Here is a 41,697-nt window from a genome sequence, read left to right on the forward strand (position 1 = left end):
CTACGACGCCCATGTCGGCGAGCGCGGCGTCAAGCTCTCGGGCGGCCAGCGCCAGCGCATCGCGATCGCCCGCGTGATGCTGAAGGATGCACCCATCCTGCTGCTCGACGAAGCCACCAGCGCGCTGGACTCCGAGGTCGAGGCCGCGATCCAGGCCAGCCTGTACCGGTTGATGGAGGGCAAGACCGTGGTCGCGATCGCGCACCGGCTCTCGACCATCGCCGCGATGGACCGCCTGATCGTGCTGGACAAGGGCCGTGTCGTGGAGGAGGGCGACCACCGCAGCCTGCTGGCCCGGGGGGGGCTCTATGCCCGGCTGTGGGCGCACCAGAGTGGGGGCTTTCTCGGCGAAGAGGCCGAAGACGACGACACCCCGGTGCTGGTCGTGTAAACCCGACCCCGGGCCTGGTGCAGATGGATACACAACCGGCCGCTGCCGTCCCCTGATTGCAGGGGCGGCCCAGGCTGCTCATCGTCATCGACTTGCCGCATGATCGGGCCGGGGCGGGGAGCCTTGTGATCTGGAGTCGATTTCATGCGCGACTTTGAGGACTCGACCTTGTGGCGCATCAGCGCCTTCGAGCGTATCCGTGCCGAAACCGGCGGCAGCGGCTTCATGCGGCTGGAAGGCCGGCCGACGCTGCTGCCGACGACCTTGCAGGCCGACCTCGAGCGACTCGAGGAGCAGGACGCCGGCGACGACGTGCTCGAGATCGTCGCGGCCTGCATCCGCCACCGCGAGCCGGCGCTGCTGTGCATGCAGCACGAGCAGCTGGTCTGGCCCGTCACCCTGTTTCCGGCCGAAGGCCTGTACCACTCGCCGCGCGACATGTCGCAAGCCTCGCGGGACGGCATGGCGGGGCTCAAGGTGATCACCACCGAGCCGCCCGGCGTGCGGCCTCCGGGCCACTGGATGTACGAGCGCATCGGCTCGGCCGACCAGTACCACCCGCTCGTGCCCTGGCTGTGGGCCGTGTCGCTGCACGGGCCGCGCAAGACGCTGCTCACGGAGATCGGCGGCACGGCCGCCTACCGTGCGCTGTCGCGCTCGACCGAAGGACGTCCGGTGATCACCGGCGTGCTGGGGTCGGCGCTCGAGCGCCTGCACCGCGAGTCGGTCTCCTACCGCGACATCGCCCGGTGGCCCGGCATGAACCCCGAGCGCGCGGCGCGCCTGCTGAACGCGCTCTATCTGTCGGCCGGGCTGATGGTCACGCGCGCCAACGCCGCGGCCAAGTCCGAACGCAGCCTGATGGGCGGCCTGTTCAATCTGGGCAAGCCCAAGCGCTGACCGCCCCGGCCCGCCGGCCTCCGCTGCTCGCTTTTCCTGCCCCTCGATCCGGGTGGTGGAGCCCGGTCCGGGATCGGTGCCCCGCTACAGTGCGCCCGACTCGATGACGATCGCCTGGGAGGGCAGGATGAAGCAGCGGCGCCAGCGTGCGTTCAGAGCGTGTGCGTGGGTCCTGGCCGCCCTGCTGGCGGCCTGCGGTGGGGGCGGAGGCGGCGGTGGCAGTGGGGGCAGCTCCGGCCCGGCGCCCTTGCTGCCGACGCTGTCGGAAGACGTGGCGCCCGCCGGCACGCGCATCGACGTGTCGGCCCGCAACCTGTTTCCGCTGGCGCTCGGCGACACCTGGACCTACGACCGCCGCTCGGGCAGCACCGGCGGCATCACCGGCACGGTGACGCGCTCGGTCGCGGCCGGCCCCGACGCCAATGGCTACCTGCGCCTGCGCGAAGTCGACGGCGCCGACACGATCGACACCCTGTACCGCCGCGTCGCCGCGGGGCTCGAGATGCGCGACCCGTTCGGAGCCGAGGGCTTCCTGCCCGGCGTCTACCAGGCCTTGCCGAGCTACATCGAGTACCCGACGCCCCTCTACCCGGTCGGCGGCCTGCGGCGCAGCCTGCGCCAGGGCAGCCTCGGCGTCGACATCGACGGCGACGGACAGGTCGACTACTACAGCGCCGAGCTGCGCCAGATCTTCCGCGGCTTCGAGGTGCTCACGGTGCTCGGCCAGCCCACCGAGGTGGCGCACTTCAGCATCACGCTGTCCTTCCTGGCCGTGGGCACGCGGACGCGCGTCAGCTACACCGTGACCGCCACCGAGGAGACCTACTTCGCGTCCGGGATCGGCCTGGTCCGCGCCGAGCGCGGGGCGATCGGATCGGACGGCGCGATCGTCACGCCGGCCTACTCCATCGAGCTGCGCTCGGCCACGGTCGGCGGGCAGGTCGTCAACGGCACCGACGGCAACTCGACGATCGTCACGATGACTCACGCCGGCCTCGTCTACGACCCGCTGCGGGCCGTGTACTACGCCAGCGTGCCGTCGTCGGTGATCGATGGCAACCGCATCGCGCGCATCGACGCGTCGAGCGGCGCGGTCAGCTACTCGGCGCCCGTCGGGTCCAACCCCGGCGCACTGGCGCTGTCGGCGGACGGCAGCCTGCTGTACGTCGGCCTCAGCGGGTCCGGCGAGGTCGTCAGCCTCGAGCTGCCCGGCCTGCAGGAACTCGCGCGCGTGCGCCTGCCGATGGATCCGTTCTTCGGCCAGCTGTTTGCCGAGGACCTCAGCGTCTCGCCGGCTTCGCGCGACGTCTTCGCGGTCTCGACGCGGCGCGCCGGCATCTCGCCGCGCCACGGGGGTGTCTTCCTGGTGCGCGACATGGTGGTCCAGCCGCGCCGCACGCAGGACCACACCGGCAGCAACCGCATCGGCTTCGATGCGACCGGAAGCCAGATCTACGGCTACAACAACGAGACCACCGAGTTCGGCCTGCGCCGCATCGAGGTGCTCGCCGACGGGCTGCGCGAAGCGGCGGTGGTGGCCACGAACGGCGGCTTCGGCACGATGCTGGACGTGCGCGACGGTCTCGCTCTGGTCGGACCGTCGGCGTTCACCGCCGACATCTCGCTGGCGCCGCTCGGCAGCGTCAGCGGCGCATGGGACTGCAGCAAGCTGCCCGGTCGGCCACGCGTCGCCTGCCTGTCGTCGACCGAAGCCAACCGGCTCGTCGTGGCCGACACAGTGAGCTTCGCGCTGGTCGGGACGCCGCGCTACGTGGACGGCGGCGGCAACCTGTTCGCCGCCCGGCGCGTGGTGCCGGGCGCGGCGCGCCGCGTGGCGATCAGTGAAGGCGATCGCATCGTGCTGTTCGAGAGCGACCTGCTGCAGTAGCCCCGGCCGGTCGGTCGGGAGCGCCGTCATGCCAACATCGCGGCGCGTCCGGGTCGTCCGGTCACGGGAGCGAAGCATGCGTCTTGCACTCTGCGCCGGGGTCGTGCTGGCGTTGGCGATGCGCGCGGTGTCGGCCGCGCCGCCGGCCGACGACGACGCCCGCCAGTACGTGGCATTCGTCGAGGACTTCGTCGGCACCTGCGTCTCGCGCAACGGCGTGCAGATCCAGGTGAAGAACACGCATCCGACGCGCAAGCTGCGCGTCTGGCTCGACCGCTACCACATGGGCAGCGGCACCGGCGACCGCTCGCGGTCCGTGCTGCTGCCGGGCGCCGAGCCGGAGCCGCTGGGATGTTCGCGCACCGGCCACGGCACGCAGGAGTGGCGCATCGTGCGCGCCGTCTTCATCGACTGAGCCCCGCCTCGCCGCGCGACGCGGCGGGGCCTTGTCCGACGCCGGGTGGGCGTCGGCCTACACGCAGCACCTGGATCGACCGACAGACCGCGGCCGGGCGCGACCTTACGGTGTCGTTGCTCGTTCGACGTGCTCGCCACGCGGCCCCAGGCCGGGCGAGCCGGCCTCAACTCCACGAAAGGTGCCGCGATGAACAACCGACGCAATTTCCTCTTCGCCGCTCTCGCGCCGATGGTCCTGCTGGCCGCCTGCGGCGGTGGTGACGACAGCCTCGACGACCGCCTGGACATCGCCGATCCCAAGGTGCGCTTCGTGCACGCGATCCCGCTGGGGCCGAACGTGTCGCTGGTGCGCAATGACGTCGCGCAATCGGATGCGACCAACGTGCCCTACCGTTTCGCGTCGCGCTACTTCGACGTCGAGACCGGCAACGCCACCTGGTCGGTGCGCACGGCGGTCGGCAACGTGAACCTCGGCAACGTGCCCTTCGACGCCAACCGCGGCAATCGTTACTCGATCATCGCCCTGCCGGGCTCCGCGGCGGCCGACACGCTGCTGATCGACGATCCGTACAACAAGGGCCTGACCGCCAACAACGCGCGCGTGCGCGTCGTCAACGCGTCCTTCAACGCGTCCAACGTCGACGTCTACGTCAACCCGACCGGCACCGACATCAACACCGTCTCGCCGAACTTCACGACGGTGGGCTACAAGAACGCGAGCCCGGCGTCGGGCAACGACTCGGTCGACGTCGCCCCGGCGACCTACCAGGTCCGCGTCACCCAGGCCGGCACGAAGAACGTCATCTTCAACGCACCGATGGTCATCGGGGTCAATGCCGACCTGCTGGTGATGACGCTGCCGGCCAGCGTCGCTGCCGACTCGATCAAGCTGCTGGTGGTGCAGTCCGACGACGACACCCGCACGGCGACCGAGATCGAGACGCAGTGACGGGCGCCTAGAAGCAGTCCGCGCCGGGCTTCTTCAGCCGGCAGCTCCAGCGAAAGCTGTCGACGCCCTGCTTGGCCGAACGCCGGAGCAGGGCCGTCGGCTCGTTGAAGATCGCGTCCGGCAGCGGCACCTGCACCGCGGCGCCGGTGGAGTTGGTGAAGAAATTGACGAAGCAGGTCTCCTGCCCGGCGCACAGCGACTCGATCTGCTTGTCGTAGGCGACACGATCGCCGGCCTGGGCCTGAGGCACGATCACCAGGCGGATGATCCCCTGGCGACCCGCCACGGCCCAGTCGGTGGGCCCTGCAGCGACGGGCGACAGCATGCCGCACGCGGCCGCCAGCAAGGCGAGGCAGCGAGCCACGGCGGGCAGAGAGTCAGGACGCTTCACGGGCGGTTCCTCGGGAGGGGAGCGGGATGACCGCATCCTACCCAAGCGACCGTGTCGGAATCGTCCGACAGCAAGTGCCGGCCTGCGCCGATGGTCGCGGCCGTGGTCGATTCCTAAGCTTCTCCTACCGAAGCCCGGTCCCTGTCGCCGCCTCCGCGTTGCTGCATACCGATCCGCGTTGCCCCGTGCGGCGCATTCACCAGGAGATGAAGATGAACCAACGAATGCTCGCGGTCCCTGCAGGCGCCGCACTGCTCGTGTCCCTGGCCCTGGTCGGTTGCAACCGGCCGGCCGACGAGGCGCAGCGCGCCGAGACCCAGCCCGCCGCTCCCACGTCGGTGGAGCAGAAGGTCGACCAGGCGCAGGCCAGCGCCCAGCAGCAGGTCGAGCGCGCCAAGGAGGCGGCCGCCGACATGGCGACCGACGCCAAGGTCGCCGGCAAGAACGCCGCCGACGAGGTCGGCAGCAAGGTCAGCGACGCCGTGATCACGACCTCGGTCAATGCCGAGCTCGCCAAGGACGCCAAGCTGAGCGCGCTGAAGATCAACGTCGACACCAGCAGCGGCCGCGTGGCGCTGCGTGGCACGGCGCCGGACGCGACGTCGCGCGAACGCGCGACCCAGCTCGCGATGGCCGTGAAGGGCGTCGTCAGCGTCGACAACCAGCTGACGATCGATCCGCCGAAGAGCTGATCGGCCGGTCGCGCAGGACGACGACGGGCACGTTCCTCGCGGGACGTGCCCGTCGTTCGTCGAGCGGGCCGCGTCGGTCCGTGACGCAGCGCACGCTGCGATGGGCCGGTCAACCCCGCGGAGCGGCAAGCCGTTGAACTGGCCAGGAAAGTGCTCGCGTCTCGATGCTTTGCCGGCGGGGTGCCGGCAGCACATTGAACCCAGGGACGTCGCACTTGCCACAGGAGATCGCCGCCATGGGCTCTGCCAGCCGCCAATCGGAAATGCACTACGAGATCCGGTTCCAGTCGCTCTTCAACGAGGGCCGGGCACTGAGCTTTCCGTGCGACGCCGAGGGCCACGTGCTGTTCGACGAACTGAGCGATCGCGCCCGCCACAACTACCTTTATGCGCGCGCCGTCGTCGGCCGCGAGTACGCCGCGCCCGCCATCCTGGCCTGCGACCTGCACTGAGCGCGCCGGCCGTCGGGCCGGCACCCCGTTGCGCTGCATCCGCGCGACATTGTTTGCGCGTACATTGCCCCTGCTCCATCCAACCAAGGAGGCAGGCATGGGCAGAAGAGCGAGTCGGGCCGCGGTGCTGGCGGCATGTGCGATCGGTGGCGTGACCGCCGTGGCGGTGGCTCAGCAGGTGCTGGTGACGCCGGGGCCGAACAAGCTGGCCTATCCGGCCGGCTACGACAAGGGCGTGCTGTACGCCACCCTGGACCGCTGGGACAACAAGCAGTACCGCGAGTTCTGGACCAGCGCCGACGTGGTCAAGGCCGCCAAGGAAGGTCGGCCGATCCCCGACGGGGCGGTCATCACGCTGGCGGCCTACGCCGCCAAGCTCGACGCCGACGGCAAGCCGCTGAAGGACGCCAACGGGCGCTTCATCAAGGACAAGCTGCTGGCCGTCAACCCGATGATGAAGAAGCAGGGCGCGGCCGACGACATCCCGGCCTCGATCCGCAACGGCGACTGGATCTACCAGTCCTTCACCCCCGACGGCCAGGTCAACGACAAGGCCAACCTCACGGCCTGCTACCAGTGCCATCTGCCGTTCGCGAAGGACGACTACCTGACCAACCTCGCCAAGCTGGCGGGCAAGTTCCCGAGCGACGCGAAGGTGGCCGCGGCCGGTCCGAACGACGTGAGCATCACCAACTGGGTGTTCGGCCCCGGCGCGGTGAAGATCACCGCCGGCCAGTCGGTGACCTGGATCAACGGGGACGACTCGCCCCACCAGATCACCGTCGTCGGCGCCGACGGCAAGCCGGGGCAGCGCAGCGAGCTGATGCTCAAGGGCCAGAGCGCCAGGCTGCAGTTCGACGCGGCCGGCAACATCGCCTACGTCTGCGGCCTGCACCCGTCGATGAAGGGCACGATCGAGGTCGCTGCGAAGTAGCCGCCGCGGCTCACAAGCTGCAACACACACGCCGGCGGCCTGGCGCCGGCCGCTGAACCTCGGCGGCCGGCGCCGGTCCATCATGCGGTCCTGACGATGGCAAGGAGCCACGCATGAGCCGCACGGCACTCTGGATCTCGGCGCTCGCGATGCTGCTCGGCCTGGGCGTGGGCGGCTGGTACGGCTACGAGCGCTACCTGAAACCGCGCCCGGCGGCGGTCGCGGCAGCGCCGGCCCCGGTCGCCGCGGTCGAGCCGGCGCCGGCGGCCGCCAGCGAACCGGCCATCCGCTATCCGGTCGAGCCGCCGGCCTCGGCCGGGGGCATCGCCAGCCTGGAAGAGGCCGCCGCCGCCCTGCTGGGCCGCGCCGACGCGCAGCGCTTCCTGCGGCTGGACGAGGCAGCGCGGCGCTTCGTCGCGACCGTCGACAACCTGGCGCGCGAGCAGGCGCCCGCACGGCTGTGGCCGGTGCAGCCGACGCCCGGACGCTTTGCGCCCGAAGCGCGCGGCGAGCGCAGCATCCTGTCGGCCGCCAACGCGCAGCGCTACGCGCCGTTCGTCGCGATGGTCTCCGCGCTCGACAGCGCGCGCGCCGTCGGCCTCTACCGCCAGTTCTATCCGCAGCTCCAGCAGGCCTACGAGGCCCAGGGCTACCCCGGGCGCTACTTCAACGACCGCGTCGTCGCCGTCATCGACCACCTGCTGCAGACGCCCGATCCGTCGGGCGAGGTCGCGCTGGTGCAGACCGACGTGAAGGGGCCGCTGCAGCCGCAGAGCCCGTGGCTGCGCTACGAGTTCGCCGATCGCTCGCTCGAGCAGCGCTCGGCCGGCCAGAAGATGCTGCTGCGCATGGGACCGGCGAACGCCCGGGTGCTGAAGGCCAAGCTGGGCGAACTGCGGGCCTTGCTGGTCGCGCCGGCCGCGGCGGCCTCGCGCTAGCGCGAGGCGCTGCCCTCGACCACCGGCTGCTCGATCACCAGGTCCGACGCCGCATGGGCGACGCAGGGCAGGATCCAGCCCTCGGCCTTCTCTTCGGCCAGCAGCCCCGGCCACTCGATGCGGTAGGCGATGCGCCCGCTGCGCAGCCGGCAGCGGCAGGCGCGGCAGCTGCCGTTGCGGCAGGAGCTCGGCAGCCCCAGTCCGGCACCGCGCGCCGCGACCAGCAGCGGCTCGTCGGGCGACGCCTCGAACTCCTGGCCGCCGGGCTCGACGCGGACGCGATGGCGGCCCGCGGCACGGCTCGTGCTCTGGGTGCCAGGGGGATCGGTGGGGTCGGGCATCGGCAGGTTCGGCGGGACCGGCGGCGGCGCCGTGCCGGATTGTCGGCCGCCCAGCGGCTAGCATGGCGCCCGCTCGTCTCCATCCCGCCTTCCGACCTGCCCACGAGGACCTCCATGGCCAGCAGCCTGCTTGCACTGCTCGACGACATCGCCACCGTGCTCGACGACGTGTCGGTGCTGACCAAGGTCGCCGCCAAGAAGACGGCGGGCGTCCTGGGTGACGACCTCGCGCTCAACGCGCAGCAGGTCTCGGGCGTCAAGGCCGACCGCGAGCTGCCGGTGGTCTGGGCGGTCGCCAAGGGCTCGGCGATCAACAAGCTGATCCTCGTGCCGGCGGCGCTGGCGATCAGCGCCTTCGCGCCGTGGCTGGTGACGCCGCTGCTGATGGTCGGCGGTGCCTTCCTGTGCTTCGAGGGCTTCGAGAAGCTCGCGCACAAGTTCCTGCACAGCCGCGCCGAGGACGAGGCCCACCATGCCGAGCTGACGCAGGCGCTGACCGACCCGAGCGTCGACCTGGTGGCCCTGGAGAAGGACAAGATCAAGGGCGCCGTCCGCACCGACTTCATCCTGTCGGCCGAGATCATCGCGATCACGCTGGGCACGGTGGCCAACTCGCCCTTCGGCACCCAGGTCGCGGTGCTGACCGGCATCGCGGTGATCATGACGATCGGCGTCTACGGCCTGGTCGCGGGCATCGTCAAGCTCGACGACGCCGGCCTCTACCTGAGCCGGCGGCCGGGCTCGGCGGCACTGCAGGCGCTGGGCCGCGGCATCCTGCGCGCGGCGCCCTGGCTGATGAAGGGCCTGTCGATCGCCGGCACGGCCGCGATGTTCCTGGTCGGTGGCGGCATCCTCACGCACGGCGTCCCGGCGCTGCACCACGCCATCGAGGGCCTGGCGCAGCAGCTGGCCACCTGGCCGGCCGTCGGCGGGGTGCTGGCCTGGATCGGCCCGGTGCTGCTGGACGGCATCGTCGGCATCGTCGCGGGTGCGCTGGTGCTCGCGGTCGTCACGCTGGCCCAGCGCGTCTTCAAGAAGGGCGCGGCCAGGCCGCAGGCGAGCTGAGGCTCAGGTCGGCGCCTGCTCCGCGTCGCGGCGGCACTGCGCCTGCAGCGCGGCCCAGCCGTCCGCGCCCAGGGCTTCGAGCGTGCGCAGGTTGGCGCGATAGATCTCCGCCGTGTCGGGAAACGCGGCGACCGCGCGCTCGATGCTGGACTCGCGCAGCAGCTGCAGCATCGGGTAGGGCGAGCGGTTGGTGGCGTTGGTGACGTCGTCGGGCCCGGTGCCGGCGAACTGGTACTGCGGGTGGAAGCTCGCCACCTGCAGCACCCCGGCATGGCCCAGGCGGTCGAGCGCCGCATCGACGACGTCGAGGAAGTCGTTGTAGTCGAGGAAGTCGCGCAGCAGCTGCGGGTGGACCAGCAGCGTCGTCTCGACCCGCACCGGGTCGACGGCCACCAGCGCCTCCATCTCGTCGACCAGCTCGGCCAGCAGCGCGTCCTCGTCGTCGGCCTCGCTCAGCACGTAGCGCACCTGCTGCTTCGCCTGCACGGCCCGCGCGAAGGGGCAGAGGTTCAGCCCGATCACGGCGCGCTCGACCCAGGCGCGGGTCTCGGCCAGGACGGGATCCCCGGAGTCGGCCAGGGCCACGGCGTCGGCGTCGATCAGCGGGCCGCGATGCCCAGCAGCTCGACCTCGAACTGCAGCGTCGCGTTCGGCGGGATCATGCCGCCGGCGCCGCGCGAGCCGTAGGCGATGTCGGGCGGGCAGGTCAGCTTCGCCTTGCCGCCCACCTTCATGCGCTGCACGCCCTCGGTCCAGCACGGGATGACGCGGCCGAGCGGAAAGCTCGCCGGCTGGCCGCGCTTGTAGGAGCTGTCGAACTCCTTGCCGTCGGCCAGCACGCCGCGGTAGTTGACGGTGACGACGTCGGCGGCGGTCGGGTTCGGTCCCTTGCCGTCCTTCAGCGACCGGTAGACCAGGCCGCTGGGGCTGACCACGGCCGCCTTCTCCTTGGCGGCGATCGCGGCCAGGTCGGGCGCCGCGGTCTGGGCGCGCGCGATCGTCAGGCCGCCGGCCAGGGGGAGGAGGGCGATGAAGGCGAGGATCTTGAGCACGGACGCTCCGGCAAGGTCTGGGGGGACGGATGATCGCCGGCCGCACGCCGTGGTGCAATGCGGGCCGTCCCGCCACGCCTGCCATCGATGACCCTGCTGCTCGCGCCCATGGAAGGGCTGCTCGACCACCTGCTGCGCGACGTGCTGACGCGTGCCGGCGGCATCGATCGCTGCGTGTCGGAGTTCATCCGCGTCACCGGCACGCTGCTGCCGGAGCGGGTCTTCCTGCGCATCGTGCCCGAGCTGCGCCAGGGCGGCCGCACGCGCGCCGGCGTGCCGGTGCGGCCGCAGCTGCTGGGGTCCGACCCGGTCTGTCTGGCCGAGAACGCGGCCCGGCTGGCCGGCCTGGGACCCGAGGGCATCGACCTCAACTTCGGCTGCCCGGCCAAGGTCGTCAACCGGCATGGCGGCGGCGCCGCGCTGCTGCAGGACCCGGAGCTGCTGACGCGCATCGTCGGCGCGGTGCGCCACGCGGTCCCGGCGACGCTGCCGGTCACCGCCAAGATGCGGCTCGGCTTCGACGATGCGACGCGCGCCGTCGAGTGCGCGCAGGCGCTGGTCGCCGGCGGCGCCAGCGAACTGGTGGTGCACGCCCGCACGCGCGCCGACGGCTACCGGCCGCCCGCCTACTGGGAGCGGATCGCCGAGATCCGCCAGGCCGTCGCCGTGCCGGTGGTCGCCAACGGCGAGATCTGGACCGCCGCCGACGCGGCGCGCTGCCGCGAGGTCTCGGGCTGCGAGGCGCTGATGCTGGGCCGCGGCATGGTCGCCGATCCGGGCCTGGCGCTGGCCATCGCGGCGCCGGGCCAGGCCCGCCTGGGCTGGGCCGGCGTGCAGCCGCTGCTGCGCGAGTTCTGGCTGGGCGTCGAGCAGCACATCGACGCGCGCCACCGCGCCGGCCGCATCAAGCAGTGGCTGCACTACCTGCGGCGCTGCCACCCCGAGGCCGAGGCCGCCCACGCCGAGGTGCGCACGATCAACGACCCGCGCGAACTCGCCGCACGGCTGTTCAGCGGGTTTCCACCGGCGGCGGCGTCCTGAGCCGCGACCAGTCGGCGGGCCCGTCGACGAAGCGCTTGTGCAGCTGGGTCAGCGACCAGCCGTTGCCCGCCTCGAACTGCCGATAGACGCTGTCCCAGGGCTCGCCCGCGGGGTAGGCCGGCTGGGCGATGGTGACGCGGGTGCGCCGCTCGCCCAGCGGCTCGAACAGCACCACCGTGTGCAGCTTCTGGAAGGCCGCGGCGTCGAAGGCCGTGTTCGGCGGCGCCTGGCGATTGCGCATCGCCAGCATGCGCTGCGGCACGAAGGCGACGATCTCGTTGCGGATGTTGCCGGGCGCGCCGATCTTCGCGTCGGGGTCGTAGCTCGCCTCGATGATGCCGCCGAGCCGCATCTCGACCTGCGCCACCGGCGCGGCCCAGGCGCGGAAGCCCTCGGTGGTGGTGAAGGCGGCCCAGGCCTCGGCCAGCGGCGCCGGCAGCTCGATCGACTGCTGCAGCACGCGGCTGCCGTCGGCGGCGCGGTAGGACTCGTTCTTCAGGGCGGGGCGCTCGGCCGGCGGGGCTGCCATGACGGCCGACGAGGCGCCCAGCAGGCCCAGGGCCAGGGCGCGGATCAGGTGTCGCTTCATCGGTGACTCCAGCTGGTCGGCACAGTGTGCAGCAGGGCGCTGCGGGCTGCGGCATAGTGCAGCTTTCCGCAGGGACAGGCAGGAGACAGCGATGCTGGGTGTGGCCGACTATGGAGCCTTCGTGGTGGCGGTGATCGTCTTCCTGGCGATCCCGGGGCCGGGCAACCTCGCGCTGATCACCTCGACCAGCAAGGGCGGCGTGCGCGGCGGCCTGGCGGCCACCTTCGGTGTCATCGCCGGCGACCAGGTGCTGATGTGGCTGGCGGTGGCCGGCGTGGCGGCGGTGCTGCAGGCCGCACCGGTGGTGTTCGGCGCGGTCCAGTGGCTGGGCGCCGCCTACCTCGCGTGGCTGGGCTTTCGCATGCTGGTCAGCAAGCCGGGCGACACGCCCATCCTGGAGATCCGGCCGCACCAGTACTTCCAGCAGGCCTGCGCGATCACGCTGCTCAACCCGAAGGCGATCGTGTTCTACATGGCCTTCTTCCCGCTCTTCGTCGACCCGGCCACGCACCAGGGCCTGGCGACCTTCGGCCTGATGGCCGCGACGATCGCGACGCTGACCTTCCTGTACGGCGCGATCGTCGTGCTGCTGACGCACCGGCTGGCCGATCGCCTGCGGGCCAGCCCGCGCGTCACCAAGGCGCTGGAGCGCGTCGCCGGCGTGCTGCTGATCGGCTTCGGCGTGAAGCTGGTGCTGAGCCGCTGACGCGCGAGCTCAGGGCGTTTCGACACTCATCGACTCGACCGCGAGACTCAGCGTCTCGATCAGCACGGCGCTGCAGTCCGCGTCCAGCGGCGACCACGCCAGCCGCGTCGGGAAGCAGCGGCGCAGCTGCCAGATCATCGTCGGCGAGTGGCTGGCGTCGAGCAGCCGCACCACCACGTCGCGGCGCTGCACGCTGCCGACCGCGATGGTGTTGAGCCACTGGAAGAACTCGTCGTCGGGCGGCACGACGCCGCGCTCCAGCACGCAGGGACCCAGGCGCAGCAGGCCGGGCAGCAGGCGCGCGGCTTCCTCGAGGTCGCTGCCGTCGCGGTAGCGGATCAGCTCGCGCTCCATGGTCGGCAGCAGCACGCGCGCGAAGCCGACGCGCGACAGCCCGGCCTCGACCGAGAAGTGGAAAGCCGGATGGGGGTTGGCGACTGCCATGGGGTTCTCCTCGTCGTCACAGGGCCTGGCGGAGCTGGGTCCAGGCGGCCAGGTCGTGGGTCAGGCGGCGCTTGTGCACGCGGCCGGCGTCGTCCTGCCAGGCCAGCCGGACCTCGAAGCGCAGCGGCTGGCGTCGCCGCAGGTAGCCGGCCAGGGTGTCGACCAGCAGCGGCACGCGGCGGCCCTGCGGCAGGAACTCCAGGCCGCCGAACAGCGGGTTGTCGTTGATGCGCTGGCCGGCCAGGTCGCGCAGGCTGCGGCTGAAGGCCACCCGCAGCGCGTGCGCCGGCGCGTCGCCCAGGTTGGCCAGCACGAAGTGCAGGGCGCCGTGGCCGTCGACCTCGACGTCCAGCACCACGTCGGGCCGCGCAGCGGCGCCGGCCGGCGGGCCGTCGGCCGGGGCAGGGCGGCTGCGGGTTGAAGTCACGCCGGCAGCGTAGGCCGCGCGATGCGGCCGTCGCCATCCCCAGAACTCCCGGGGTCGCTTGGGCTACGCTGCGGATATCGTGGCGACGGCGAGGACGGTCATGACAGGCAAGGGACTTTCGGCTTGGCGCGGGTTCGGAGCGGTCGCGGCGCTGGCGGCGGCCTTGCTCGCCGGCTGCGCGACCGTGGTCAACCCGGTCACCGGACGCGAAGAGCGCAGCGTGATGTCCGAGGAAGCCGAGATCGCCGAGGGCAAGAAGGCCCACGAGCAGGTGCTGGCCGAGTACGGCGTCTACGGCGACGCGAAGCTGCAGGCCTATGTCGACGACCTGGGCCAGCGTCTGGCGAAGCAGTCGCACCGCGCGCAGCTGCAGTGGACCTTCACCGTGCTCGACAGCCCCGAGATCAACGCCTTTGCGCTGCCCGGCGGCTATGTCTACGTGACGCGCGGGATCATGGCCTACATGGAGAGCGAGGCCGACCTCGCCGGCGTGATCGGCCACGAGATCGGTCACGTCACCGCGCGCCACGGCGCGCAGCGCGCGACGCGCCAGCAGACCGCCGGCATCGGCGTGCTGGCGGCCACCGTGCTGGGCGCGGTGCTGGGCGTCGGCGATGTCGCCAGCCAGCTGTCGCAGAGCGTGGCCGCGGGCTACGTCGCCTCGTACAGCCGCGACCAGGAACTGCAGGCCGACCGCCTGGGCGCCGAGTACCTGGTGCGCAACAGCTACGACCCGCAGAACATGGTCGACGTGATCCAGGTGCTCAAGCGCCAGGAGCAGTTCGCCGCCGACCAGGCGCGTGCCGAAGGCAAGACGCCGCGCCAGGGCGGCGACTGGCTGGCCTCGCATCCCAGCAACGAGCAGCGCCTGCACGACATCACCGAGATCGCCGCCAGCTACAAGGGCCGCGCGAGCGCTGCCTATGCCGACGACGGCCGGGCGCGCTACCTGAAGGCCGTCGACGGCCTGCCCTTCGGCGAGAGCCGCGAACAGGGCGTGACCCGCGGGCGCAACTTCTACCACGAGCCCCTCGGCCTGGCGCTGACCGCGCCGTCGGGCTGGCGCATCCAGAACGCGCAGGATGCGATCACGCTGATCAACGCCGCAGGCGACGCCGGCCTGGTGGTGCGGCCGGTGCCCGAGAAGGCCGGCAAGACCCACGACGAGATCATCCGCAGCGTGATCAAGCCCACCCAGGGCCGCACCGAGAAGCGCGACCTCAACGGTCTGGCGGCGACCTACTTCGCCGGCACGCGGCAGAACGCGCAGGGCCAGTCGCAGAACGTCCAGGCCACCGTCGTGACGGGACCGCAGAGCCGCCACTACCTCCTGCTGTACGCGGCCAAGGACTCGGCGGCCCTGCAGCGCGCCGGCACGCAGCTGCGCGAGGCCGAAGGCTCGTTCCGCGCCTTGAGCAGCGCCGACCGGTCGGCCGCGCGGCCGTGGACGCTGCGCACGACCGCCTTCCCGCGCGGCGGCTTCGCCGAGCTGGCGAAGCGCTCGCCGCTCACGGCCAACGCCGAGCAGCAGCTGCGGCTGGTCAACGGCGTCTACGGCAGCAATGCCGGCGAGCCCAAGGCCGGCCAGCCGGTCAAGGTCATCGAGTAGCCAGGGAGACGCCACCATGATCGAGCAAGTCCTGGCCGGCCTCGTGCTGGCGGTCTGCGTGATGCTGCTGCTGCGCCTGACGCTGAATGCGCCACGCCGCTACCGCATCGACTCGGCGCTGCGGCGTGGCTGGCAGTGGTGCGGCCGGCAGTTCAGGCGGCCCGGGCAGCACCGCGCGCGCAAGCGCGCCGCCGCAGCGCAGGCCGAGGAGCTGATCCGCCGCGTGCGCCGCGAGGTCGAGCGCGAAGGCAACGTGATCCGGCCGCGCCAGTTCCGCGGGAGCCGCGACCCCCGCGAACCCCGCAAGCCTCACTGAGCCGTCGCGCGCGCCTCCACGTCGCGCTGCAGGTCGGGCGGCAGGCGCCTGAGCATGAAGCGGATCGCGGTCGGGACCAGCACCAGGTCGTCGACCACGCCGATGAAGGGCAGCGCGTCGGGGATCAGGTCGATCGGCGACACCAGGTAGAGCAGCACCAGCGCCGTCCCCACCTTGAGCCAGCGCGGGGCCTGCGGGTGCCGCAGCGCGATCCACAGCCGGCGCGCGTCGCCGCGCACCAGCAGCCACAGCATCGACAGGCGCTTCCACATGGATGACCTCCGTTCGGCGTGTCACCGCAGGATCGCGGGCATCGTCGGAGATGCGGCCCGCCGGGCGCGATGCAAGGGGGGAGGCCGGCAGAATTGTTGTGGGTCGCAGCGGAACTGCCGCCTGGGCCCGATGTCAGAGGAGCATGGACATGACCGGACAGGATTTCTCGAACGGCGCTGCGATCGGCCGCGGCGTGCAGCGCATCGTCTCCTTCGTGCTGCGCGCGCTGATGGCGGCCGTGGGACTGGTCTTCATGCTGATGCTGATGGCCTTCGGCCTGGTCGTCGGCAGCCTTGTGGTGATGTGGGCGCTGCTGCGCGGGCGTCGGCCGGCGCCGGTGCGCTTCGGCATGCCGCGGGGCGCGGCCTGGCAGGACTTTCGTCGTGCCGCCTCCGGCACGCCGCGCGGCGAAGTGATCGACATCGAGGCCCGCGAAGTCTCGCCCGGCGGCGCCGACGCCCCCCGCGATCGGCCCTGATTCGGGTCGGCGGCCCGCGGGGCGTCGGTTATCTTGCGGTCCATGACCGCCCCCTTCAGCTTCTTCTGGCACGACTACGAGACCTTCGGTCGCGAGCCGCGCCGCGACCGCCCCTCGCAGTTCGCCGGCGTGCGCACCGATGCCGAGCTGAACGAGATCGACGCGCCGCAGATGCTGTACTGCCGGCCGGCGCCGGACTACCTGCCCGATCCCGAGTCCTGCCTGCTGACCGGCATCACGCCGCAGCGCTGCCTGGAGCGTGGCCTGCCCGAGCACGCCTTCGCCGACGCGATCGAGCAGCAGCTCGCGCGGCCGGGCACGGTGGGCGTGGGCTACAACTCGATCCGCTTCGACGACGAGGTGACGCGCTTCCTGTTCTGGCGCAGCCTGATCGATCCGTATGCGCGCGAGTGGCAGAACGAATGCGGGCGCTGGGACCTGCTCGACGTCGTGCGCGTCACGCACGCGCTGCGGCCCGAGGGCATCGCGTGGCCGAAGCACGACGACGGCCGGCCCTCGTTCAAGCTCGAGCACCTGAGCGCCGCCAACGGCCTGGCGCACGAGGCCGCGCACGACGCGCTGTCGGACGTGCGCGCGACCATCGCGCTGGCGCGCCTGATCCGCGAGCGCCAGCCGCGCCTGTGGGACTTCTGCCTGCGCTTGCGCAGCAAGCACGAGGTGGTGCGCGAGCTCGCCGCGGCCGAGAAGGCCGGCGGCCCCTTCCTGCACGTGTCGGGCATGTACGGCGCCGAGCGGGGCGGCATCGCCGTCGTGTGGCCGCTGGCGCCGCACCCGACCAACAAGAACGAGCTCATCGTCTGGGACCTGGCGCAGGACCCGGCCGAACTGCTGACGCTCGGCGTCGAGGCGATCCGCCAGCGCATGTTCACGCGGGCCGACGACCTGCCCGAAGGCGTCACGCGGCTGCCGATCAAGACCTTGCACATCAACAAGTCGCCGATCGTCATCGCCAACCTGCGCACGCTCAGCGCCGAGCGCGCGGCGCACTGGGGCATCGACATGGACCAGGCGCAACGCCACGCCGACGTGCTGCGCGACCAGGCCGCCGGCCTCGCCGGCCTGTGGCCCGAGGTGATGCAGCGACCGCCGCTCGAGCGCGATCCCGACGTCGACGAGGACCTCTACGGCGGCTTCGTCGGCAACGACGATCGCCGCAGCCTGCAACGCCTGCGCGTGCTGAGCCCCGAGGAGCTGGCCGCCCGGCGGCCGGCCTTTGCCGATCCGCGGCTCGAGGAACTGCTGTTCCGCTACCGCGCGCGCAACTTCCCCGCCACGCTGACCGACCCCGAGCAGCAGCGCTGGCTCGCGCACCGCGTCGCGCGGCTGCACGACGGCGAGGGCGGCAGTCGCACCGTCGACAGCCTGCTCGCGCAGATCGACGCCCTGGTCGAGGACGCCGACGAGCGCGGCCAGGCCATCCTCGAGGCGCTGGTCGACTACGCGACCGACATCGCGCCGGAGCGCTGACGCGCGTCGATCCGGCTCACCACCCGCAGCGGCAGTTGCTGGTGGTGGCGGAAGCCGAGCTGCTCGTAGAGACGCCGGGCGCCGGCATTGCTGTGGATCACCTGCAGGAAGGGCTGCTGCCCGCGTTGCAGCTGAAGGCGCACGACGTGGTGCACCAGTCGCGCCGCCAGCCCGCGACCGCGGAAGGCCGGGTCGGTGCAGACGGCGCTGACCTCGCGCAGCGCGCCGGCCTGCATGCGCTCGCCGGTCATCGCCATCAGCTGCGGGCCGTCGAAGACTCCGTAGTACTCGCCGAGCTCCGGCGTGCGCTCGCCGAAGGGGCCGGGGTGAGTGACCGCGACCAGGGCCAGCATCGCCGCAAGCTGCTGCGGGCCCAGCCGCACGACGTCGCCTCGGGAGTCGGCCGCAGGGACGGGAGCGTCCCACACCATCTGATCCATCGGTGCCTCGAAGTGCAGCTGCCAGCCCGGCGGCACCGGGCCGGACCAGCCGGCGCAGTAGACCTGCTCGCCGGGATCGCAATGCGGCGCCAGGGCGGCGAAGTCCGGCCGGGCCGCATCGGCGAAGGCGACGATGGGCGAGAAGCCGCGCGCATAGCGCCGTGCCGTCGCGGCGCCCATCGAGCATCCGGCCTGCGGACCGGTCAGGCTGTGCCAGACGACGTTGGTGAGAAGCTCGTAGCTCATGGGGTCCGCAACGGTAGCGCAGGCGACCGATCCATGTTTACCCTTGGTTGCGATCGGGGATGTCGAATGCGTGCGCGCTGCTTCGTCGTGCCGGTACAAACCCACTCCATCCAAAGGACACCGGCATGACCACCCCGACCCCTGCCTCCGACCGCGAACTGCTCCTCACCCGCCTGATCGACGTCCCGCGCGCGAAGGTCTTCGCCGCCTGGACGACGCCCGAACTGCTGGTGCAGTGGTTCGCGCCCCAGCCCTGGACCACGCCGCGCGCCGAGACCGACGTGCGGCCCGGCGGATCCAGCCTCATCGTGATGCGTGGCCCCGACGGCAGCGAGTTCCCGAACCGCGGTGTCTATCTCGAAGTCGTGCCCGACGAGCGCCTGGTCTTCACTGACGCCTACACCGAAGCCTGGCAGCCGTCGGAGAAGCCCTTCTTCACCGCCGTGCTGACCTTCGAGGACGAAGGCGGCAAGACGCGCTACACGGCACGCGCGCTGCACTGGACCGTGGCCGACTGCGAGGCCCACGCCAAGATGGGCTTCCACGAAGGTTGGGGCCAGTGCACCGACCAGCTGGCTGCGCTGCTCGGCGCGCCCAAGCCCACGGCCTGAGCCTGCGCCGCCCACGGAGATCTCGATGAAGCTCTACGCCCATCCCTTCTCGTCCTACTGCCAGAAGGCGCTGATCGCGCTCTACGAGAACGCCACGCCCTTCGAATGGGCGCTGCTGTCGCCGGAGAACGAACCCGCACTCGCCGCGCACGCCGCGCTGTGGCCGCTGCGGCGCATGCCGGTGCTGGTGGACGGCGCGCACACGGTGGTCGAGGCCAGCGTGATCGTCGAGCACCTGGACCTGCACCACCCCGGGCCGGTGCGGATGCTGCCGGCCGATGCGCGCGCCGCGCTCGAGGTCCGCGCGCTCGACCGCGTGTTCGACAACTACGTGATGACGCCGATGCAGAAGATCGTCTTCGACGTGATCTGCGCGCCCGAGCATCGCGATCCGCACGGTGTCACCCAGGCGCACCGCCTGCTCGATACGGCCTATGCCTGGCTCGACGGGCGGCTCGCCGGCCGGCGCTGGGCCGCGGGCGAGGCCTTCGGGCTGGCGGATTGCGCCGCGGCACCGGCGCTCTTCTACGCCGACTGGGTGCATCCGATCGGCGCGACGCATCGCGAACTCGGGGCCTACCGACAGCGGCTGCTGGCGCGCCCCTCGTTCGCACGCGCGGTCGACGAGGCGCGGCCCTATCGCAGCTTCTTTCCGCCGGGAGCACCCGACCGCGACTGAAGCCGCTGGTGCGCAAAGCAACCTTGCGCCGCAGCAGATCGTGCCTCCCGATTGACAGACGGCTGACGTGCCCTAGCCTGGGGCACAGCGGTCAGCAGTCCGCCTCAATCCCAACGACGGAGGACGACATGCAGGAAGCCTTGCCCCCTGGCACCAACGTGCTCGATGACCTGGTCGATGCGCGCATCGGTCGACGCGACTTTCTCGGCGGATCCCTCGGCGCGGCGGCGCTCGGCTTCCTGAACGGCTGCGGCGTGTCGCCCGGCCCGGCGCCGTCGGGACCGCTGATCGGCTTCGCGTCGATCCCCATCTCGCGGGCCGACACCGTCGTGGTGCCCGAGGGCTACACCTGGCAGGTCGTCAACGCCTGGGGCGACCCGATCATGGCCGGCGCGCCGGCCTTCAAGCCCGACGCCAGCCAGAGCGCCGCCGAGCAGGCGATGCAGTCGGGCATGTTCCACGACGGCATGCACTACTTCCCGCTGCCCAAGGGCTCGAACTCGTCGACGCATGCGCTGATCGGCATCAACTACGAGTACACCGACGACAACCTGCTCACCACCGACGGCATGGCCACCTGGACGGCCGAGAAGGTGCAGAAGTCGAAGAACGCGCACGGCCTGGGCGTCTACGAGGCGAAGTTCGAGGACGGTCGCTGGCGCACCGTCGCCGACTCGCGCTACGGCCGGCGCATCACCGCCGACACGCCGTTCCGCATCAAGGGGCCGGCCGCCGGCCACGCCCTGATGCGCACCGCCGAGGACCCGACCGGCACGCGCGTGCGCGGCACCTTCCAGAACTGCGCCAACGGCTACACGCCCTGGGGCACCTACCTGTCCTGCGAGGAGAACTTCACCGCCTACTTCGTCAACGATTCCGGCAGCATCCCGCGCCTGCAGGACCGCTACGGCATCCCGACCACCAAGGACAGCTGGGGCTTCCGCTGGCACGAGCACGACCCGCGCTTCGATGCCGTGAAGCACTCCAACGAGGCGAACCGCTTCGGCTGGGTGGTCGAGTTCGACCCCTACGACCCGGCCAGCGAGCCGGTCAAGCACACCGCGATGGGCCGCATGGCCCACGAGGGCGCGGCGCTGTCGATCGCCAACGACGGGCGCGTCGTCTACTACATGGGCGACGACGACTACCGCTCGAAGTTCGAGCACATCTACAAGTTCGTCAGCAAGCGGCCGTACGTCAAGGGCGGCAGCGCGGCCGACAACAAGGACATCCTCGACGAGGGCACGCTCTACGCCGGGCGCTTCAACGCCGACGGCAGCGGCGAGTGGATCGAGCTCACCCAGGGCAGGAACGGCCTCACTGCCGAGCGCGGCTTCGCCTCGCAGGCCGAGGTGGTGATCGACGCCCGCACCGCCGGCGACGTGGTCGGCGCGACCTACATGGATCGCCCCGAGTGGCTGACCGTGCACCCGCGCAGCAAGGAGGTCTACGTCACGCTGAGCAACAACACGGCGCGCGGCAAGGGCAAGCCGCTGCATCAGGCCGACGCGCTGGGCGCGGACGGTGCCAACCCCCGCGCGCCCAACCTGATGGGCCACATCGTGCGCTGGCGCGAGGCCGGCGGCGACGCGGCCTCGACCACGTTCCAGTGGGACGTCTTCCTTCAGGCCGGCGAACCGACGCATGCCGACGCGCTGAAGCGCGGCAACGTCAAGGGCGGCGTCGCCTTCGCCCAGCCCGACGGCTGCCACATCGACGCGCGCGGCGTGCTGTGGATCCAGACCGACTCGTCGGCCCAGAACATGGCGCATGCCGACTGGACGCTGATCGGCAACAACCAGATGGTGGCCGCCGACCCGTCGACCGGCGAGGTGCGGCGCTTCCTGACCGGCCCGGTGGGCTGCGAGGTCACGGCGGTGCAGCTGACGCCGGACCTGCGCACGATGTTCATCAACATCCAGCATCCCGGCGAGGCGCCGCTGCCCCACCCGGGCCGCAACGATCCGAGCAAGCCCAAGGCGATCAGCTCCTGGCCCGACGGTGCCGCGGGCGGCCGTCCACGCTCGTCCACGATCGCGATCCGCCGCAAGGACGGTGGCATCGTCGGGACGTGATCGCGACGCGCTGGCGCGGCGTCGTCAGGCGCGGGTCCAGCGCATGACCCAGTTCTCCTGCCACTGACGACCGCCGTCGCGCGACACGGCCTGGTACCAGCGGCAGGAGCCGGGCGTGATCTGGTCCCAGGCGCCGCGCACGACGATCGGCTGGCCGCCGTCTTCCTCGTCCGAGTCCCACAGGCCGACGCCATCGACGAAGCTGCCCCAGGACGGCGGGGGTGTCAGCACGCCGGCCTTGCCGTTGACCCAGTAGTCGGCCCAGAGCCCGCGCCCGGTGTCGAGCAGCCGCAGTCCCAGGCCGCTGAAGCCGCGCGCCGGGATGCGCAGTTCCTCGACGCTGGCGATGCCGCCCAGCAGCCCGTGCACGGTCGCCTCGCCGTCGAAGTTGTCCCAGACACCGTCCTTCAGCCGGCGGTGCGCGATCTTCCATTCGCCGCTGAGGAAATCGAAGTCGCCGGGCCGGCCGGTCGCCGGCGGTGGCTGGGTCGCGGCGCGGGCCGCCGGCAGCCCGGCCTGTGCCGCGGCCAGCAGGCCGGCCGAGACCTGCAGGACGGTGCGGCGCTGGATGTCGGCGGGTGCCTGGCGCATCGGGGTGCCTCCGTGGCTGTCGGGCCGAGGACATCCCGGCCGTCGCGCCGACTATCGACGTGCAAGCCTGCCAAACCGCGGCATGTATGCCGTGGCGGGAGCGCCTCACTTAAGGTTCAGGCGTGCATATTTAGATCCTAGGGTTAACCATAATCAGGGTTATCCCTTGATCCCTTTGATCTTCTTGCAACCCTGGAGTCCCGCCATGACGAACCGTCACTCTCTGCTCATCGCCTCGCTGCTGGCCCTGGCCGGTGTCGCACAGGCTCAGGATGTCGGCCAGCACCCGGCCGTCTTCTCGGCGCGCAAGCTGCCGGGCGTCGATCCGTCGACCTTCATCGTGCAGCACCCGGCCAGCCCGAGCTGGCGTGCCGGCCACGCGAATCACGAGCATCCGGCGGTCGCCCAGAAGGCCGAAAGCGCCCCGATTTCGGTCGATGCAAACACATTCATCGTGCAGCCGCCGGCGCACGTGGACTGGCTGGAAGCCCGCTCGACGCCGATTGCGGCCGTGCCGGGCGCGACGCTGCGCTGAGCGCAGCGATGACGGGCTCGAGCGGCCGGTGGCCGTCCGGGCCCGTCACTTGCCCCAGCTGTCCTTCAGGCCGGTGATCCGGTTGAAGACCGGGGCCGTCACGGCATGCGACGTCGCGTCGGCGACGAAGTAGCCGTGCCGCTCGAACTGGAACTTCGCATCCGCCACCGCCGTGCCCAGGCAAGGTTCCACGTAGCCCGTCACGACCTTCTTGCTGGCCGGGTTGAGGACCGACAGGAAGTCGCGGCCGCCCGCGTCCGGCTGGGCTTCGGTGAACAGCCGGTCGTAGAGCCGCACTTCGGCGGCCAGCGCCTCGTGTGCGCCGACCCAGGTGATCGTGCCCTTGACCTTGACGGCATCGGCGCCGGGCGTGCCGCTCTTGGTGTCGGGCACGACCGTGGCCCGCACCGCCGTGACGCGACCCTCGGCGTCCTTGTCGCAGCCGGTGCACTCGACCACCACGCCGTACTTCAGCCGCACCTTGTTGCCCGGGAACAGGCGGAAGAAGCCCTTGGGCGGCTGCTCGGCGAAGTCGTCGCGTTCGATCCAGACTTCCGGCCCCAGCGTGAAGCGGCGCGTGCCCAGCTCGGGCAGGTGCGGATGCGCGGGCGCCTGGCAGGGCTCCAGGTGGCCGGCCGCCCCGAAGACCTCGGACCAGTTCGTGAACTCGAGCTTCAGCGGGTCCAGCACCGCCATCGCGCGCGGCGCCTTGCCTTCCAGGTCGTCGCGCAGCGCGGCGTCGAGCGAGGCGTAGTCGATCCAGCTGTGGTCCTTGGTGACGCCGATGCGCTCGCAGAACAGCTGGATGCTCTGGGGCGTGTAGCCGCGCCGGCGCAGGCCGGCGAGGGTCGGCATGCGCGGGTCGTCCCAGCCGTCGACGTGGCCTTCGTCCACCAGCTGCCTCAACTTGCGCTTGCTGGTGATCACGTAGCTCAGGTTGAGCCGCGCGAACTCGTGCTGGTGCGGCCGCGGGCGGGCCAGCAGGCCCAGGTCGCACAGCTTGTCCAGCAGCCAGTCGTAGAAGGGCCGCTGGTCCTCGAACTCGAGCGTGCAGATGCTGTGCGTGATGCACTCCAGCGCATCCTCGATCGGATGCGCGTAGGTGTACATCGGGTAGATGCACCAGCGGTCTCCGGTGTTGTGGTGCGTGGCGCGCTTGATGCGGTACAGGGCCGGGTCGCGCAGGTTGATGTTGGGCGAGGCCATGTCGATCTTGGCGCGCAGCACGGCCGCGCCGTCGGCGAGCCGGCCGTCGCGCATCTCGCGAAAGCGCGCCAGGTTCTCGTCCGGCGTGCGGCTGCGGAACGGGCTGTCGGTGCCGGGCGTCGTGAAGTCGCCGCGGCTCGCGCGCATCTGCTCGGCCGTCTGCTCGTCGACGTAGGCCAGCCCGGCGCCGATCAGCGCCTCGGCGGCGCGGTACATGAAGTCGAAGTAGTCGCTGGCGAAGTAGAGGTTGGAGCGCGTCGCGCCCGGCTTCGCGGGATCGGGCTCGTCCCAGCCGAAGCCCAGCCAGTGGACCGCGTCGACGATGGCGTCGACGTACTCCTGCTCTTCCTTCTCGGGGTTGGTGTCGTCGAATCGCAGGTGGCAGACGCCGCCGTAGTCGCGCGCCAGGCCGAAGTTCAGGCAGATGCTCTTGGCATGGCCGACGTGCAGGTAGCCGTTGGGTTCGGGCGGGAAGCGGGTGCGGATCTTCGCCGCGTCGACCGGCGCGGCCGCGTGGTGGGATGCATCGCCTGGCGTCCCGGCGTAGCGACGGCCGGCATAGCGGCCGGCCTCGAGGTCGCGGTCGATGATGCCGCGCAGGAAGTTGCTGCTCGGCTTGCTGGTGGCGTCGGTCATGAGGGCGCTTCGGAGGACTCGACTCATTCTAAGGAGCGGCCCGCGCGCCCCCGGCCGGGCGCCGATTCACAAAACTTCACCCGCTCGTTCGCAGTTCGATACAGATTCCTGTGAACCTGTCGGGGCGCTGACCCGTTCAGAGCACACGGGGCAAGACATTCGACCTTGAACGCCCCGACACAGGAGTCCGACCATGAAGCAAGCGATCCGCAAGTTCCTGGCCCTCGCCGCCCTCGGCGCTGCCGGGCTGGCCGCCACCGGTGCGGCGCATGCAGGGGGCGTCAACTGGCACATCGGCATCAACCTGCCGGGCGTGTTCTACCCGGCGCCGCCGCCGGTGGTCTACGCACCGCCGCCGCCCGTGTACTACGAGCCGCCGCCGGTGGTGTATGCCCCGCCGCCGGTGGTCTACCGCCCGGCGCCCATCGGCTACTACCGTCCGGCGCCGGTCTACGTGCAGCCGGCCCCGCGCGGCTACTGGCGCGACGGCCACTGGCACGACCACCGCTACGACGGCCATCGCGGCCGGGGCCGCGGTGACGACGATCGCCGGGCCTACAAGCACGGCCGGGGTGGCGACGACCGCTACCGCTACTGATCCGCCGACCCGGATCCGCAGGCCCCGCCCGGCGCAAGCCGCGCGGGGCCTGCGGCCTTGCGGGGCTACATCGCCTTGAAGCGATGGGCGTAGAGCCGGCTGACCGCCAGCCGTTCGCTGCGCCCGCGCAGCAGCAGGTGCTGCTTGCCGGCCTCGTCGCGCGTGACGCTGACGATCGTGTCGGCACGCACGACGGTGCCGCGGTGGATCTGCCAGAACACGCCGGCATCGAGCTGCGGCAACAGGTCGCGCAGCGAGCTGCGGACCAGATGCTCGCGTTCCGCCGTGACGACCCGCACGTACTTGTCCGCCGCCTCGAAGTACAGCACCTCGCCGACCGGGACGAAGTGCAGCGTGCTGCCGACGCCGGCCTGGATCACGCGCAGCGGTGGCGCCGCCGGCGCGGCGGCGCGGTCGAGCAGGCCGCGCAGTTGTTCGATCGCGGCGTCCGGCAGCACGCCGCCTGCGCGCAGCTTGAGTGCGGCGCGCAGGCGATCGCAGGTCTGCGCCAGTCGCGCGGCCTGCACGGGCTTGAGCACGTAGTCGACGGCCGAGCGCTCGAAGGCCTCGAGCGCGTGCTGGTCGTAGGCGGTGACGAAGACGATCAGCGGCAGCGGCCGCTCGGGCGGCCAGTCCTCGACGATGGCCTGGGCCGCGTCCAGGCCGCTCAGGCCCGGCATGCGGATGTCGAGGAACAGCAGCTCGGGATGCTGCTGCAGCGCCGCGCTGACCGCCGTCTCGCCGTCGGGGGCCGTCGGCAGCAGCCTCAGGTCGGGCCACAGCGCCGTCAGCTCGACGCGCAGGGCCTGCGCGAGCAGCGGCTCGTCCTCGGCGATCAGCGCGCGGTACGGCATCGTTCAGGCTCCGAGGGGCAGGGTGATCGTGGCCAGGGTGCCACCGCCCGGCGCCGAAGCGAGCGTCAAGGAGGCGGCGTCGCCGTAGAGCGTGGCGAGCCGTTCGCGCACCTGGGTCGTGCCGAAGCCGGTGCCGGCCGACGCCCGTGCCGCCTCCAGGCCGATGCCGGTGTCGTGCACGCTCAGGTGCAGGCGGTCGCCGTCGCGCCAGGCCCGCAGCGCGATGCGGCCGCCGGGGCGGTGCGGCTCGATGCCATGCTGGATCGCGTTCTCGAGCAGCGGCTGCAGCAGCAGCGGCGGCACCGGCTGCGCGGCCAGCTCCGGCGGCAGGTCCAGCGTGCTGGCCAGCCTGTCGCCCAGGCGCACCTGCATCAGCGCCAGGTAGTCGGCACTGCGCTCGAACTCGGCCGCCAGCGGGTGCAGCGAGGCGCGGCTCGCCGCCAGCGTGCTGCGCAGGAAGGCGATCAGGTGGTCCAGCATCGCCTGCGCCCGCGGCGGGTCGAGCGCGATCAGCGCACGCAGGTTGGCCAGGGTGTTGAACAGCATGTGCGGCTCGAGCTGCGATTCCAGCAGCTTGAGCTGGGTGTCGGCCGCGAGGCGCTGCGCCGCCTCGGCCCGGGCCTGGGCCGAAGCCAGGCGTCCGCGCATCCAGAAGAAGGCCGTCGCGATGCAGGCGACCGTCAGGCTGATCGTCAACGAGGCCACCGCGGAGGCGGCGCTGCCGAACTTCCAGGGCATCGGCAGGCCCTTGCCGCTGAGCGCGTTGCCGATGCTCGCGCCCAGCGTGTAGCCGGCCGTCGTGCCGAACACGATCACGACGCTCATCCACGGCCAGCCGGGCCAGCGGCCCGCGGCATGCCCGTGTCGGGCCTGCCACCGCCATGCCCAGTCCGGGGCGATGCGCCGGCCGCCCTCGATCAGGCCCAGGCAGCTCATGCCGATGGCGAACGAGTACACCAGATTGGCCGCCAGGTCGCGCCCGCCGCGCAGCCCGGTGAGGACGAGCGCGACGCCCAGGCACATCAGCACCCCGAGGATCAGGGTGCGCTTCAGGTCGTCGACGGCGGGGGCGGTGGGAGCCATGGGCGTGAAGGTCGTGGTGCTCGGGGGGACTCGGGGTTGGGGCCGGCTCACATCCACCCCAGCCAATCGTGCCAGACCAGCATGCCGAGCCGGCGCGTCGGCAGCAGCGAGAACAGCGCGGCGATCACGACGCCGTTGTACGCGAACAGGATGGCCCGGCGGTGCGCCCTGATGTTGCGGCGCGAGATGTGCCACATCGCCATCGCGATGCCGCCGACGGTCAGCACCACCAGCAAGTGCACGGGCGTGTAGCCGGCGATGTTGGGCAGGCGGTAGTCGCGGATCGCCATGGCAGACAACGCCGCGCCCAGCATCAGCGTCACCCAGGCATAGCCGGTGGCACGGTGCCAGCGGCTGCCCTTGCGGATCAGCATCGCGACCGGCCCCAGGACCAGGGCGGCCAGCGCCAGCACCAGGTGGACGGCGATCAGCGGCGGCATGTGGGTGAGGGTGCTGGGCATGTCGGGCTCCTGGAAGGCGGGATCGCTCCCGATGGCCGGCATCGTCGGGCGCCGGCCCGGGCCGGCCCAGCGGCATGCGACGGCCGGCATCCCGGCGTCGCCGGATGCGCCGGACGCGGCGCGAGATGCGGCCCGGGGAGGGGCCGCTGTGAGGGGCCGCTGTGAGGGGCTTCACGCGACCCGTGGGCCCGTCGGCCGGGGGGCGTGGCGCGGCCGGTCGGATGGCAGTGCCCTCGTACAATCGCCCGGCTGTTTCCAGACCATCAAGAACAGGGATCCCTCCGTGAATTCGCCCGCTCAAGCCCTGCGGCCCGATGCCGGCGCCCCGGCCGGGCAGTCCGCGCCCGAGCGCGAGCTCGCCGAACTGCTGGTCCAGGCGCTGAACCTCGAGGTCGCCCCGGCCGAGATCGACCCCACCGCGCCGCTGTACGGCGACGGCCTGGGCCTGGACTCGATCGACATCCTCGAGGTCGCGCTCGAGGTCTCGCGGCGCTACGGCTTCCAGCTGCGTTCGGACGACGAGAACAACGTCGTCATCTTCCAGTCGCTGCGCAGCCTGGCGGCCCACGTGGCCCAGCACCGCACGCTGTAATGCCCGACTGGCGTCTGGTCCTCGGGCTGCTGGCGGCAGCGGCCTACGCCTTGCTCTCGCACGGGCTGATGCTCCATGCGGCGGACCGCCCCTGGGCCGTGGCCGCGTTGCTGGGTCCGCTGCTGCTGGCCGGCCTGGGCTTCGCGCTGAAGCGCCGCAACCTGCCGGCCGTGGCGCTGATGCTGCTGGCCGGCGCCGGCCTGCTGGTGGCGGTGGCGCGCGGCGGCATCGGCCCGGTCAACCGGCTCTACGTCGCCCAGCACGTGGGCATCCATCTGGCGCTGTGCGCGAGCTTCGGCCTGACCCTGTGGCGCAGCCCGCTGTCGCTGATCGGGCAGATCGCACAGCGCGTGCACGGCAGCATCACGCCGGCCATGGTGGCCTACACGCGCCGCGTGACCGCCGTCTGGACCGGTTACTTTGTCGGCATGGCGCTGCTGTCCCTGTGGGTCTACGCGAACCACTCGTGGGACAGCTGGTCGCTGCTGGCCAACCTGATCACGCCGCTGGCGATCGGCGGCCTGTTCGTCGGCGAATACCTGCTGCGCTACCGCCTGCATCCGGAGTTCGAGCGCAGCACGCTGATGAGTGCGGTGCGCGCCTACAGCCGGCCGCGGACCATCCCCTGATGGACACCACGCTGCCGCTGCTGGCCGCGGTCGATCTCGACGCCCCGGTCGCGTGGCGGCAGGGCGAGGCGATCAGCGCACGGCGCTTCCTGGCCGATGCGCGCGCCGAGTCCGCCCGCCTGCCCGGTGCCGGCCCGATGGTCAACCTGTGCGGCGACCGCTACCGCTTCGCCGTCGGCCTGGGCGCGGCGCTGATGCGCGGCCACACCAGCCTGCTGCCGCCGAACGCGCTGCCCGACACGCTGGCGCGGCTGCGCGGCGCGCACGCCGGCCTGTACGGCTACACCGACGACGCGGCACTGGCCGTGACCGGCCTGCCGATGCTGCAGGCGGCCCCCATGACGCCGGACGCAGCGACGGACGCAGCGACGGACGCGACGATCCCCCGCCTGGCCGCCGACCTGCAGGCCGCCTGCCTGCTGACGTCCGGCTCGACCGGCCAGCCCCAGCCGCATGCCAAGACCTGGGGCCAGATCGTCGTCAACATCCGCGCCGAGGCCGAGCGCCTGGCCGACTTCCTGGAGCGGCCGACGCTCGCCGGCGTGAACCTCGTCGCCACCGTGCCGGCCCAGCACAGCTACGGCTTCGAGTCCAGCGTGCTGCTGGCCCTGCTGGGCGGCGCGGCCTTCGACAGCGGCCGGCCCTTCTACCCCGCTGACGTGGCCGCGGCCCTGGCCCGCCTGCCGCGCCCGCGCATGCTGGTGACGACGCCCTTCCACCTGAAGACGCTGCTGCTGTCCGAGGTGGCGTTGCCGCCCACCGACCTGGTGCTGTGCGCGACGGCGCCGCTGTCGCCGCAGCTGGCGCTGCAGGCCGAGCGTGTGTTCGGCGGCCCGCTGGTCGAGATCTACGGCTGCACCGAGGCCGGCCAGGTCGCGACCCGCCGCACCGTGCACGGCGAGACCTGGCGCACCTTCGGCGCGCTGCGCCTGAAGCGCGAGACCGACGGCGCGCAGGAGCGCTTCATCGTCGAGGGCGGCCACGTGGCGGAGCCGACGCCGCTGTCCGACGTGCTGCAGCTCGAGAGCGCCCAGCGCTTCCGGCTGCTGGGCCGTGCCAACGACCTGATCCACGTGGCCGGCAAGCGCAGCTCGCTGGCTCACCTGAACCACCATCTCAACAGCATCGACGGCGTGGTCGACGGCGCCTTCTGGATGCCCGACGAGGTGGCCGACGGCATCGTGCGGCCGATCGCCTTCGTCGTGGCGCCGGGCCTGGGCGCGGCGCAGCTCGTCGCGGCGCTGCGCGAACGCCTCGAGCCGCAGTTCGTGCCGCGGCGCATCGTGCACGTCGACGCGCTGCCGCGCGAGGCGACCGGCAAGCTCACGGCCGAGTCGCTGCGCCGCTTCGCGCTCGAGAAGCTGGGAGCGGTCTCGTGAGCGTGCCCGTGCTGCGCGTCGACCGCGAGATCGCGGCCGACCATCCGGCCTTCGCCGGGCACTTTCCGGGGCGGCCGCTGCTGCCCGGCGTGCTGCTGCTGGCCGAGGTGATGGAGGTGCTGGCCGCACACCCCGCGCTGGCGGCCCGCGTCGGACCGCGGCCGACGCTGAACGCCGCCAAGTTCTTCGCGCCGGTCGGCCCCGGCAGCCGGATCAGCGTCGAGCTGCACGACGAGCCGCGCGGCCTGCGCTTCGAGATCCTGCGCGGCGAGGTGCTGGCGGCGACCGGCCAGTTCGCGCCGGTCGCGCCCGCATGAAGCCCGCCGCCGCACCGCCGCCCGCGGCCGCCGCCGCGGGGGCCGCGGACTGGTCGCAGGCGCCCGAGCGCAGCAACGCCTTCGCGCTGCGCGTGATGAGCTGGATCGCGCTGCGTTGCGGGCGTCGCGTCGCGCGCTGGGTGCTGCATCCGATCACGCTGTACTTCGTGCTGTTCGCGCCCGGTCCGCGCCGCCAGTCGCGGCGCTACCTCGGCCGCGCGCTCGGCCGCGAGGCCGGCTGGATCGACGGCTACCGCCAGGTCTTCGCCTTCGCGTCGACCATCCTCGACCGCGTCTACTTCCTCGGCGACCGCATGGACCTGTTCGACGTGCGCGTGGTCGGTGCCGAACAGGTCGACGTGGCGCTCGAAGCCGGCCGCGGCGCCTTCCTCGTCGGGGCGCATGCCGGCAGCTTCGAGGCGCTGCACGTGGTCGGCCGTCACCACGCCGGCCTGCGCATCGCGATGGTCATGTACCCCGACAACGCGCGCCTGATCAACGCCGCGCTGGCGGCGGTCGCGCCGCACTACCGGCCCGCGATCATCCCGCTGGGCCGCATGGACTCGATGCTCGCGATCCGCGACTGGCTCGACGCCGGCGGACTGGCCGGCATGCTGGCCGACCGCTCCCTGCCCGAGGCCGATGCGGCGCGCAGCGGCCAGCACACGCTGCCCTTCCTGGGCCGGGACGCGGTCTTCGCCGATGGCCCGTTCCGCCTGGCCCTGCTGCTGAAGCGGCGCGTCTTCTTCATGGCCGGCCTCTACCTCGGCGGCAGGCGCTACGAGGTGCGCATCGAGCCGCTGGCCGACTTCAGCACGCCGACCGGTGGCGCGGCCGAGCGCGAACGACTCATCGCCGACGCGCTGGGGGCCTACGTGCAACGACTCGAGGCGCTGTGCCGCGAGCATCCGTACAACTGGTTCAATTTCCATGACTTCTGGCGCGAAGATGGGGCCTGAGATCGCGCGGCGCGAGCTCGCGCGCGGCCTGGCGGCCTGCCTGCTGCTGCCGCTGACCGGCGGCGCGCAAGCCTTCGACCTGCCCGAGCTGATGAGCCTGCTGGCGCGGCGCAAGAGCGGCGAGGCGCGCTTCACCGAGCAGCGTTTCGTGCAGGGCTTCGACGCGCCGCTGGAGTCGAGCGGCACGCTGGCCTTCACCGCGCCCGACCGCTTCGAGCGCCGAACGCTGCAGCCGCGCGCCGAGGCGATGGTGGTCGACGGCAACACGCTCACGCTGACGCGCAGCGGCCGCAGCCGCCAGCTGGTGCTCGACGCGACGCCCGAACTGCAGCCGCTGGTCGAGGCGCTGCGCGGCACGCTCAGCGGCAACGGCGCGGTGCTGTCGCGCTACTTCCGCAGCGCGCTTTCGGGCAGCGCGGAGCAGTGGACGCTGGAGCTGCGCCCGTTGCAGACGCGCATCGGCGAGTCGCTGCGCAGCCTGCGCCTGGCCGGGCGGCGCGACGAGCTCGTGCGCGTGGAGATGGACTTCGCCGGCGGCGACCGGTCGGTGATGACCATCGTGCCGCGGGCCGCGCCCGGCCCGGCCTCGTCGCCGTGACGCCGGCCTCGTCACCGCGCGCGCGCGGCGCGGCGGCGCTGCTGCTGTGGCTCGCCGTCATGGGCATCGCCGTGCTGGTGATCGCCCGCGGCCGCTTCGACACCGACCTCTCGGCCTTCCTGCCGGCGCGGCCCGACGCGCAGCAGCGCCTGCTGATCGAGCAGCTGCAGGACGGCGTCGCCGCGCGCACGCTGCTGGTCGGCATCGAGGGCGGCGATGCGGCGCAGCGCGCCGCCGCCTCGCGCCAGCTGGCCGCGGCGATGCGTGCGAGCGGGCGCTTCGAGCAGGTGCAGAACGGAGACCGAGGCGGCGAACGCGACGCCGCCGGCGACGAGCTCGCGGCCAGCGCCGACTGGGTCGTCGCGCACCGCTACCAGCTCAGCCCCGCGGTCAATGCCGAGCGCTACAGCGTCGCCGGCCTGCGCGACGCGATCGACGAGACGCTGTCGCTGCTGGGCACACCGGCCGGGCAGGCGGTGAAGCCGCTGCTCGAACGCGACCCGACCGGCGAGACGCAGCGCATCGTCGAGGGCCTGATCCCGTCGAGCGCGCCGCGCAGCGAAGAGGGCGTCTGGGTCGGCCGCGGCACGCCGCGCGCGCTGCTGCTGGCGATGACCCGCGCGCCCGGCGCCGACCTCGACGCGATGCAGGCCAGCATCGCGGTCATCCGCGGCGCCTTCGAGGCGCAGACGACAGCGGACGCGCCGGCCTTGACGCTGCAGCTCAGCGGGCCGGGCGTGTTCTCGGTGCTGAGCCGCGAGCGCATCGAGCGCGAGGTCAAGCAGCTCGCCGCTGTCGGCGTGCTGGTGATGGGCGGCCTGCTGCTGCTGGCCTTTGCGTCGCTGCGTGCGCTGGGCGTCGCGATGCTGCCGGTGCTGACCGGCATCGCCTTCGGCGTGGCCGCGGTGATGCTGGCCTTCGGCAGCGTCCACGGCATCACGCTGGCCTTCGGCAGCACGCTGATCGGCGAGGCCGTCGACTACGCGATCTACTACCTGATCCAGGCCCGGCCGCGGTCGGCCGCCGACCCTGCCGGGAGCGGCTGGCGCCACTGGCGCGACGACAACTGGCCCACCGTGCGGCTGGGCCTGCTGACCTCGGTGTGCGGCTTCGCGGCGCTGCTGTTCTCGGGTTTCCCGGGTCTGGCGCAGCTGGGCGCGTTCTCGGTGGCCGGGCTGTGCGGCGCAGCGCTGGCGACGCGCTGGCTGCTGCCGCAGCTGCTGCCCGACGGCGCCGGTGCGTCCGGCCTGCGCGCATCGCTGGGCCGCATCGCCGGCCGGCCGCTGCGCGCGCTGCCGCGCTGGCGGCCGCTGTTCCTGCTGCTCGGCGTGGTCGCGGCGCTGCTGCTGGTGCTGCGCGAGGCGCCGCTGTGGCGCGGCGACCTCGGCTCGCTCAGCCCGGTGCCGCGGTCGCAGATCGAGCTCGACGAATCGCTGCGCGCCGACCTCGGCGCCGGCGACGCGCGCACGCTGGTGGTGGCCACCGCGCCGGACCCGCAGGCCGCGCTGCGTGCCGCCGAAGCGGCGTCTGCGCGGCTCGACGCGCTGGTGGCGCAAGGCCTGCTGGCCGGCTACGAGACGCCGACGCGCATCCTGCCCAGCATTGTGACCCAGCAGGCGCGCCTGGCCAGCCTGCCCGACGCCGACCTGCTGCGCGCCCGGCTGGCCGAGGCGACCGCCGGCGGGCCGCTGAAGGCCGAGCGGCTGCAGCCCTTCATCGCCGAGGCGCAGGCGGCGCGCGGCGCCCCGCCGGTCGCGCGTGCCGACCTGCCGCCCGGTCCGCTGGCGACCGCGGTCGACGCCCAGCTGGTGCCGCGCACCGGCGGCGGCTGGTCGGTGCTCATGCCCCTGACGGCGCCGCCCGGGGCGGTGGACGGCGTCGACACGCCGCGCGTGCGCGAGGCACTGCGCGGTCTGGACGGGGTCGACGCGATCGACATCGGCGGTGCGCTGCGCGGGCTCTATGCGAACTACCTGCACGAAGCCTTCGTGCAGGCCGCGCTCGGCGCGCTGGCCGTCGTGGCGCTGCTGGCGGCCTGGCTGCGGTCGGGCCGCCGCCTGCTGGCCGTGTGCCAGCCGCTGGCGCTGGCGCTGCTGCTCACGCTCGGCGGCCTGGCGTTGTTCGACGTGGCGCTCGGCATCCTGCACCTGGTCGGGCTGCTGCTGGTCGTTGCGGTCGGCTCCAACTACGCGCTGTTCTTCGACCAGCTTGGCGGCGCCGCGTCGGCCGACGACGACACGCTGGCCTCGCTGCTGCTGGCCAACCTCACGACGGTGGCGTCGTTCGGGCTGATCGCGCTGTCGGAGATCCCGGCGCTGTCGGCCATCGGCCGGGTGGTCGCGCCGGGCGCGCTGCTGGCGCTGCTGCTGTCGGCGGCGTTCGCCTCGACCCCTCGCCCGGGTATGCGCTGAACGCTGCCCTTTGGGGCATGTGGGAAAATTCTGCCTGCAGTCCCCATCCCCGCGGCCCGCTGGCCGGTCCGCATCCCCCGAATGTCCGTCGCCACCTCTTCCGGCAGCCCGTGGACCATGCCGCCGCTGCTGCGTGCCAGCTTCGGCCTGCACGCGCTGGCCGCCGGCGCCGCAGTGGCCGTGCCCGACGCGGCGCCCTGGGCCCTGGGCAGCGTCGTCGCCAACCACGCGGCGCTCACCGCCGCCGGCCTGTGGCCGCGCAGCCGCTGGCTCGGCCCCAACGTCACGCAGCTGCCGGCCGGCCGTGCCGCGCGCGGCGAGATCGCGCTGACCATCGACGACGGTCCCGACCCCGAGGTCACGCCGCGCGTGCTGGACCTGCTGGACGCACAGGACGTGCGAGCCACCTTCTTCTGCATCGCCGAACGTGCCCGCGAGCACGCGGCGCTGACGCGCGAGATCGTCGCGCGCGGCCACAGCGTGCAGAACCACAGCCTGGCGCATCGCCACAACTTCTCGCTGCTGGGGCCGCGCGGCTACGAGGCCGAGCTGTCGCGCGCCCAGCAGCTGCTGGCCGACCTGACCGGGCAGCGGCCGACCTGCTTCCGCGCGCCGGCCGGCCTGCGCAATCCCTTCCTCGACCCGGTGCTGCATCGCCTCGGCCTGCACCTGGTCAGCTGGACGCGGCGCGGCTTCGACACGCGCGAGCGCAGCGCCGACCGCGTCCTCGCGCGCCTCACACAGCGGCTCGCGGGCGGCGACATCCTGCTGCTGCACGACGGCCACGCCGCACGCGCGGCCAGCGGCCGCCCGGTGCTGCTGGACGTGCTGCCGCTCCTGCTGGCGCAGGCCCGCGCCGCCGGGCTGCACTGGGTGACGCTGGCCGAGGCCTTGCCGCCGCGCGGCACCGCATCCGCATGAACGGACCCGACTTCACCCGGCTCGCGCCGGCCGCTGCCACCGCCACCGCCGCGGTCGACGAGGACAGCGCCTGGCACCACCTGCGCGACGCCGCGGCCGAGCCCTACCGCAGCGCCGGTCGCTTTGCCTGGCACTTCGCGCGCGGCAAGCTGGGCCGCGACCCGGTGTTCCGTGCGCTGGTCGAGCGCGGCGACCTGTCGCAGCAGGCCCGCGTGCTGGACATCGGCTGCGGACAGGGGCTGCTGGCCAGCCTGCTGGCGGCCGCCAGTGCGCAGCAGGCCGGCGGGCGCTGGCCGATGTCCTGGCCGATGGCACCGGGTGCGGTGCACTACACCGGCATCGAGCTGATGCCGCGCGACATCGCCCGCGCGCAGTCGTCGCTGCGGGGGCTGCAGCCGCTGCCGCAGTTCGCCTGCGCCGACATGCGCGAGGCCGCGCTGCCGCCGTGCGACGCGGTCGTGATCCTGGACGTGCTGCACTACGTCGACCACGCCAGCCAGGAGAACGTGCTCGGCCGCGTCCGCGAGGCCCTGCGCGCCGGCGGGTCGGCGCGCGCGCGCCTGCTGCTGCGCGTCGGCGACGCCGCCGATCGCCGCGGCTACGCCGTCAGCCAGTGGGTCGATCGCTGGGTCACGCGCGTGCGCGGCCATGGCGTCGCGCCGACCTGGGGCCGGCGGCTCGACGACTGGATCGCCCTGCTGGTGCGCCTGGGCTTCGCGGTCCAGACGCTGCCGATGAGCCGCGGCACGCCGTTCGCGAACGTGCTGCTGGTGGCGGAGTTGCGGGACGGGGTGGCGTCGTGAAGCCGCTCGCTGTCAGTGACTACACCGTGGTCTCGGCGCTCGGGGCGGGGCGCGATGCGACCGTCAGTGCGCTGCGCGAGGGCCGCAGCGGCCTCGCGCGCAAGCCCTTCGAGACCGTCGCGCTCGACACCTGGATCGGCGAGGTCGACGGCGTCGACGGGCAGCGGCTGCCGCCGGCACTGGCCGAGTTCGACTGCCGCAACAACCGGCTCGCGCTGCTGGGCCTGCAGGCCGACGGCTTCGCGGCCAGCGTGGCGGTCGCGCGTGAGCGCCTGGGCCCGCAGCGCATCGGCGTCTTCGTCGGCACCAGCACCTCGGGCATCCTGCAGACCGAGCTGGCCTACCGCCGCCGCGACCCGGCGACCGGCGCGCTGCCGGCCGACTTCCGCTACGCGCAGACCCACAACACCGGGTCGGTCGCGGCCTTCGTGCGCCAGGCGCTCGACTTGCGCGGCCCGGCCGTCGTCGTGTCGACCGCCTGCTCGTCCAGCGCCAAGGTCTTCGGCAATGCGGCGCGGATGATCGCGCTGGGCCTGATCGACGCGGCCGTGGTCGGCGGCGTCGACAGCCTGTGCCTCACCACGCTCTACGGCTTCAACTCGCTCGAGCTGCTGTCGCCCGACATCTGCCGGCCCTGGGATGCCGCACGGCGCGGCCTCTCGCTGGGCGAGGCCGCGGCCTTCGCGCTGCTGGAGCGCGACGCGACGCGGCCGCGCGCCTGGCTGCGCGGCGTCGGCGAAAGCAGCGACGGCCACCACATGAGCAGCCCGCACCCCGAAGGCGCCGGCGCCGCCGAGGCGATGCGCGGCGCGCTGGCCGATGCGGGCGTCGGCCCCGAGGCCATCGACTACCTCAACCTGCACGGCACCGCCACGCCGAACAACGACGCCGCGGAAGACCTGGCGGTGCAGGCCGTGTTCGGCGAACGCCTGCCCTGCAGCTCGACCAAGGGCGCGACCGGCCACACGCTGGGCGCGGCCGGCGGCGTCGAGGCGGCGATCGCGATGCTGGCGCTGGAACACGGCTTCATGCCCGGCGGCCTGAACCGCCAGCAGCCCGACGACGCATTGCGCAGCCGCTATCTCGACGCAGGCCGCGAGGCGCCGCTGGCGATGGTGGCCAGCAACTCCTTCGGCTTCGGCGGTTCCAACGCCTGCCTCGTGTTCGGGGTGGCGCCGTGATCGCGGTCAGCGTCGCGGGCATCGGGCTGCTGGGGCCTGGCCTGCCCGACTGGGCGTCGGGCCGGGCCTTGCTGAGCGAACCGGCGGACTGGCGCTTCACGCCGACCGCGCTGCCGTCGCCGATGCGGCTGCCGCCGGCCGAGCGCCGCCGCGCCGGCGCGATCGTGAAGGTGTCGCTCGCGGTGGCCGACCAGGCCTGCGCCCAGGCCGGCGTCGATCCGGCCCGGCTGGCGACGGTGTTCACCGCGTCCAGCGGCGACGCCGGCAACTGCCACGCGCTGTGCGAGTCGCTGGCGACGCCGGAGCGCGCCGTGTCGCCGACGCGCTTCACCAACTCGGTCCACAACGCCGCGGCCGGCTACTGGCACATCGCGACCGTGAGTCGCGCCCCGTCGACCAGCCTGTGCGCGCACGACGCCAGCTTTGGGGCCGGCCTGCTGGAAGCCGCCGCGCAATGCGTCGCGCAGGCGCGCCCGGTGCTGCTGGTGGCGGCCGACGTGCCCTATCCCGAGCCGCTGCACAGCGCGCGGCCGCTGCCCGATGTCTTCGGCGTGGCCTTGCTGCTGACGCCGGCTTCGGACGCGGCGCCTCGACTGCGCATCAGCCTGGCCGAGGCCGCGCCCGGCACCTGCGGCCACGACGGGCTGGATGCGCTGATGCGCCAGGTGCCTGCCGCGCGCAGCCTGCCGCTGCTGCAGGCGCTGGCGCGTGGGGCGTCGACCCGGCGGGTGATCGACTACCTCGATCCGCTGGGGCTGGCGGTGGAGCTGCAAGCGTGAGCAGTCCGGCCGTTCTTGATCGTGCCGGCATCGCTGCACGCATCCCGCATCACGGCCGCATGTGCCTGCTCGACCGCCTGGTCGGCTGGACGCCCGAGCGCATCGAGTGCCGCGCCCGCAACCACCGCGACGCCGATCACCCGCTGCGCAGCGCCTCCGGGCTGCTGGCGCCCTGCGCGATCGAGTACGCGGCGCAGGCGATGGCGCTGCACGGTGGCCTGCTGGCGCCGCCGGCCGCGGGTGCGCGGCCCGGCTATCTGGCCAGCGTGCGCGGCGTGCGCCTCGCGGTCGCGCGGCTCGACGACATCGACGGCGAGCTGCAGGTCCGCGCCGAGCGTCTGGCCGGCGATGCGAACCAGGTGCTGTACGGCTTTGTCGTTGCGGACGAAGGCGGCCGCACGCTGGTCGAGGGGCGCGCCACGGTCGTGCTGAACACGCCGCTGCCGCTGGAGGTGGCCACTCCATGAGCAAGCCGCCGCGCCGGGCCCTCGTCACCGGCGCCAGCGGTGCGCTCGGCAGCGCGATCGCGCGGCGCCTGGCGGCCGACGGCTTCGCGCTCGTCCTGCATGCCAGCTCGCGGCCCGAGGCCGTGCAGGCGCTGGCGGCGGAGATCGCCGCGGCCGGCGGCCGCGCCGAGACCTGCGTCTTCGACGTCGCCGACGCGGACGCCGCCCGCGCGGCCTGCGAAGCGCTGCTGCTCGCAGGCCCGGTGCAGGTCATCGTCAACAACGCCGGCGTGCACGACGACGCCGTCTTCCCCGGCATGCGTGCGGCGCAGTGGCACCGCGTGATCGACGTGTCGCTGCACGGCTTCTTCCACGTGACCCAGCCGCTGCTGCTGCCGATGCTGCGCACGCGCTGGGGCCGCATCGTCAACGTCTCGTCGGTCGCGGCGCGCACCGGCAACCGCGGGCAGACCAACTACGGCGCTGCCAAGGGCGCGCTGGAGGCCGCGACGCGCTCGCTGGCGCTGGAAGTGGCGAGCCGCGGCGTCACCGTCAACGCGGTGGCGCCGGGCATCATCGCCTCGCCGATGGCCGACGCGGTGTTCGACGCGCAGACCATCGCCCGGCTGGTGCCGCTGGGCCGTGCGGGCCGGGCGGAAGAAGTGGCCGACCTCGTCGGCTTCCTGGCTGGCGATGCCGCGGCCTACATCACCGGCCAGGTGCTGCCGATCAACGGCGGCATGACGCCATGAGCGGCGCACCCCCGTCGTCGCTGCACGCCACCGAGCAACTGCTGTTCGCGATCCTGCTGCAGCTGGCCGTCATCGTGCTGGCCGCACGCGCCGGCGGTGCGCTGGCGCGGCGCTGCGGCCAGGCGGTGGTGGTCGGCGAGATCGTGGTCGGCATCCTGCTGGGGCCGTCGCTCTTCGGCGCGCTGGCGCCGGGGCTCTTCGAGCGCGTCGTCCTGTCGGCGCCGGCCCAGCCCATGGCCATCCTGTCGCAGATCGGCCTGCTGTTCCTGATGTTCCAGATCGGCATGGAGTTCGACTTCGGGCACCTGCGCGAGCGCACGCACCGGCGCGTGGTCGCCGCCGTCGCGACGGCCGGCGTCGTCGCGCCCTTCGTGCTGGGCATTGCGCTGGCGCTGGCCTGGCCGGAGAACCTGCGCACCGCCGCCGACCGCACGGCCTTCGCGCTCTTCATGGCGACCGCGTTCTCGATCACCGCGATGCCGGTGCTGGGCCGCATCCTGATGGAGTGCGACCTGACGAAGCGGCCGCTCGGCGTCATCGCCATCAGCAGCGCCGCGGTCAGCGACGTGGTCGGCTGGCTGCTGCTGGCGCTGGTCACCAGCCTCGCCGTCGCCGGTGCGCTGAGCTGGGCGGTGGCCTGGCGCTTCCTCGGCGTGCTGGCCTTCGCGGCGCTGGCCTGGTGGGTCGCGCGGCCGCTCCTTCTGAAGCTGCTGCGCAGCACCGCCGGCCCGGAGGCGGGGCAGGGCGACCCGCTGCCGCCGACGCTGATGGGCGCGGTCATCGCGCTGGTCTGCCTGGCCGGCATGGCGACCTATCAGCTCGGCGTGTTCGCCATCTTCGGCGGCTTCGTGATGGGCGTGCTGCTGCATCGCGAGCGCGCCTTCGCCACGGCCTGGGACGAGCGCGTGGGCCGCTTCGTCAACTTCTTCTTCCTGCCGATCTACTTCACCTACACCGGGCTGCGCACCGACATCGGCGGGCTGTCCGGCGCCTCGGCCTGGGGCTGGTGCGCGCTGCTGATCGCGCTGGCGACGCTGGGCAAGTTCGGCGGCTGCTGGGCCGCGGCGCGCTGGGCCGGCCTGGACGGCACGCGCGCGCGCATCGTCGGCATCCTGATGAACACGCGCGGCCTGATGGAGCTGATCGTCGTCAACGTCGGCTACGACCTCGGCGTGATCGGCCGCGAGACCTTCACGATGCTGGTGCTGATGGCGATCGTCAGCACGGTGGTGACGACGCCGCTGCTGCGGCGGTGGTTGGCGAGGCTGGAGGAGCGGGCGGTGCCGGGGGTAGTGGTGGCGCGCTAGCTGGAGCGGTGTTGGCGCGTCGAGCTGGACTCGAGCCTTCCGGCGTGAGGTGGATGTGTCAACGAGACCGGTACAAGCTCCGGGTCCGCTTGAAGGAAGGGTCAGGCACGGGTGATCTCCTTGATTACGATTGATGCCTTGCCTTGAATGTTGGATATCGCCCCGAGAACCGCGGCGTAGAGTGGCTTCCATTCCGGGAGATGCTTTGCGTGGAGGTTCTCCACTGCCTTGAGATCGTTCCCTACAGCTTGGGCCTTCTGAGCCATTCCAATAACCCAGGAGAAGGCCTCGCGTTGAGCGGCTACCAGAGCCAACGTTTCCTTCTCCAGCTCTGGAAAGTACAGCGCTGTGAGCTGGCTCACACGATCTGCCGGTGAAGGGAGATTCTTGTCCTCCTTCTTGAACATCCAGATTCCTCGCTGCTGATCCAACCAATGGTCTGTTGCGTGTGCCTGCTCCAGAAGCTCTTCCAGCTTTGTACGCCGAAGAGTTTTCCACTCTCTTGTTGCCCAGTCAGTGTGCGAAATTGCTGTCCGAACTTCTTCGGTTGCCTCGGTCGTCTTGCGAAGTTGTCGAAGAATCTCTTCAAGGTCAGCCTTGGTTGCGTAGGTCTCAGCTCGGCGACGAGCATAGTTGGCAACGTACGCTCCGAAGACAGAGCTAAGAAAAGTCAATGCGCCAAGGAGTGCATAAAGCGTCCAGTTCTCCAGGATTTGCTCTCTGAAGACCTGTATTGCAATCTCGCGGACTAGTTGATCTTGCATTGAGTGCCTAAGGAACGTCTGCACAACGCGCCGCGCGGTGCAGTTTGGAGCGACGTGATGGCG

Annotated in this window: 50 protein-coding genes; 35 read left to right on the forward strand and 15 right to left on the reverse strand. The window is 72.2% G+C overall.

All coding sequences use genetic code 11. The annotated features are described in order from the left end of the window. From QZV97_RS12850 to QZV97_RS12870, 5 genes are all read left to right on the forward strand, one after another. Positions 1-391: ATP-binding cassette domain-containing protein (locus tag QZV97_RS12850; RefSeq protein WP_295642554.1), on the forward strand; the 391-nt coding region annotated here is incomplete at its 5' end. 144 nt (positions 392-535) lie between these two features. Then, positions 536-1,291 (forward strand): hypothetical protein, encoded by a 756-nt coding sequence (locus QZV97_RS12855; RefSeq protein WP_295642556.1) that lies wholly within the window; start codon positions 536-538, stop codon positions 1,289-1,291. A 103-nt stretch (positions 1,292-1,394) separates the two neighbouring features. Further along, complete coding sequence (locus QZV97_RS12860; RefSeq protein WP_295642559.1) at positions 1,395-3,179, forward strand: hypothetical protein; 1,785 nt, start codon at positions 1,395-1,397, stop codon at positions 3,177-3,179. A gap of 76 nt (positions 3,180-3,255) precedes the next feature. Next, on the forward strand, positions 3,256-3,594 hold the full coding sequence (locus QZV97_RS12865; protein WP_295642562.1) for a hypothetical protein: 339 nt from the start codon (positions 3,256-3,258) through the stop codon (positions 3,592-3,594). Positions 3,595-3,783: 189 nt separating this feature from the next. Continuing rightward, a complete protein-coding gene (locus QZV97_RS12870; protein ID WP_295642565.1) occupies positions 3,784-4,545 on the forward strand; it encodes a DUF4397 domain-containing protein in 762 nt (253 codons plus the stop codon). Between the two features lie 7 nt (positions 4,546-4,552). Here QZV97_RS12870 and QZV97_RS12875 read toward each other — a convergent pair whose 3' ends face one another. Further along, positions 4,553-4,936 (reverse strand): hypothetical protein, encoded by a 384-nt coding sequence (locus QZV97_RS12875; protein WP_295642568.1) that lies wholly within the window; start codon positions 4,934-4,936, stop codon positions 4,553-4,555. Positions 4,937-5,148: 212 nt separating this feature from the next. Between QZV97_RS12875 and QZV97_RS12880 the strand changes: the two genes are divergently transcribed. The 4 genes from QZV97_RS12880 (at position 5,149) to QZV97_RS12895 (ending at position 7,952) form a co-directional block, all read left to right on the forward strand. Next, positions 5,149-5,628: a BON domain-containing protein gene (locus tag QZV97_RS12880; protein ID WP_295642571.1), complete on the forward strand. Its 480-nt coding sequence runs from the start codon at positions 5,149-5,151 to the stop codon at positions 5,626-5,628. 236 nt (positions 5,629-5,864) lie between these two features. Then, on the forward strand, positions 5,865-6,080 hold the full coding sequence (locus QZV97_RS12885) for a hypothetical protein (RefSeq protein ID WP_295642575.1): 216 nt from the start codon (positions 5,865-5,867) through the stop codon (positions 6,078-6,080). A 97-nt stretch (positions 6,081-6,177) separates the two neighbouring features. Further along, positions 6,178-7,014, forward strand: coding sequence for a cytochrome P460 family protein (locus QZV97_RS12890; RefSeq protein ID WP_295642579.1), 837 nt, complete (start codon positions 6,178-6,180; stop codon positions 7,012-7,014). A gap of 113 nt (positions 7,015-7,127) precedes the next feature. After that, positions 7,128-7,952, forward strand: coding sequence for a DUF3014 domain-containing protein (locus QZV97_RS12895; protein ID WP_295642581.1), 825 nt, complete (start codon positions 7,128-7,130; stop codon positions 7,950-7,952). Here QZV97_RS12895 and QZV97_RS12900 read toward each other — a convergent pair. After that, a complete protein-coding gene (locus QZV97_RS12900; protein WP_295642583.1) occupies positions 7,949-8,293 on the reverse strand; it encodes a 2Fe-2S iron-sulfur cluster-binding protein in 345 nt (114 codons plus the stop codon). The two genes, QZV97_RS12895 and QZV97_RS12900, sit on opposite strands and share 4 nt — an antisense overlap. 114 nt (positions 8,294-8,407) lie before the next feature. Here QZV97_RS12900 and QZV97_RS12905 point away from each other — a divergent pair, with 114 nt between their 5' ends. After that, positions 8,408-9,358: a DUF808 domain-containing protein gene (locus QZV97_RS12905; RefSeq protein WP_295642584.1), complete on the forward strand. Its 951-nt coding sequence runs from the start codon at positions 8,408-8,410 to the stop codon at positions 9,356-9,358. A 3-nt stretch (positions 9,359-9,361) separates the two neighbouring features. Here the strand turns inward: QZV97_RS12905 and QZV97_RS12910 are convergent, their stop codons facing one another. Both QZV97_RS12910 and QZV97_RS12915 read right to left on the reverse strand, forming a co-directional pair. After that, positions 9,362-9,943, reverse strand: coding sequence for a DUF1415 domain-containing protein (locus QZV97_RS12910; protein ID WP_295642587.1), 582 nt, complete (start codon positions 9,941-9,943; stop codon positions 9,362-9,364). 14 nt (positions 9,944-9,957) lie between these two features. After that, positions 9,958-10,326 carry an FKBP-type peptidyl-prolyl cis-trans isomerase gene (locus QZV97_RS12915; RefSeq protein WP_295642690.1) on the reverse strand — a complete coding sequence of 123 codons (369 nt, stop codon included), beginning with the start codon at positions 10,324-10,326 and terminating at the stop codon, positions 9,958-9,960. Between the two features lie 171 nt (positions 10,327-10,497). Between QZV97_RS12915 and QZV97_RS12920 the strand changes: the two genes are divergently transcribed. Beyond that, entirely contained in the window at positions 10,498-11,451 is a 954-nt protein-coding gene (locus QZV97_RS12920; protein ID WP_295642590.1) for a tRNA-dihydrouridine synthase, read from the forward strand. Here QZV97_RS12920 and QZV97_RS12925 read toward each other — a convergent pair. Next, positions 11,420-12,040, reverse strand: a complete 621-nt coding sequence (locus tag QZV97_RS12925; protein ID WP_295642593.1) for an SRPBCC domain-containing protein — start codon at positions 12,038-12,040, stop codon at positions 11,420-11,422. The two genes, QZV97_RS12920 and QZV97_RS12925, sit on opposite strands and share 32 nt — an antisense overlap. Before the next feature lie 91 nt (positions 12,041-12,131). Here QZV97_RS12925 and QZV97_RS12930 point away from each other — a divergent pair, with 91 nt between their 5' ends. Further along, positions 12,132-12,746: a LysE family transporter gene (locus QZV97_RS12930; protein WP_295642596.1), complete on the forward strand. Its 615-nt coding sequence runs from the start codon at positions 12,132-12,134 to the stop codon at positions 12,744-12,746. 9 nt (positions 12,747-12,755) lie between these two features. Here the strand turns inward: QZV97_RS12930 and QZV97_RS12935 are convergent, their stop codons facing one another. Both QZV97_RS12935 and QZV97_RS12940 read right to left on the reverse strand, forming a co-directional pair. Further along, on the reverse strand, positions 12,756-13,190 hold the full coding sequence (locus tag QZV97_RS12935) for a phage tail protein (RefSeq protein WP_295642599.1): 435 nt from the start codon (positions 13,188-13,190) through the stop codon (positions 12,756-12,758). A gap of 16 nt (positions 13,191-13,206) precedes the next feature. Next, the gene (locus tag QZV97_RS12940; protein WP_295642602.1) at positions 13,207-13,617 is read right to left on the reverse strand and encodes a hypothetical protein; all 411 of its coding nucleotides are present in this window, start codon (positions 13,615-13,617) and stop codon (positions 13,207-13,209) included. 100 nt (positions 13,618-13,717) lie between these two features. Between QZV97_RS12940 and QZV97_RS12945 the strand changes: the two genes are divergently transcribed. Further along, positions 13,718-15,226, forward strand: a complete 1,509-nt coding sequence (locus QZV97_RS12945) for a M48 family metalloprotease (RefSeq protein WP_295642605.1) — start codon at positions 13,718-13,720, stop codon at positions 15,224-15,226. 16 nt (positions 15,227-15,242) lie between these two features. Beyond that, positions 15,243-15,542 (forward strand): hypothetical protein, encoded by a 300-nt coding sequence (locus tag QZV97_RS12950; RefSeq protein ID WP_295642609.1) that lies wholly within the window; start codon positions 15,243-15,245, stop codon positions 15,540-15,542. Here QZV97_RS12950 and QZV97_RS12955 read toward each other — a convergent pair. After that, a complete protein-coding gene (locus tag QZV97_RS12955; protein ID WP_295642612.1) occupies positions 15,536-15,814 on the reverse strand; it encodes a DUF1232 domain-containing protein in 279 nt (92 codons plus the stop codon). The genes QZV97_RS12950 and QZV97_RS12955 overlap by 7 nt on opposite strands. Before the next feature lie 149 nt (positions 15,815-15,963). Between QZV97_RS12955 and QZV97_RS12960 the strand changes: the two genes are divergently transcribed. Together QZV97_RS12960 and sbcB are read left to right on the forward strand one after the other, a co-directional pair. Beyond that, on the forward strand, positions 15,964-16,293 hold the full coding sequence (locus QZV97_RS12960) for a hypothetical protein (protein ID WP_295642615.1): 330 nt from the start codon (positions 15,964-15,966) through the stop codon (positions 16,291-16,293). Between the two features lie 42 nt (positions 16,294-16,335). After that, positions 16,336-17,781 carry an exodeoxyribonuclease I gene (gene sbcB, locus QZV97_RS12965; protein ID WP_295642618.1) on the forward strand — a complete coding sequence of 482 codons (1,446 nt, stop codon included), beginning with the start codon at positions 16,336-16,338 and terminating at the stop codon, positions 17,779-17,781. On the opposite strand, the gene QZV97_RS12970 is transcribed toward sbcB, so the two are convergent. Then, positions 17,751-18,467, reverse strand: a complete 717-nt coding sequence (locus tag QZV97_RS12970) for a GNAT family N-acetyltransferase (protein WP_295642621.1) — start codon at positions 18,465-18,467, stop codon at positions 17,751-17,753. The two genes, sbcB and QZV97_RS12970, sit on opposite strands and share 31 nt — an antisense overlap. A gap of 125 nt (positions 18,468-18,592) precedes the next feature. Between QZV97_RS12970 and QZV97_RS12975 the strand changes: the two genes are divergently transcribed. The 3 genes from QZV97_RS12975 (at position 18,593) to QZV97_RS12985 (ending at position 21,832) form a co-directional block, all read left to right on the forward strand. Beyond that, positions 18,593-19,078: an SRPBCC family protein gene (locus QZV97_RS12975; RefSeq protein ID WP_295642624.1), complete on the forward strand. Its 486-nt coding sequence runs from the start codon at positions 18,593-18,595 to the stop codon at positions 19,076-19,078. A gap of 25 nt (positions 19,079-19,103) precedes the next feature. Next, complete coding sequence (locus QZV97_RS12980) at positions 19,104-19,757, forward strand: glutathione S-transferase family protein (RefSeq protein ID WP_295642626.1); 654 nt, start codon at positions 19,104-19,106, stop codon at positions 19,755-19,757. A 128-nt stretch (positions 19,758-19,885) separates the two neighbouring features. Beyond that, positions 19,886-21,832, forward strand: coding sequence for a PhoX family phosphatase (locus QZV97_RS12985; RefSeq protein ID WP_295642628.1), 1,947 nt, complete (start codon positions 19,886-19,888; stop codon positions 21,830-21,832). 24 nt (positions 21,833-21,856) lie between these two features. Here QZV97_RS12985 and QZV97_RS12990 read toward each other — a convergent pair whose 3' ends face one another. Next, positions 21,857-22,423 (reverse strand): hypothetical protein, encoded by a 567-nt coding sequence (locus QZV97_RS12990; protein ID WP_295642630.1) that lies wholly within the window; start codon positions 22,421-22,423, stop codon positions 21,857-21,859. A gap of 166 nt (positions 22,424-22,589) precedes the next feature. Between QZV97_RS12990 and QZV97_RS12995 the strand changes: the two genes are divergently transcribed. Further along, a complete protein-coding gene (locus QZV97_RS12995) occupies positions 22,590-22,958 on the forward strand; it encodes a hypothetical protein (RefSeq protein WP_295642634.1) in 369 nt (122 codons plus the stop codon). A gap of 45 nt (positions 22,959-23,003) precedes the next feature. Here QZV97_RS12995 and QZV97_RS13000 read toward each other — a convergent pair whose 3' ends face one another. Continuing rightward, positions 23,004-24,800, reverse strand: coding sequence for a glutamine--tRNA ligase/YqeY domain fusion protein (locus QZV97_RS13000; RefSeq protein WP_295642637.1), 1,797 nt, complete (start codon positions 24,798-24,800; stop codon positions 23,004-23,006). 193 nt (positions 24,801-24,993) lie between these two features. On the opposite strand from QZV97_RS13000, the gene QZV97_RS13005 reads away from it, so the two are divergent. Beyond that, positions 24,994-25,398 carry a hypothetical protein gene (locus tag QZV97_RS13005; RefSeq protein WP_295642640.1) on the forward strand — a complete coding sequence of 135 codons (405 nt, stop codon included), beginning with the start codon at positions 24,994-24,996 and terminating at the stop codon, positions 25,396-25,398. A 65-nt stretch (positions 25,399-25,463) separates the two neighbouring features. Here QZV97_RS13005 and QZV97_RS13010 read toward each other — a convergent pair whose 3' ends face one another. Genes QZV97_RS13010 through QZV97_RS13020 form a run of 3 tightly spaced genes read right to left on the reverse strand, consistent with a single transcriptional unit; the run spans position 25,464 to position 27,796 of the window. Beyond that, positions 25,464-26,252 (reverse strand): LytTR family DNA-binding domain-containing protein, encoded by a 789-nt coding sequence (locus tag QZV97_RS13010; protein ID WP_295642643.1) that lies wholly within the window; start codon positions 26,250-26,252, stop codon positions 25,464-25,466. Between the two features lie 3 nt (positions 26,253-26,255). Next, positions 26,256-27,335 carry a histidine kinase gene (locus tag QZV97_RS13015; protein WP_295642646.1) on the reverse strand — a complete coding sequence of 360 codons (1,080 nt, stop codon included), beginning with the start codon at positions 27,333-27,335 and terminating at the stop codon, positions 26,256-26,258. A gap of 47 nt (positions 27,336-27,382) precedes the next feature. Next, entirely contained in the window at positions 27,383-27,796 is a 414-nt protein-coding gene (locus tag QZV97_RS13020; RefSeq protein WP_295642650.1) for a DUF2306 domain-containing protein, read from the reverse strand. Positions 27,797-28,100: 304 nt separating this feature from the next. On the opposite strand from QZV97_RS13020, the gene QZV97_RS13025 reads away from it, so the two are divergent. The 14 genes from QZV97_RS13025 to QZV97_RS13090 all read left to right on the forward strand — a co-directional run bounded on the left by QZV97_RS13025 (position 28,101) and on the right by QZV97_RS13090 (position 40,870). Beyond that, positions 28,101-28,388 carry a phosphopantetheine-binding protein gene (locus QZV97_RS13025; RefSeq protein ID WP_295642693.1) on the forward strand — a complete coding sequence of 96 codons (288 nt, stop codon included), beginning with the start codon at positions 28,101-28,103 and terminating at the stop codon, positions 28,386-28,388. Beyond that, positions 28,388-29,017, forward strand: coding sequence for a hypothetical protein (locus QZV97_RS13030; RefSeq protein WP_295642652.1), 630 nt, complete (start codon positions 28,388-28,390; stop codon positions 29,015-29,017). Before QZV97_RS13025 ends, QZV97_RS13030 begins: the two co-directional genes overlap by 1 nt. Then, entirely contained in the window at positions 29,017-30,396 is a 1,380-nt protein-coding gene (locus QZV97_RS13035) for an AMP-binding protein (RefSeq protein WP_295642654.1), read from the forward strand. The genes QZV97_RS13030 and QZV97_RS13035 overlap by 1 nt, the downstream gene beginning before the upstream one ends. After that, positions 30,393-30,713: a 3-hydroxyacyl-ACP dehydratase gene (locus QZV97_RS13040; protein WP_295642657.1), complete on the forward strand. Its 321-nt coding sequence runs from the start codon at positions 30,393-30,395 to the stop codon at positions 30,711-30,713. Before QZV97_RS13035 ends, QZV97_RS13040 begins: the two co-directional genes overlap by 4 nt. Beyond that, positions 30,710-31,672, forward strand: coding sequence for an acyl-CoA synthetase (locus QZV97_RS13045; protein ID WP_295642660.1), 963 nt, complete (start codon positions 30,710-30,712; stop codon positions 31,670-31,672). The genes QZV97_RS13040 and QZV97_RS13045 overlap by 4 nt, the downstream gene beginning before the upstream one ends. Next, positions 31,662-32,270 carry an outer membrane lipoprotein carrier protein LolA gene (locus tag QZV97_RS13050; RefSeq protein WP_295642662.1) on the forward strand — a complete coding sequence of 203 codons (609 nt, stop codon included), beginning with the start codon at positions 31,662-31,664 and terminating at the stop codon, positions 32,268-32,270. The genes QZV97_RS13045 and QZV97_RS13050 overlap by 11 nt, the downstream gene beginning before the upstream one ends. Then, positions 32,267-34,681 carry an MMPL family transporter gene (locus QZV97_RS13055; RefSeq protein ID WP_366558906.1) on the forward strand — a complete coding sequence of 805 codons (2,415 nt, stop codon included), beginning with the start codon at positions 32,267-32,269 and terminating at the stop codon, positions 34,679-34,681. The genes QZV97_RS13050 and QZV97_RS13055 overlap by 4 nt, the downstream gene beginning before the upstream one ends. An 81-nt stretch (positions 34,682-34,762) precedes the next feature. Further along, positions 34,763-35,602 carry a polysaccharide deacetylase family protein gene (locus tag QZV97_RS13060; protein ID WP_295642665.1) on the forward strand — a complete coding sequence of 280 codons (840 nt, stop codon included), beginning with the start codon at positions 34,763-34,765 and terminating at the stop codon, positions 35,600-35,602. After that, positions 35,599-36,405 (forward strand): class I SAM-dependent methyltransferase, encoded by an 807-nt coding sequence (locus QZV97_RS13065; RefSeq protein ID WP_295642668.1) that lies wholly within the window; start codon positions 35,599-35,601, stop codon positions 36,403-36,405. Before QZV97_RS13060 ends, QZV97_RS13065 begins: the two co-directional genes overlap by 4 nt. Further along, a complete protein-coding gene (locus QZV97_RS13070) occupies positions 36,402-37,586 on the forward strand; it encodes a beta-ketoacyl-[acyl-carrier-protein] synthase family protein (RefSeq protein WP_295642670.1) in 1,185 nt (394 codons plus the stop codon). Before QZV97_RS13065 ends, QZV97_RS13070 begins: the two co-directional genes overlap by 4 nt. Further along, positions 37,583-38,365, forward strand: a complete 783-nt coding sequence (locus QZV97_RS13075; protein ID WP_295642673.1) for a beta-ketoacyl synthase chain length factor — start codon at positions 37,583-37,585, stop codon at positions 38,363-38,365. Before QZV97_RS13070 ends, QZV97_RS13075 begins: the two co-directional genes overlap by 4 nt. Further along, the gene (locus QZV97_RS13080) at positions 38,362-38,832 is read left to right on the forward strand and encodes a hydroxymyristoyl-ACP dehydratase (RefSeq protein WP_295642676.1); all 471 of its coding nucleotides are present in this window, start codon (positions 38,362-38,364) and stop codon (positions 38,830-38,832) included. The genes QZV97_RS13075 and QZV97_RS13080 overlap by 4 nt, the downstream gene beginning before the upstream one ends. Then, positions 38,829-39,563 carry a 3-oxoacyl-ACP reductase FabG gene (fabG, locus tag QZV97_RS13085; protein WP_295642680.1) on the forward strand — a complete coding sequence of 245 codons (735 nt, stop codon included), beginning with the start codon at positions 38,829-38,831 and terminating at the stop codon, positions 39,561-39,563. Before QZV97_RS13080 ends, fabG begins: the two co-directional genes overlap by 4 nt. Beyond that, positions 39,560-40,870 (forward strand): cation:proton antiporter, encoded by a 1,311-nt coding sequence (locus QZV97_RS13090; protein WP_295642683.1) that lies wholly within the window; start codon positions 39,560-39,562, stop codon positions 40,868-40,870. Before fabG ends, QZV97_RS13090 begins: the two co-directional genes overlap by 4 nt. Before the next feature lie 101 nt (positions 40,871-40,971). Here the strand turns inward: QZV97_RS13090 and QZV97_RS13095 are convergent. Then, a partial coding sequence (locus QZV97_RS13095) for a hypothetical protein (protein WP_295642687.1) occupies positions 40,972-41,697 on the reverse strand: 726 nt, incomplete at its 5' end.

The organism is uncultured Methylibium sp., assembly GCF_902826655.1.
Taxonomy (GTDB): domain Bacteria; phylum Pseudomonadota; class Gammaproteobacteria; order Burkholderiales; family Burkholderiaceae_C; genus Methylibium.

Coding starts and splice junctions, on each gene's coding strand:
- QZV97_RS12855 (WP_295642556.1), top strand. CDS start 536: ATGCGCGACTTTGAGGACTCGACCTTGTGGCGCATCAGCGCCTTCGAG.
- QZV97_RS12860 (WP_295642559.1), top strand. CDS start 1,395: ATGACGATCGCCTGGGAGGGCAGGATGAAGCAGCGGCGCCAGCGTGCG.
- QZV97_RS12865 (WP_295642562.1), top strand. CDS start 3,256: ATGCGTCTTGCACTCTGCGCCGGGGTCGTGCTGGCGTTGGCGATGCGC.
- QZV97_RS12870 (WP_295642565.1), top strand. CDS start 3,784: ATGAACAACCGACGCAATTTCCTCTTCGCCGCTCTCGCGCCGATGGTC.
- QZV97_RS12880 (WP_295642571.1), top strand. CDS start 5,149: ATGAACCAACGAATGCTCGCGGTCCCTGCAGGCGCCGCACTGCTCGTG.
- QZV97_RS12885 (WP_295642575.1), top strand. CDS start 5,865: ATGGGCTCTGCCAGCCGCCAATCGGAAATGCACTACGAGATCCGGTTC.
- QZV97_RS12890 (WP_295642579.1), top strand. CDS start 6,178: ATGGGCAGAAGAGCGAGTCGGGCCGCGGTGCTGGCGGCATGTGCGATC.
- QZV97_RS12895 (WP_295642581.1), top strand. CDS start 7,128: ATGAGCCGCACGGCACTCTGGATCTCGGCGCTCGCGATGCTGCTCGGC.
- QZV97_RS12900 (WP_295642583.1), bottom strand. CDS start 8,293: ATGCCCGACCCCACCGATCCCCCTGGCACCCAGAGCACGAGCCGTGCC.
- QZV97_RS12905 (WP_295642584.1), top strand. CDS start 8,408: ATGGCCAGCAGCCTGCTTGCACTGCTCGACGACATCGCCACCGTGCTC.
- QZV97_RS12920 (WP_295642590.1), top strand. CDS start 10,498: ATGACCCTGCTGCTCGCGCCCATGGAAGGGCTGCTCGACCACCTGCTG.
- QZV97_RS12925 (WP_295642593.1), bottom strand. CDS start 12,040: ATGAAGCGACACCTGATCCGCGCCCTGGCCCTGGGCCTGCTGGGCGCC.
- QZV97_RS12930 (WP_295642596.1), top strand. CDS start 12,132: ATGCTGGGTGTGGCCGACTATGGAGCCTTCGTGGTGGCGGTGATCGTC.
- QZV97_RS12935 (WP_295642599.1), bottom strand. CDS start 13,190: ATGGCAGTCGCCAACCCCCATCCGGCTTTCCACTTCTCGGTCGAGGCC.
- QZV97_RS12945 (WP_295642605.1), top strand. CDS start 13,718: ATGACAGGCAAGGGACTTTCGGCTTGGCGCGGGTTCGGAGCGGTCGCG.
- QZV97_RS12950 (WP_295642609.1), top strand. CDS start 15,243: ATGATCGAGCAAGTCCTGGCCGGCCTCGTGCTGGCGGTCTGCGTGATG.
- QZV97_RS12955 (WP_295642612.1), bottom strand. CDS start 15,814: ATGTGGAAGCGCCTGTCGATGCTGTGGCTGCTGGTGCGCGGCGACGCG.
- QZV97_RS12960 (WP_295642615.1), top strand. CDS start 15,964: ATGACCGGACAGGATTTCTCGAACGGCGCTGCGATCGGCCGCGGCGTG.
- sbcB (WP_295642618.1), top strand. CDS start 16,336: ATGACCGCCCCCTTCAGCTTCTTCTGGCACGACTACGAGACCTTCGGT.
- QZV97_RS12970 (WP_295642621.1), bottom strand. CDS start 18,467: ATGAGCTACGAGCTTCTCACCAACGTCGTCTGGCACAGCCTGACCGGT.
- QZV97_RS12975 (WP_295642624.1), top strand. CDS start 18,593: ATGACCACCCCGACCCCTGCCTCCGACCGCGAACTGCTCCTCACCCGC.
- QZV97_RS12980 (WP_295642626.1), top strand. CDS start 19,104: ATGAAGCTCTACGCCCATCCCTTCTCGTCCTACTGCCAGAAGGCGCTG.
- QZV97_RS12985 (WP_295642628.1), top strand. CDS start 19,886: ATGCAGGAAGCCTTGCCCCCTGGCACCAACGTGCTCGATGACCTGGTC.
- QZV97_RS12990 (WP_295642630.1), bottom strand. CDS start 22,423: ATGCGCCAGGCACCCGCCGACATCCAGCGCCGCACCGTCCTGCAGGTC.
- QZV97_RS13000 (WP_295642637.1), bottom strand. CDS start 24,800: ATGACCGACGCCACCAGCAAGCCGAGCAGCAACTTCCTGCGCGGCATC.
- QZV97_RS13005 (WP_295642640.1), top strand. CDS start 24,994: ATGAAGCAAGCGATCCGCAAGTTCCTGGCCCTCGCCGCCCTCGGCGCT.
- QZV97_RS13010 (WP_295642643.1), bottom strand. CDS start 26,252: ATGCCGTACCGCGCGCTGATCGCCGAGGACGAGCCGCTGCTCGCGCAG.
- QZV97_RS13015 (WP_295642646.1), bottom strand. CDS start 27,335: ATGGCTCCCACCGCCCCCGCCGTCGACGACCTGAAGCGCACCCTGATC.
- QZV97_RS13020 (WP_295642650.1), bottom strand. CDS start 27,796: ATGCCCAGCACCCTCACCCACATGCCGCCGCTGATCGCCGTCCACCTG.
- QZV97_RS13030 (WP_295642652.1), top strand. CDS start 28,388: ATGCCCGACTGGCGTCTGGTCCTCGGGCTGCTGGCGGCAGCGGCCTAC.
- QZV97_RS13035 (WP_295642654.1), top strand. CDS start 29,017: ATGGACACCACGCTGCCGCTGCTGGCCGCGGTCGATCTCGACGCCCCG.
- QZV97_RS13045 (WP_295642660.1), top strand. CDS start 30,710: ATGAAGCCCGCCGCCGCACCGCCGCCCGCGGCCGCCGCCGCGGGGGCC.
- QZV97_RS13050 (WP_295642662.1), top strand. CDS start 31,662: ATGGGGCCTGAGATCGCGCGGCGCGAGCTCGCGCGCGGCCTGGCGGCC.
- QZV97_RS13060 (WP_295642665.1), top strand. CDS start 34,763: ATGTCCGTCGCCACCTCTTCCGGCAGCCCGTGGACCATGCCGCCGCTG.
- QZV97_RS13065 (WP_295642668.1), top strand. CDS start 35,599: ATGAACGGACCCGACTTCACCCGGCTCGCGCCGGCCGCTGCCACCGCC.
- fabG (WP_295642680.1), top strand. CDS start 38,829: ATGAGCAAGCCGCCGCGCCGGGCCCTCGTCACCGGCGCCAGCGGTGCG.
- QZV97_RS13090 (WP_295642683.1), top strand. CDS start 39,560: ATGAGCGGCGCACCCCCGTCGTCGCTGCACGCCACCGAGCAACTGCTG.